The sequence below is a fragment of the Ruminococcus sp. RTP21484sp1_RTP21277st1_D2_RTP21277_210401 genome (genome assembly GCF_040924225.1).
Classification (GTDB): Bacteria; Bacillota; Clostridia; order Lachnospirales; family Lachnospiraceae; genus Blautia_A; species Blautia_A faecis.
Genome location: NZ_JBCOMJ010000004.1, coordinates 115343 through 173013 on the forward strand (window position 1 = coordinate 115343; position 57671 = coordinate 173013).

A 57671-nucleotide genomic window follows, 5' to 3' on the forward strand; every position below is an offset into this window, starting at 1 on the left:
GTTACTGGTCACTCCGTGACTAGTACATCGAAAATTAAGTATCTGCTATATTGACGCAGGATGATTTCGTGCCGCAATTCTCGGGTTTTCTGTGAACCTTGTTCACAAAAAACGCCTCGCGGAAATAATATCTCTGTTTATTCACGCCTGCTTCGTCTGTACTCCATAGCCGTCATACCGCAAGATTTCCGAAAACTCTGCGCCAGATAGCTCTGGGAAGAAAAGCCTGCAAGATGGGCAATGTCAGAAATATCGTGATCTGTATTTTCCAGAAGATTTTTGCAAACCTCAATCCTGCGCCGGTTCAGATAATTAATGGGAGAAATCCCATAATATCGGGTAAACTCGTGGCTTAGATAATACTTATTCAGATGACTTAATGAAGCCAGCTGATCCAGATTGATATCCTCCCAATAGTTGGAATCCAGATAGCGCTTGATCTGTGCACACTCTTTACTTGGATGAAAAGAAGGCACCAGCTGGAAGCCGGAATCTGTAATCCTGCGAAGCTGGGTAATAAGAATGGAAAGCGTGTGTCTGCAAATCTCTTCATAACCCTCTTTTTTTTCATCTAATTCCTGAAAAAGGGAGTGGAAATAAAACAAAAGATCTGTATTAATCTTCCGGCAGTTGAAAATCTGGAATTCCTTCTGATCCCGGAAAGAAAAACTGATTCCATCCACTCCTACAGTATAATAAGAAAGGGGCGCAGCGCTCTGAGAAGTTTCCGTGTGCAGGATATGTGGATTGATAATGACCAAATCGTCCCTGGCAATGGAAAAGCGCTGATTTTCTATAAGAAATTCGCCGCTTCCTCTGGAAACATAAAAAAGCTCCGTAAAAGCATGGGTATGAGAAATGCTTGGCCAGTCCTCTTCGTATCTGGAGGATGAGGCATTCACCAGAACTGCTTCTGTAGAAAGTGGATTATCATTGGAAAAAGAAAAGGAACGTGTACTCATAGATTCTCCTTATGTATCATAAACTATAGTTTGTTGTCCGCGCTGTCAGCTCCCGATCTTTCGAATACAGTGTTTTCAAACAACAAGGAATAAACACTCGCACACTTAGAGTACCATGAAACGGAAAATACAGCAAGATTTCTAAAAACCATAGCAACAACTCTGTTGAAAAACAGCTGTCAAAAACGTATTCTTATATTACAGAAAAAACAACTATCAAACAATATTAACAACCTTTGTAAATAAAAAAGAGAAAAGCGAGGTCGCAAAATGGAACAGAGAAAAGGCAGAGTTACCATTCCTACCAACCTGGATGTGGTAAAGGAAACACTGGATATTATGAATGAGTGGGGCGCAGATGCCATCCGTGACTGTGATGGAACCGAATTCCCACAGGAGCTGAAGGACACCGGTGCGAAAATCTACGCTACCTACTACACCACCCGAAAGGACAATGCCTGGGCAAAGGCTAATCCGGATGAGATCCAGCAAATGTACATTATGAGTTCTTTCCACACCGCAACATCAGACAAACTGGAGATCCACCTTATGGACCACCTGTACCCGGATATGCTGAAGGTGAACACACGCGATGATATCACAAAGTGGTGGGAAGTGATCGACCGTACCACAGGAGAAGTGGTTCCGGCAAGTCAGTGGCATTATGAAGAAGCGAGCGGAAATGTGGTAATTACACCTGTAAAACCGTTCCATGAGTATACCGTCAGCTTCCTGGCTTATATTATGTGGGATCCGGTACATATGTACAATGCAGTGGTAAACGACTGGAAAGATGTAGAGCCGCAGATCACCTTTGATGTGCGCCAGCCAAAAACAAGAGCTCATTCCCTGGAGCGCCTCCGCAGATTCCTTGATACCCACCAGTATGTGGATGTGGTACGCTTCACCACCTTTTTCCATCAGTTCACCCTGATCTTTGATGAGCTGGCAAGGGAGAAATATGTGGACTGGTTCGGTTATTCCGCATCTGTCAGTCCATATGTGCTGGAGCAGTTCGAAAAAGAGGTCGGCTATCCATTCCGCCCGGAATACATTATCGACCAGGGCTACATGAACAATACCTACCGCATTCCATCCAAGGAATTCAAGGACTTCCAGGCATTCCAGCGCCGCGAGGTCGCGAAGCTTGCAAAGGAAATGGTAGACATTGTCCATGAATATGGCAAAGAAGCCATGATGTTCATGGGTGACCACTGGATCGGCATGGAGCCATTTATGGATGAGTTTGCTTCCATCGGTCTTGATGCTGTGGTTGGAAGTGTAGGAAATGGTACAACCCTGCGTCTGTTCAGCGATATTAAAAATGTAAAATACACGGAAGGACGATTTCTTCCATACTTTTTCCCGGACACCTTCCACGAAGGTGGAGACCCGGTGAAAGAGGCGAAGGTAAACTGGGTAACTGCAAGGCGTGCCATTCTCAGAAGCCCCATCCAGAGAATTGGTTATGGCGGATATCTGAAGCTGGCTCTTCAGTTCCCGGATTTTGTCCAGTACATTAAAGAGGTCTGCCAGGAATTCCGCACCCTTTATGATAATATCCAGGGTGTGACTCCATACTGCGTGAAACGTGTTGCTGTGTTAAACTGCTGGGGCCGCATGCGCTCCTGGGGTAATCATATGGTACATCACGCAATTTATTACAAACAGAATTACTCTTACTTTGGCATTATTGAGGCATTAAGCGGTGCACCCTTTGATGTATCCTTTATCAGTTTTGATGATATTCTGGCAGATAAGGATCTGCTGAAAAAATTTGATGTTGTGATCAATGTAGGGGATTCGGATACTGCACAAAGCGGCGGCGAGTACTGGGTAAATGAGACCATTATTACTGCTGTAAAGGAGTTCGTTTACAATGGCGGTGGTTTCATCGGAGTTGGCGAGCCTGCAGCCCATCAGTGGCAGGGAAAATTCTTCCAGCTGGATGATGTACTGGGTGTGGAAGAAGAAAGAGGCTTCAATTTAAATACCGATAAATACAACTGGGAGGAACACAGAGACCACTTTATTCTGGCTGACGCAGAAGGTGATGTGGACTTCGGCGAGGGCAAAAAGAATATTTTTGCACTTCCGGAAACCCAGATTCTGATCCAGAATGACCATGAGGTTCAGATGGCAGTAAAAACCTTTGGAAAAGGCCGCGGTGTTTACATCAGCGGACTTCCATACAGCTTCAGAAACAGCCGTGTACTCTACCGTGCGGTTCTCTGGTCTGCATCTGCAGAGAACGAACTGAACCGATGGTATTCCACCAATTATAATGTAGAGGTCCACGCTTATGTAAAGAATGGCAAGTACTGTGTCGTAAACAATACTTACGAACCACAGGATACAGTCGTCTATAAAGGAGATGGCAGCAGCTTCCCGCTTCATATGGATGCAAACGAAATTAAATGGTACCAGATTTAATAGTCATAGGTTTATTATAATTAAACCACATCCTATTTCAATAATTCTGTCACGAAGTGTTGGAAAATGGCACGAATGGTATTATAATAAACCTATCACAAAACAAAGGAAACCATTATGAGAATTGCAATTGTTGATGACATTAAAGAAGAGCGTGACAAACTCGCAGACGTACTGACGAAACAGCTTTCCAGACGTGGGATTCACGTAAATTTATTTGAATTTGAAAATGGAGAAGATTTTCTTATTGCGGCAAAGGAACGTCCTTTCACCGTCGTTTTTCTGGACATCTACATGAGTGGTGCAAATGGGATCGAGACTGCCAGAGAGCTTCGGATATTTGACTCAGATGCACTTTTAATTTTTACTACCACTTCTACGGATCATGCTCTGGATGGGTTCAAGGTCCGTGCCATGCACTACCTTGTGAAGCCATATCCCGAAAATGAGATTTCAGACCTGATCGATGAGGTTCTTTCCCGGATCCCGGATTCCGGAAAATACATAGATATAAAAGTAAATGGAAGCAATGTACAGGTTCCGTTTCGACATATTATATACGCAGAACATTTTTCCCATATGATCCATATTCACACTACCGGCGGCAAAGAGCTGATCACCCGCCAGTCCTTCGAAGCCTTTACTGCATCCCTGAAAATGGATTCAAGATTTTATCTTTGCAGCAGAGGCGTTGTAATCAATCTGGAGCATGCTGTTGATTTTGATGGAGCCCTGTTTATCCTGGACGATGAAACCCGGATTTCCGTCAGCCGGAAGCTGGTTAAAAATGCAAGACAGACTTTTATGGATTTTCTGTTTCAAAGGGGACATTGAATATGAATACTATATTAAGACCTGTTCTGGAGCTTACGGTAATGATTTCTGGTCTGTTCCTTGCCTATCTGCCGGTACAGACATATCTGAAACAACCGCCCGGCAGACTGGCTGCATGGCTTGCACCTCTTCTGGCAGGAATCTGTCTCCTGGAAGGAGGATTTTGTTACTTTCTTAACATCCCTACCAGCTCAGTGCTTTTTCCCACTCTGCTGGTACTGATGCTGATCTATCACAAAAGCCTGACTATCTCTATCTGGAAATCCGGCAGCATTTTTCTGGCAGTATGTGCGGTCTTTGCCTGTGTAAACAGCCTTTCCAGAGCAGTAAATGCCATTGTGGCAGAAAGACTTGGACTTCCAGAAACAGAAATCTGGTTTCACACCAGTGCCGGTATTTTTTACAATGTAATATGTCTTCTGTTCGTTGCTGCCGCCTGGTACCCGGCCTCCCATGCAGCCCGCACTATGATCGATGACGAAAATTTAGCCCAGACCTGGTATGTTTTCTGGATACTGCCACTGATTTTTATAGGTCTGAATCTCTTTATGATTCCCAAATATGAGGGAACTCTGTATACTGGACGTATTTTGCAGGGCTACATTGTGATCAGCCTGATGCTTCTTGTAATTCTCATGCTGTTTTACACAATGTTTCTTATGATGGCCAACAGCCTGAATAAAAATGTAAGGCTTCAGCAGGAAAATCATTTTCTCTCCCTTCAGCAGGCACGATATGAGAACCTTTGCTCTGCCATAGAGGAGGCAAGGCAGGCACGACATGATATCCGCCATCACTTTTTGCAGCTTTCTTCCCTGGCTGAAAAGGGAGATCTGGAAAAAATAAAAGAATATCTTTCCAATGCAAACAGTAAAATCCCAGACTACAACCTGCATTTTTGTGAAAACCAGGCGGCTGACAGCGTGATCAGCCATTATGCCGCTCTGGCAAAACGGGAGAACATTCCTTTCCAGGCAAATGCAGCTCTGCCAGCCCACATTTCCATAGACCAGATCGATATGTGCCTGGTTCTCTCCAACCTTCTGGAAAATGCTCTGGAAGCCAGCCTGAAAGCAAAGCCTTTCAACAGGAGAATCCATGCAGAGGTTTACCTTCATCATAAGCACCTTCTCCTGATCCAGGTGGAAAATACCTTTGAAGGGAAAATACAGGAGAAAAATCATATTTTCCAGTCGTCCAAGCGTCCCGGAAACGGAGTGGGAATCCAGTCTGTCCGCCACATTGCAGAAAAAAACGGAGGAGACAGCAGCTTCACTTATGAAAATGGTGTTTTTACTGCAAAAATTATGCTGCGCATACAGAAAACAGCCGTTTCTCATCCATAAGCAAAGCAGAGAGGTTTCATGCAGACACACTCTGGAGCGTATTTGAAAAATCATTCCCGCAATCTGCACGCCCCACTTTGCAGTATATTTTCCCTGAATCCAACAAAAAAAGAAAGCTGCAGAACAATATCAAAAATGATACTGTCTGAAGCTTTCTTTTTCTGCATCAATAAACTACAAATGCCATGACCACATACACCAGTATGGATACCAGGCAATACAGAGAATTGGTGGTGGAAACATAAGCGCTTCCATCCTCACTCTTCAGGAAGGTCTGCATACTGAATGTGGCTGGAGCGGACATGTAGCTGATCACTGCAAGGTTCAAAAGCAGATGATCTCCCACTATGTAATGTATTGCCAGCAGCACTCCCCCGATCATGACTGCCTGAAGAAGAATACGAAGTACAATGGTCCTGATACATGGGGAAAAAAGTTTCTTATCAAATTCAATGCTGAATCCTACCACCAGCAGAATAACTGAGGTTATGGAAGTGGTGAGAATGCTCTCCACACTTGTATAGGTACCTGCAAACGGTCCGGCAAGAAGCTTCTGCACCACACCGGTAAGTCCGGCAATGATTCCCAACACACTTGCAATAAACGCCGGTGTACGTATTGCACTGGAAAACAGTTTTCCCGGATCGATCTTTTCCCCGTTTTCCACCTGTCCGAGCATTCCCATATAGACGCTGAAGCCAAACAGAAGACCTGCAATATCCAGCACAGCGATCTGGGAAAGGTTCTCCGCTCCGCAAAGGCTGGTATATAAAGGATAGGCCATGGAACCGCCTTCGTATACACTGACCATAAAGGGCAGATATTTCCGGTAACGCTCTGCCGGCATAAGCGGGCGGAGTAAAAAACCGATGCTAAAGGAAACAACCAGCATTACAAACATGATTCCAACCAGAATTCCGGTTTCTTTATTATAATCTGCCGTAGCAAGGGCATGGAAAATTGCTACAGGAAGCATGATCTGGGTCACCAGAAGCTTCATATTGTTAATTCCATTCTGATCCAGCAGTTTCAGCCGCTTGCAGGCCATACCCAGAAGGATCATTACCAGTACGGGCAAAATAATTTCCAATACTTTCATTTTATGCACGCTTTCTATGTTTGTTTATAGTTCTTTTATTCATCAAAATCGGTCTCAAATACTCCCTCAGGCGTACGCATGGTAAGAACCCCGAGATTAAAATCATCATCCATTACCGTGATATGATACTCAAAGATTACATCATCCTCAAACTTGGACAGCAGAATATAGCTTCCGTTCTCTTTTCCCTCGATCTGGTCGCAGATATCATCATACACATCTGCACCGGAAATCTCACGCGGATAACCGGAAGCTTTGATTTTTTTCTCAATTGCAGCGTATAATTCTTCCATTTTATGTTCTGCAGCAGTGCATGCCCTCAGGGCTTACCCTCTCAGTTCTTTTTGACTGCCGCATACTCCTTTCCTGAATTTTTTTCGATTAAATATGATTGTATAATATCCGCCCCTGAAATGTCAAACCACATTTTAACCAAATCCTGGTTATCGTAATTTCTTCGTGAGCAAAGAAATCCTGATTTGTATGATTTCGTACTATACTTCTCGTTTTTTGTATAATTTTTTATAAATTATCTGTTATTTTATTCTACTCTCTACATTTTTTCCATGGCTTTTGTGGTTTTTTGTTTTTTCTTTTGTGTATTTCGTTGTGTTTTTCTTTGTTTTTGATATTTTTCATTGTTTTTTTCACCAATTTCTGTTGACATCTGACTGTTTTTGTTGTATGCTATTTTCTACAGAGAGGCACTCCATTTGGTACAAGGATGTATCTATGGAATGCCTCAACTCGTATCTAAAGGGAGGTAATACTTATGAAAATGAAACAGGTTTTAGCAACAGGCGCAGCTTTATCAATGGCTCTCTCCATGGCTCCGGTCACCGCATCCGCCGCAGACAAAGTAGACATAAACGTCATTGCTGCACAGTATGGCCAGCAGACAGCTGACTGGTGGGCGAACTTCGTGACAGAATTTAATGAAGCAAACCCGGACATTAACCTGAACGTAGAGGTTGTTTCCTGGAACGATATCTACACCGTAGTAAATACCCGTATCGCCAATGGCGAAGCTCCTGATGTCCTGAATATCGACGTATTCGCAGATTATCAGGCAGATGATCTCCTTCTTCCGATCCAGGACGTTGTTTCTGAAGAGACCTACAGCAAGATGTACGATGCATTCCTTGCACAGTCTGAAGTAGACGGAACTGTATGGGCTATCCCGGATCTTGCATCTGCACGTGCTATGTACTATAACAAAGACATCCTTGATGCAGCAGGCGTAGAAGTTCCTACTACATGGGATGAGCTGAAAGCTGCTTGTGAAGCCCTTAAAGCTTATGATGACAGCATTTATCCATGGGGTATCGATATGACTACTGACGAAGGTCAGGCAGCATTCGCATACTACACCTGGAACAACGGCGGCGGATTTGTTGACGATGAAGGTAACTGGACACTGAACAGTGAGCAGAACGTTGAAGCAATCCAGTACGCAATCGATCTTGTAAATTCCGGTTACACAAACACCGATCCTGCTAACGATACCCGTTACGATCTGCAGGATATGTTCGGCGCAGGTAAGGTTGCTATGCTCATCGCACCGAACAGCTTACCTACCTACATTGCTACAGGCGGAAATGAAGTAAACTACGGCGTTGCTTCCATTCCTTCCAATACAGGCGAGTCTGTATCTGCAGGTGTTATGGACCGCTTCATGTGCTTCGATAACGACTACTCAGATGATGAGAAAGCTGCTATCTCCACATTCTTTGATTATTTCTATGATGATGCCCGTTATACAGAGTGGGTTGACATGGAGGGATTCCTTCCGGCAACCAAGTCCGGCGGCGAGGCTCTCGCAGCAGCTAACGAAGATATGGCAAGCTGGATTGATATCTTAGACAGCTGTAAATTCTATCCAACAGCGAAAGCAGAATGGGCAGATGTAAAACAGGGCGTTATCAACGTAGAGCAGAATGCTCTTCTTGGCGGCGACGTTCAGGAATTACTGGATGACCTTCAGGCAGAAATCGCTGGCTGATCTTAATCCACTGTTTTTCCCATTACGAGGAAGATAATGGGCCGGACTTACGGGTCCGGTCCATTTTTAAGTTTGCGAAGCAAACGCTACTTCTTGTGCCAGGCACAAGAAGGTTCCACCTTTTTGCGAAGCAAACGCTGCTTCTTGTATTTGTCACAAGAAGGTTCTGTTTTTCTGCGTAACAAACGCCGTTTTCTGTGCTTGTCTGCGCAGCGTCAACGCTATTTTTATAAAAAGAGAGGTATCCCTGTGAAGAAAAAATTCAAAAAAGTGGAACCATATATATGGATCCTGCCAAGTGTCCTTCTCATGGCAATTTTCATCCTGGTTCCTATTATCTTTGTATTCCGTATGGCCTTAAGCGACGTCAGCAAAGCTGGTCTGATCAAAGGCTTCGCCGGATTGGAAAATTTCCGCAAGGTAACAAGCAGCCCTGTTTTTGCCATGGTGCTGAAAAACACCCTTGTGTGGACCGTTGCCGTAGTCGGCATCTCCACACTCCTTGGATTTATCCTTGCGATCCTCCTCAACAATGAATTTAAAGGCCGTAAGCTTGCACGTGCCGTTGTTGTTTTCCCATGGGCCACAACCCTGATCGTTCAGGCAAGTATCTGGAAATTCATCATCGACACAGATTACGGTACCTTAAATACACTGTTGATGAAGCTTGGCATTATTGACCACGCTGTGAACTGGACTCCTACTGCCGGTGCTTATTTCGCCTGGGAAATTGCCTGCGGTATTTTTGTTACCATTCCATTTGTAACCTTTACCGTACTTTCCGGTCTGCAGAGTATTGATGCCAGCTACTATGAGGCAGCAGCCGTAGACGGAGCCAGCTACTGGCAGAAAATGTTCCAGATCACCATCCCGCTGGTACGTCCGAATCTTACCATCAGTACCATCCTGAACATTATCTACGTATTTAACTCTTTTCCGATCATATGGACCATCACCAAGGGTGACCCTGCCAACCGTACCGACACCCTGGTTACCTATCTGTACAAACTGGCCTTCTACAATGGCAAACAGGGACAGGCAGCAGCCGTATCTGTTATCGGCTTCCTGATTCTTCTTTTCTGCGCCAGCCTGTACATGGTTTCCGTACTGAAGAAAGGAGACGAATAATATGGCAAACACCAATGCTTCAGTTAAGAAAAAAAATACCAGAAACACAGTTTTGCGTGTATTGCTCTATGTAGTGATCATCGCCATCTGTCTGATAACTTTATACCCATATTTTGTAACTGTATGTACTGCTCTTAAAAGCCGCGCGGAAATCTTTTCCATGAATGGAACTATTTTCCCTGTTGAGGCCATCTGGTCCAACTTCACAGACGTATGGAAGCTGGCTCCCATGAGCAATTACATGATGAACTCCATTGTGATCGCAGGAGGCTCCACTCTTCTGGCTATGGTCTGCGGTATCCCAGCTGCTTATGCCCTGTCCAGAATGAAATTCAAAGGCCAGACTGCTTTTCTGGGATTTGTTATTGTCTCCCAGATGTTCGCACCGGTTGTACTTCTCATCGGTATCTACAAGGTTATGATGGCGTTCCATCTTACCAACAGCATTATCGGCCTGATCTTTATCAACGCAGCATTTAACCAGGCATTTGCTATCTGGCTGCTCCGCGGTACTTTCCTGAGCATCTCCCCTGAGATGGAGCAGGCTGCCACTATTGACGGCTGTAACCGCGTACATGCCCTTTTAAGGATCCTTCTGCCTGTTGCTGCACCTGGTATCGTTACAGCGCTTATTTTCGTATTTATCAACGCCTGGAACGAATATACAGTGGCACTGACACTGATCTCCACTGATACCTTCAAGCCTCTCACCGTTGGTATCAATATTTTCAACGGTTACAATATGATCGAGTGGCAGTATCTGTTTGCTGCTTCCCTCTATGCAATTGTTCCAGTTGTAATTCTGTTCGTCGGAATTGAAAAAAATCTGGTTGGAGGACTCACTTCTGGTGGTGTCAAGGGTTGATTTTTATTTTTTTCCAAGTATAATAGAGGAAGATGCGGACGCGAGAAAGGGTTGCCCAGGGCAGCCCTTTGTTCATGCCCCGTAACTATTCAGAAGGCAGTATTCCGCCAGGTGTTTTTGTGAACATTGTTCACAGCTGCGGCGCGAAATCATACAAAACATGTTACTGGTCATCCAGTAACTGTTTTATTGTGTACGGTAAAATTTCACATACGGAATAACCCCGATGATTCCGCACATTTCAGGAACTCTATACCGGAGATCACCGAATGATTCTTCTGTCCTGCTGACGAAAATTCAGCACATTTCACAGATTTTTAAAATCAATGGTTTTGACCTTGACTTTTCTGTAGAATACTGTAATATTGATAGTGCACAACATCTAGTATGTAATTAAAGATTTAAACACAATATATGGAGGGATTTGAAAGAATGAGTACTGAGGTCAATGCAAACGTCATTAAACGAAATGGCGTGGAAGTTATTTTTGATAAGGCGAAGATCATCAACGCCGTTGAAAAAGCGAATGAGGAGGTTCCCAAGCTTCACAGGCTGAGTCATTACCAGATCACTGCGCTTGCTGATATGATTGCCACCCGTGCCCTTGAATCCTCCCACGCTGTCAATGTGGAAGATATTCAGGATATGGTAGAGACCGGCATTATGGAGATGCGCGGTTATGAGGTTGCACAGAAGTATGTGCGCTATCGCTACAAGAGAGAGCTTACCCGCAAGTCCAATACCACAGACGACAGCATCCTTGCTCTTCTTGACCAGATTAATGAGAATGCCAAGCAGGAGAACTCCAATAAGAACCCTACTATTAACTCTACCCAGCGTGATTACATGGCAGGCGAGGTCAGCAAGGACCTGACCATGCGTGTTCTTCTTCCTGAGGAGATCGTAAAGGCTCACGACGAGGGAATCATTCATTTCCATGATTCCGATTACTACGCACAGCGTGAGCATAACTGTGACCTGATCAATCTGCAGGATATGCTCCAGAACGGCACGGTTATCAGCCAGACACTGATTGAGAAGCCTCACAGCTTCTTTACCGCATGTAACGTTACCACACAGATCGTCGCACAGGTAGCCAGCAATCAGTACGGCGGACAGTCCTTCTCTCTCGCCCATCTGGCTCCTTTTGTAGACATCAGCCGCCAGAAGATCCGTAACAAGGTAATCGAGGAACGTAAGGCTTGCGGTGAGCCTCTTGATGATGAGATCATCCAGAAGGTATCGGAACGCAGACTGAAGGATGAGATCCAGAGTGGTATCCAGACGATCCAGTACCAGCTGATCACTCTTATGACCTGTAACGGACAGGCACCATTTGTAACGATTTTCATGTATCTTGATGAAGTTCCGGAGGGACGCACCCGTGATGACCTTGCACTGATCATCGAGGAAGTTATGAAGCAGCGTATGCAGGGTGTTAAGAACGAGCGCGGTGCGTGGATCACACCTGCATTCCCGAAGCTGATCTATGTGCTGGATGAGGATAACATCCACGAGGATTCCAAATATTGGTACCTCACAGAGCTTGCAGCGAAATGTACTGCCAAGCGTATGGTTCCGGATTACATCTCAGCCAAGATCATGCGCCAGTTAAAAAACGGCAATGTTTACACCTGCATGGGATGCCGTTCCTTCCTTACCGTTGAGGAGAAACAGAAGAACCCGGACGGTTCCTACAAGTTCTACGGTCGTTTTAACCAGGGTGTTGTTACCATTAACCTTGTAGATGTAGCCTGCTCCTCAGACGGCGATTTTGATAAGTTCTGGGAGATTCTGGAGGAGCGCCTGGAGCTTTGCCACAGAGCACTCCGCTGCAGACATGAGCGTCTTCTTGGCACAGTTTCCGATGTTGCCCCGATCCTGTGGCAGTATGGTGCTCTTGCACGGCTTAAGAAGGGTGAGACCATTGACAAGCTTCTTTATGACGGCTATTCTACGATCTCACTTGGATATGCAGGTCTCCATGAGATGTGCATGAGAATGTACGGAAAGCCTCATACAGACCCTGAGGTTCGTCCGTTTGCGCTGAAGGTTATGCAGCGCCTCAATGACAAATGTGCCCAGTGGAAGGCAGCTGAGAACATCAGCTACTCTGTATATGGCACTCCGATGGAATCCACCACATACAAGTTTTCCAAATGTCTTCAGAAGCGTTTTGGCATCATTCCAGGAGTTACGGATAAGAATTATATTACAAACAGCTATCACGTTCACGTTACTGAGGAGATCGACGCATTCTCCAAGCTGAAATTCGAGTCTGAATTCCAGAAGCTTTCTCCAGGAGGAGCCATCAGCTACGTGGAAGTTCCGAATATGAAGCAGAATATTCCGGCAGTTCTCTCTGTTATGAAGTTTATCTATGATAACATCATGTATGCAGAGCTGAATACCAAGAGTGATTTCTGTGATGTCTGCGGATATGACGGAGAGATCCAGATCAAAGAAGACGAGAACGGCAAGCTGATCTGGGAATGCCCGAACTGCGGTAACCGCAATCAGGACAAGATGAGCGTTGCCAGAAGAACCTGCGGATACATCGGTACCCAGTTCTGGAACCAGGGACGTACCCAGGAGATCAAGGATCGTGTATTACATCTGTAATAAGTAATGGTTTCCGGGTTTTCTGCAAGATGTGTGTATTTGATTATCAGGCACAGGAGGAAAAGAGGAATCAGTTATGAACTACGGAAACATTAAATCCTACGACATAGCAGACGGCACAGGCGTGCGTGTAAGCCTGTTCGTATCTGGCTGCAGGCACCACTGTAAGGGCTGTTTTAACGCACCTACGTGGGATTTTAACTACGGTAAGCCATTTACCCGGGAGACTCAGGATAAGCTCCTGGAGCTGCTTGCTCCGTCTTATATAGAGGGCTTCTCCCTACTCGGCGGCGAGCCATTCGAGCCAGAGAATCAGCCTGTTCTGACAGAGCTTCTGGAAGAGATCAGGCGTACCTTTCCGGATAAATCCATCTGGTGTTACAGTGGATATCTTTTTGACAAAGATATGGTTCCCGGAGGTAAGATCTACACTCCTTTTACAGACCGGATGCTTTCCTGCATCGACGTTCTGGTAGACGGAGAGTTTATTCAGGAATTGAAAAACCTCTCCCTTCAGTTCAGAGGGAGCAGCAATCAGCGAATTCTGCATTTAAAAGATGGTAAGCTTATTAAAGAAGGCCTGTGATACGGGTCTTCTTTTCTTATATCTGCATTCAAATAGTTGCATAAGTTTTTACATCTGGGTAACCAAAAATCCCCCTCCTGTCTAACAGGAGGGGGATTTTATTACACTTTATTTATTTTGCTTTCGCATATTTTGGTGTGCTGTAAGAAGAATAGATTGGAACACCTGCTTCGTTGTTTCCAACGGCGCGTACTTTGTAATAATACTTGGTTCCAGCTTTCTTGGAGCTCTTGTCAACATATTTCACTTTGGAGCCTTTTGTAATAGTTCCTACCAGTTTGTATCCGGAACCTTTCTTAGTGGAACGGTATACCTGATATCCGGTAGCTCCTGTTACTTTCTTCCAGCTGACAGTAATCTTGCCCTTTGTTGCTTTCGCTTTTGGACTGGTTGGCTTCGCGATCTTTGCTGTGGAAACTATAGCACTTGCAGATTTGCTTGCACCACTTGTATATGTTTCATCAGCAGAATCTTTGTACTCATAGGACTTACCATTCTTGTAAGCAATTACATAATAGTAATATTTTACTCCTGCTTTCGGTCCTTTGTACTCTGTGCTTGTTGCACCATTATAGGTGTACTTGATCTCGCGATCTGTAATAGTCGTTTCCTTCAGTTCACTAACGAATTTGTATCCGCTGACTGTTGTGGAATCAGCAACATAATTCGGGACAGTTGCACTGGAACCGTAACTATAGCTGTAAGAATTGCTGTCTTTGTTATATCTGTTCCAGGAAGAGGTGGTTCTGTATACACGATAGTAATCAGCACCTGCTACCGGATTCCATGTTACAGTAATACTTCCATCTGCTTTGTTTGCAACAGCTTTTACATTGCCAGGAGTTGCTAAAACAGGATTAACTGTTGCTCTGATTTCATTGCTGTATTCCTGTCCTCTGTATGCACGTACACGATAGGTTGTTTCCGTATCTGCTGCCGGGAATGTAATGGAAGATGTGGAAGCTTTCAGTGTCTTATAGGTTTCCCATGCACCAGTCTCTTCATTTCTCTTCTCAACCAGATAACCCTTTCCTGCATATACCGGCTGCCAGCTTAACTTCATCTTACCGTTTGCATAAGAAATTCTGTTAACGGTAGTCATCTCGAAGCTAAGATTTGCATATACACCTTCATCAATGTAATACTTGCTGTTTCCTACAGTCTTGTATGCTCTTACAAGATAGTAATAATCCATACCGCTCTGAAGCTTCTTGTCTGTATAACTGGAAGCCTTTGCACTTGTAGTCTTGATCAGTTTATACTTAGCAAAATTGTTGGTCATGCCAGCTGCTACAGTATCTCCAATAGAAGATCCTTCACATCTGTAAATCTCATATCCCTTAGCACCTTTGATCTTGGTCCAGGACAGTTTTACAGAAGTTGTGCTCTTAGGTGTTGCTTTCAGCTTCAGCGCACCGCCCCAGGTAGTAACCTTATTATAAGCCCATGCTCCATAAGTGGTCTTGCCTGTTTCGGAATCATAATAATATGGTCTTACTCTGTAAGTATAGGTAGTATCTGCTTTCAGTTTGGTGTTCTTATAAACGCTGTCTGTAGTTTTGGCAATTGTTTTATATTTCTTGCCATTCTTTCTCTGGATCTGATAGCCGGTAAGCCAGCTTTCTGATCCGCTTTCAGCGCTCATCTTTAAGGTAACGGTCTTAGCTGTGATAACATTTGTTACAGATATATTCGGCATACCAGCGTTAAATGATGCTGTATTTGTGTATGCACTGTATTTCTGTGCAAGTGTAGCTGCCTTATCATTTTTTACACGGGCACGCACATAATAGGTCTTGCCTGGTGTAAGTGATTCAAAGTAAAGTGTTGCCTTATTATTCTCACCAGAAATACAATCTGTAACCTTGTAATCATTTACAAATTCAGGTGATTCGGAATACCAGAATTCTACATCTTCTTCTTTTCTTACAGTTCCGTCATAGGAGAATACATAACCATCCGGTGTTTTCTCAACCAGCTTCAGGTTGCTGATCGCTGAAGTGGCTTTGGATACATTGACAGCTACTACATTGGAAGGAGTACCGTATTTCTTGTTTCCGCTCTTGTCTTTTACATAAGCGACAACTCTTACATAGGTTGCTCCTTCTTTTAATAAGGATTTACTCAATGTAAGTGCATCATCATCCTCGTAGTACTCATCTTCATCTTCATCATAGTAACCACTGGAAGAAGCGGTTACCCAGTCCTCTTCGGAAGGCTGTGCCTTATCTGTGTACTGGAGCTCATAAGAGTCGCCATCTTCCAGAACAGCGTCAAAACGGAATTTGAAGCTGTTTGCAGATTCTTTATACATTTCTAAGCCAGTTACATTCTTAGGTGCCTTTTCTGCATCTGTAGTGAAGGAGACAGCTGCAGGTTTCAGTTTTGCAACCTCTTCCTCTTCCGGTCTGTCTGCACTGCTCACTGCACGAACATAATAGGTTTTTCCAGCTTCCAGATTACCGTTGTTTTTGCTGATCTTCAGTTTCGCAGAACCAGCTGAGCCATCATAATAGACGCGGCTCCAGTCACTTGCCATAGTTGCAGTAGTAAATTCTGTGCCTGTTGCAATCTGATACCATACGCTGTTTAAATCAACCTTTGCACTGTATGTGAAATAATAGTAATTGTCGTCAGCTTTCACATACTGAAGATCGGTGATCGGCTGAAGAGCATCTACAGTAAATGCTGCGGACGGTGCTGACCAGTCGCCTTCTACTGTCTTTGTGACTTTCTTTCCGTCTGTATCAACGGTATAAGTGCGTACTGCACGTACCTGGAAGGTATAGGATTCTCCAGGAGCCATTGCCTTGATCGGATCGCCGTTCTCATCTCTTACGCGATCAAATGAAACCTTAGGATCTGTTGTATATGTATACAGATATTCGTCTTTAAGCTCTGACAGGGAAACACTTGGGAAATTACTGTAACCGACTCTGTAATAGGTCTTATCAACAGTTCCGTCATCCTTCAGAGAAGCTGAGCTCACGTATTCACGTCCGGCAGAATCTTTTACAAGGATTTCATAGCTGTTTACATTGTCAAGTGCATTCCAGCGCAAGGTTGGCTCACTGTCCTCTGTGTTTACGGTTACACCGGAAACAGCTGCAGGCTTCTCACTGGTACCTGCATCTGAAGCGGTTACTTTGTATGCAAATGCATTGGACCAGTCTCCGTATACTTCCTTGCCATCATCTCCGATCTTAACGGCACGAACAGAAAGATTATAAGTCTTTCCATCTTCAAATGCATAAACAGGCTGACCGGTAGCCGGGTAAATAACAGGTTCCAGAACTCCGTCTACACTTGTATAAGTGTTATAATCAGAGCCATCAAATGAATATCTGGTGCCGCTTACTCTGGTATAACGGCCGCTCTTCCGATCGGATGCCAGCGACTCAAAGTACTCGCGTCCAGCTTCGTCTGTGACCTTAATCTCATAGCTGTCTGCATTCTTATCCGGATTCCAGCTGAGAACATAAGAAGAAGCTGTTACACCGGAGACTTTCTTCAGGCTTGTATCTACAGCTTTATAAGTTACTGTATAAGCGTCAGACCATTCACCTTCCTGCTTCTTGTTTGCACCATTCTCATATCTGTAATTAATTCCGCGGACACGGATGGTATAGGTTTTACCTCTTTCAAATTTGAACTCTCCGTAGGTTCTTCCTAAATAGAAGTTTGGATAGGAATAATTGGAATCTGTTGTAAAGGCAACTTTTCCATCTACTTCAACTTCGTACTGGGATACATATGTATTCTGGATACGGTTCCAGCTTACATATTCATATTCATCGTTGTATTTGAAATTACCGGTCTTCTCTGGTACAAGACTGCCGCTGTCGTCTGCTTCTACAACCAGCTCATTGGACCAGTCGCCTACCTTCTTCTCGTCGCCGGAGCCTGTATATGCACGGACTTTAACGGTATATTTCTTGCCTTTCTGGAAAGCACCGATATATTTTCCGTCTGCATCAGAAGCGACTTCATAAAGACCTGTGGTGTCGTTCTTTTTAAGCAGATAACCGTAATTCTCATAGAAATTGAGCCAGTTACCTGAAGCAGTTACATAGGAGGGTTCCTTTGCTCCATATGCATAAGAATAATATTCATTTCCAGCTTCATCCTTAATGGAAACCTCGAGGTTCTGGTTCTCGCCGGATACCTGAATCTGATTCTTTCTTTCAGCTGCATAAATTGTCACACTCTTCGGCTCAGCGACCTTCTTTGCGTAGGTATAATCTACAGCGTCAGACCATTCACCATATGCAACAGTTCCATCTGCGCTGTTACGGTTTACGGCGCGAACGGAAACCTTGTATGTCTTGCCATTCTCAAGACCTGCAATATATCCGTCTTTACCATCTGGTTTGTATACAAGGTTTCCTTCTGCGTCAACCTTGAACGGCTGCATGGTAAGATTTGTAAGACTATAGCTTAAGTTGACTGTGGACGGATAACCGGTCTCTGGCTCGCTTGCATTATAATAGTAGCGGTAAGTGTACTCTCCGTCTGTTACACGGATCTGGTATTCATCTGCCTTCTGGTCTGCATACCAGGTAAGAACATTCTTATCCTCCTCATCAAATGCAACATGTCCGATCTTGCCAGGTGCCTCTGCATCAAAAGCAGCAACCTCGTCGGTGCTTCCGCTCTCTTCTGCGTCTGCAACTGCCTCACTGTCACCGAAGCCCTCCTCGGTAACAGCTGCCACTGCGGCTTCATCTCCGAAGCCATCTGCCTCTACAGTAGCTTCCTCTGTGGTGTCCGCTTCCGCTGCCGGAGACTCAGATACGAAATCTCCTCCATCTGTAAAATCTGACGCCAGAAGTGGTGTCGGTGCGGAAGTTGCGGTCATTGCCGCTGCAATTGCAATGGCAACAGACTTATTGAGTGTTTTCAAATCTTTCTTCATACATTTCCCTCCATGAATTAAATTTATTGAAATTGATCAATAAGTAGTATGGGGAAATTATAGCGTATTACTCCGTTTTAGGCAAGTGTTTTGTGAATAATTTATGTATTTTGTGCAAATAAGCACACATTACCCACACCCATTTGTATTTTTCTGATATTTTCTCTTTTTTCTGACAATTAAGTGTTTTCTTTACATTTTGACTATTTTAGTGTTTTTTCATATTCCGTCAAAATACTGTTCATTTCGTAGCGCTTTAACTGTCTGATCAGTTCTTCTGCATTAATATGAAGCCGCATATCTTCCAGGCTTTCTTTTATCTCAATGTCATGTTTCATAGTTGCCAGCTGTTCGCTTAAGTATACCATCTCTTTATTTGTTTTCAGTGCTTTCAGAGGGCTTCTGCCTATTCCAAGGTTTTCTTTCCAGAAAGTATTCAGTTCCTTTTCTTTCTTTGCCACGTCTTCGCAGTCCTCAATTGCTTCATAGATCGCGTCCAGGGTTTTATATTCTGCTACAAGCGGCGCTGCTGCTGAGGAAACGCCCTTACAGCCTGGAATTCCATCGCCTGGATCTCCAGTGATCGCCAGAAGCACAGGAATCTGTTCCGGATATACCCCTTCCTCAGAACAGACAATTTCCGGTGTATATTCAAATACATTAGAAGGGAGTTCCTCGTAAGCCTCTTTTCCAAACAGGCCATATGCATCCTTTAAGTTCTCCAGCTTATCCTTCGTAACAACACGCCACATGCGGGTATATTCGCTTACCAGCTGAAAATAATCGTGATCCTTGGTAAGCACATAAGTCTGCAGATCCGGGCCCTGGAATTTCTCCACAAGAGATGCCGCATAATCGTCAGCCTCATAGTCCTGGCTCATAAATACCGGACAACCGATTGCTTTCAGAAGCTCTTCCATCTGAATAAACTGTTCTTTTAATGGCTGGGCAGTCTCCTTGCGATTGGCTTTGTAAAAATCGGCGCCAAGCTGGGTGCGGCGGAAAGTATCTCTTGTCATGTCAAAGGTAAATGCCACGTATTCCGGCTTTACCTTCTTATAGACAGCCAGAAGGGTGCGAAGCATGGTGAACATGGCATTTGTGTATTTTCCATCGGAGGTGTGCAGGATTTCCGGATAGTGTCTCTCTTTTTCCTCGTCTGTCTTTGCGAAAAGGATAGATTTGGGAAGATTTCCGTAATAGGATGTGGACAGCATGGAGGAGCCGTCGATGATCAGAAATTTTGGCATGATTGTTCTCCTTCTATGATTATTTGACCATTTCCTAACAAAGTGTTGATTTTTACACACTGTCAGGAAATGTCTTTCCAATATCTGATATGATATCAGACCTGTGATTTCTCTCAATTTCTCTGTAAGTATACCATAAATTTATCTTATCTGAAAAATTTCCAAAAATTTTTTCAGATTTCGTGTTATTTCTTTCTCTGGTTTTCGTATATATAGTGAAGGGAGCAGAAAACAAAATTATTTCTGAATTCCCGCTCTACGTAGAATGAGGAGGTACTCAATGAAAAAAATAATTTTAACCTTATCCGGCGTTCTCTTTGTGATCGTCACCGGATGCTCGCTGCTGATCTGCATGATGAACGGAATTCCGAATTTGGATCAGCCGGCTGCTGCCTTTTACCTGGCGAAAGCAATTCTGTTATCCTTTAGCCTTCCTCTGGTAACCTTAGGTCTCTTCGTACACTGTTTGCAGCTTAGACGAAAGCTTGATAAGAAGAACCTGTTGTTCCGGAATGCGATGAAGGAGCTGATAAAAAATCGCCAGACCAGCTGCAGGGATTCTGGAGATTCTGATTTCCAGAGCTTTAAAAATTCACTTACCTGTCTGTTCTGTGCCTTTGCCGAAGATTCCGATCTCAGCGAAGAAGATCAGAAGGACTTGCTGGATTTTATTGACAAATTTTAAGTGAGGGACTTGCATGCTTTTAATCTGTATGAGCATAGCAGGAACAGTGCCACTGATCATCTGTCTCCTGCTATTGCTTCTCCAAAGGAAAAAATTTTCATACCGGCTTGGCCGGAACCTGGTGTTTCTGAGTCTGGCGGGGTATTTGATACCGTTTCAGGTGGTTAAATATCTGATGCCAACAGATGTTTTGATAAGAACAGACGCTCTTGCAAACATCTCTTATTACATCAATTTTGACGACAAAGGAGCAATTTCTTATCACGGAATTTCATTATGGATGTCCGACTGGATTCTTATGATTGGATTATGCTGGCTATTTTTAATCTCAGGCTTCAGTGTTTACGAAATCATAAAGTATCACCGGCTCACGCGAAAGCTGAAAAAGATTACTGAGAAAAGAACTTGTTTCTTACCTGGAATCGGGGATGTAGAATACCGTATTTCTCCCCTTATTGGTTCTCCCTATACTATAGGTTTCCTGAAGCCTTTCATTGTCGCGCCGGAGAGCCTTGAGGATTCCAGATTGTCAGAAATGATTATGCGGCATGAATATTCACACCTGCGCCGTCATGACTCAGCTGTAAAGCTGCTCTGCCTGTTAGCCATTTGCCTTCATTTTTATAACCCGTTAACATTGCTTACGCTTCTGCTTTACACCAGCTTTTCCGAAAACATTGCAGATCAAGCCGCCACCGAAGGTTTCACCACGGAGGAGAAAAAAGCCTACGCAATTGCTCTCGTAACTCTTTCCGCAAGAAACAGACAGGTTCCTGTAGTCTGGAAAAACAACTTATTGGGGGCCAAACATACGATGAAAAGGAGAGTGGAATTTATTATGATGAAGAATAAGAAAGCCAGTAAAATTGGTACTGCTGCTGCGATATTGGCATCTGTATTTTTGAGCGGGACTACGGTGTTTGGGTATGCGCCGATGCAGACAACGGAAGCACCAGTATTTTCTCCAATTACTGAATCCTCTATTTCTTTTGAAGAAGTGAACACTTTAGATTCTCAGTTTTCAAACTCAGATATATATTTTGAAACAGAAGATCATTTTTCTGTTCCAGTCACTTCTTCCGATTTAGAATCACGTGCCCTTATATGTACACATGATTTTAAAGAGGGATATGCAGATAGACATTATCCCAATAGTAATGGCGGTTGTACAGTAAAAACATACACTGCCAAAATTTGTCAGAAGTGCAATCATCTTGTCATCATGGATTATGTTGGCACACGCACTTACGCCAAATGCCCACACAAATAATCGCCTGCACTAACTTTAATGGGAGGAAGTTAGCCCAGCCGAATTATTAAATCATTCACACTTACCCAATTATGTCATTTTCCATTATTATCTTTCGTGAAGCTCAGAGGGAACGGAAGCTAAAAACGAGCCAGGGAAGCGTTTCGCTTTCCCTGGCTCTTACCTTTTTCAGAAACATATTATAACGTTTCACCGTCTTCACCGTTACCTCTTATTCACTTTGCAGACAGCCTTTTTCAGCCCCCTTTTATCCAAAACCTTTTTTCTTCTTTCTCTTCTTCCTTTCCATCACGCCGCTTTCCCGGTACCCTTCAACTGCCCATGCACCGTCCGTCTCACAAACACAAAGCAAACCACCTGCAGCACAATGGTAATGAACCAGGAGGCAGGATAGGAAATAAACAAGGTGTACAAGCTTCTGTGCTGTGGGAATATCCAGAAGATCCACACAATTCTGGTACCTACTGTACCAATGATGGAAAGGATCATAGGCACACCGGAATGTCCCATTCCCCGGAGAGCGCCAGGAAAAAGATCCATGATTCCACATAAGAAATAAGGCACCGTGGTGATGGAAAGGATCTCCACACCGCATCGGATAACCTCCGGATCCTCTGTGTAAATCTTCAGGATCTCACCTCCAAGCATGTAAGATCCGCATCCCAGCACAAGGGCAATCACAAAGGACAAAATTCCGCAGTCCAGCAGCACTCTGTCCATACGTTTATATTTTCCAACGCCATAATTCTGACTGGTAAAGCTCATACAGGCCTGAGTGACCGCATTTACAGACGCATACAAAAATCCCAGAATATTATTCGCCGCCGTATAACCAGCCATGGCAGTGGAACCAAAGGAATTTACAGAAGACTGCAAAAGCGCATTGGAAATGTTAATAACCGTACTCTGCACTCCTGCCGGTATTCCCACCTGGAAAATCTGTACCAGATAAAATTTCTTCATACACAATCTGGAAAACCGGAGCTGATAACTGCTGTCCGTCATATACAGACATCTAAGAACCAGAATACAGGAAATCAGCTGGGAAATAATGGTCGCAATGGCAACACCTGCAACACCCAGATGAAACACAATCACCAGAATCATATTCAGCACCGCGTTGGTCACACCAGCCACGACCAGGAACATCAGCGGACGCCTGGTATCCCCTACCGCACGCAGAATAGCTGCGCCATAGTTATAAAGCATAAAAAACGGCATTCCCAGGAAATAAATCCTCATATACAAAGTGGACTGGTCAATCACATCCGCAGGCGTTCCCATAACCTCCAGTGCCCATCTTGAAAAAACAAGTCCTACAGCAGCCATCGCCACACCACTGACCAAAGCCAGTGTAACAGACGTATGTACCGTTTCCGACATCTCCTTCGCCTTACCTGCCGCATAGAACCTGGCAGCCAGTACATTAGCTCCCAGTGAAACACCAATAAAAAGATTGGTAAACACATTGATCAAAGCGGTAGTAGAACCAACTGCTGCCAGGGCCTGGCTGCCGGAAAACCGTCCCACCACAATAATATCCACAGCATTGAACATCAACTGCAGAATTCCGGAAACCATCAGCGGAATGGCAAAAGAAACCAGCTTGTCCATAATGGTTCCGTTACACATATCAATTTCGTACTTATTCTTACTCAACTCTATCGCTCCCTCATTCATATGCCAGCACCACCGGAAGCCCCTTCCGGTCTGCTGCCAGAGTATATAAAAAGCTCTGGCAGGTACTGGCGCACATCATCCTTTCTGTCCCCGAAGCCATTTTTCAAGGACAGAATAAATCACATTCATGTCAATAGGCTTAGTTACATAATCACTCATTCCACACTCTGCAGCCCGGCTCTCATCCTCCTGGAACACATTTGCGGTCATGGCGATCACCGGAATATTTTTCCAGTAATCGCTCTTTCCTGCACGGATATTTGCCGTGGCCTCATAACCATTCATCACCGGCATCTGAATATCCATGAAGATCAGTTCATAATAATTCTCCGGCCGGGTTCCAAGAAGCTTGATCGCCTCCTGCCCATTCTCTGCCACATCCACGATCAGACCGGATTCGGACAAAAGCTCGTACGCAATCTCCCGGTTCAGCTCATTGTCCTCCACCAGCATGATCCTGCGTCCCTTCAAAAAGCCCGGATCCTTTTCCTTCTCTTCACCAGCCTCTGCTGCCAGTAAGGCCTGGTCAGCCTCCTTCTCTTCTTCCACAAGCTTCAGATCCAGCCGCACAAGAAACGTCGTACCTTTCCCCTGAATGCTCTTTACCTCAATACTTCCACCCATCTGCGCAATGATAGACTTGGCAATAGAAAGTCCCAGTCCAGTTCCCTGGGTAGCATTTGTCATGCTGTTATCTTCGCGTGAAAAAGGCTCAAACAGCTTCTTCTGAAATTCTTCCGACATGCCGATTCCATTGTCCTTCACCACAAAAGAATAGCTTGCTTTGCCCTCTGCAAAGCTATTGCCCTGGGTTACCTTTACCTGCACACATCCATGCTCAGGCGTGTACTTCACTCCATTGGAAATCAGATTGATCAAAACCTGCCTGAGTCTTACCGGATCTGCCAGCACATGATCGTCCCGGATTTCTTCTATATCCATATCAAAAATCTGGTGTTTGTCAACAGCTGCCTGACGGCATACTCCATCCACAATTTTCATGGTTTTGCTCAGGTACAGTGGTTCCTCATGAAGCGTCGTATCCCCACTCTCAATTTTCGACATATCCAGAACCTCATTGATCAGCTCCAGAAGGTGTCTGGAAGAATCGTCGATCTTCTGAAGACAATCCAGAATACGTGCCGGATCGTTCAGATGGTTCATGGCGATCTGGGTCATACCAAGGATTCCATTCATAGGAGTGCGGATGTCATGGGACATACTGCTGAGGAAAATGCTTTTTGCCTTGTTTGCCTCTTCTGCAGACTGATATGCCTCCTTCAGACTGTTCATCAGCTGTTCATTTCTGCTGTGGCTTTCCTGGACATCTGTTGCAATCAGAGTCATCATGCCGGGCATAGCATTTTCCTCGTCCAGACAGATAAACTGGAACCGCACCCAGCGGTAGGCATCTTTTGCCCTGATCCGGGCTTCACACTCATAGCTGCCCTCCTGCTCCAGAAATATATGGGAAAGCTCTGACAGTCTGATTTTCAGCCGTACTTTTTCCCAATCACCCGGTTCGCAGTTTGGCGCCAGATATTCTTTCAGGAAGTCTCCGTAATAACCGTCCGGAATCTTTTTATCCAGAAGTCTCTGGTTTCCGCGGTAGTATACCTTGTATTCGCCAGACATCATATCCACATACAAAATGATCAGAGAATTCCTTGCCAGTGCTCCAAGAAGCTGACGGCTCTCGTTTCCGCTTTTGTGAAGGAAATCGAGAATCGTATCTCCCTCTTCATCACTTTGCTTCCGGCTGCTGGCTTCCCAGTTTTCAATATCTGTAAACAACCTGCTTTCTTCTATTTCAGTTTGGTCTACTGCCTTTCCATATACAGAATAACAGGTACGGATGCGTCCCGCTCCCAGCAGATATCTGAGATCTGCCTGCAGTTCTTTGTCCTCTTCCAGAAGCTCCACCAGCTCCGGACAATAAACAGAACCCTTTCCCCAGGAAAACTCCTCCGCTACCTGTTCCAGCTTCTTGGCATTCTTGTAGCTTCGTCCCACAAAGTCAGTGGCTGCATCCAGACAATCGCTGATATGCAGTATTTCAATAAGAATACGCTCATTTGACCTGGTATTATCAAAATCTGCCGGATATCCTATTTTTCCATCCCAGGATTTGTGATGTCCCAGAACAGCATCCCGATATTTGCGAAGAGCCGGAATCTCCTCGACGAATTTAGCCCCTTCACAGGGATGGCTGAGAATACCATTCTTTTCCCTTTGTGTCAGCTGCCGTGACTGCTTGTTCACAATAGATGCAAGTCTGATCATTCCAATATCCAGAAGCTGTGCAGACTGGGAAACATAGTCCAGAATCGTCTCCTGATTTTCCAGCACTTCCACCACATTCTCATAACCAAAGGTTCCAATCAGAAGCTCCGGCCGCTTTTTCATCACTACATTCAGAATTCGCCTGGCAATCTGCTCCACCATTGCACTGTGCATGGCAGTGCCTTCATCCCGGCTTACCATGATCTGCATAAGAACCAGGGTGTTTATTTCATCTCCGGTAATATATTTCAACACATCCCTGAGAGAACGCCATACTACATCATTCACAAAGGTATCGTTTTCTGTCCTGGACAGCCTGCGAATAGCATGCACATAATTGAATACACAAAAATCACGGAGATCTGGTGCTCCGTGATATTCATCCGCATATTTCTCCAACAATTCCAAAATCGTCGGCAGATGGTTGATCGCAACCTGAAAATAGCGGCTGTCAGAAAAAGACACTCCCTCCTGGCTGTCCAGATCGTCATGCTCCATACTGTGTTCACAGAATTTCCGATAATCCTCCAGAAGCTCTGTGCAGGTTATCTTCCCCTGATAGAACAGACAGGACTTATAATTACAGTATATTTCATCCAACATTTCGTAGGGCTCCGGATTCTTCTCAAGCTCACGCTGATAATATTCTTCCAGAACCCGGGATGCTCTGGAAAGAAGCTTCGGATCAATCTCCCTCACGGTAAATCTCAGGACTGAATTTCCAAGAAGATCATAATTCAGTTCTTCGATCAGTTCATCAAAATCAAACCTCTCTCCGTCTAATTCCCGGACTTTCTCATCATTATAAAATTCCAGTGCCTCATCAATGTACTGCAAAAGCTCCTTGGACGTGTCCAGGTTAAAGTTCATCAACACTATCGGAAAATTATAATAGGAAAAAAGGATTCGCTTCCTTACGTCAAAATCCTCAATCTCAAAATATCTGGAAGAAAGTGCCCGCAGTCTGTCAAAATACATGGCTCCTTTCTTTCCATCTTCATCACTGAAGGGACGGTTATAAAAATTTCCCAGAAGATTCAGGGTCCAGATATAAGAGTCCAGATCATCACTTTTCTGAAAATATCCATCCAGAAGCTCCAGAATTTCCAGCATGGCAAGGTTATCCTCATAGCCCTCATCATCGGCCATGCGGATCTGATGCAGAAATTCTCTTGCCAGTTCCTCGTTCAGCTCCGCCTCTCCGTCAAGGAAGGGGCGGATATACAGATTCAGAAGTGCCTCATTTTCAATGTAAAGCCGGCGCATCATTCTGGATTTGTTCTTCAGATTTTCGATCCACGCCTCCTGGTCTTCTGCCTTCAGCAGATTCTCCTGAATCTGATCTTCCGTCTTCAGATTTTCTTTGTATTTGGTGTAAAAATGAATAATATTTTCCCGCGTGATCATTCCGCCGCACCTCTTTTGGAAATACGCTCATGATTCCGGCTCTTGCACTGATACATTCTTTGATCCGCTTCCTTCACCAAATCTGCGATTTTTCCCTTTTTTTCCTCAAATGCCACAATGCCATAGGAAAAGCTGATGTTGCGGATTTCTCCGTTAATATCAAAATGAATCGGGCTCTTTTCCAGAATTTCGTTTAGCCGTTCCTGGATCTGCTCCGGCTCCAGTGCAGACAAAATAAGGAACTCATCTCCTGCATACCGGTACAGAAGATCCTGCCTGTCCATAGCACACTTCATATTCTCTGCAAAACACACCAGGTAACGGTCTCCGTTTTCATGGCCATAGCAGTCATTGATCAGCTTCAGATAATCCAGGTCAATAAATACAAGGCTGCCCTTCTTATGATTCTTCATAAATCGCTTGCTGTTGTTGTCAAAAGCCGCACGGTTCAGACAGCCGGTAAGGGCATCCTTCTCCATGGACACCTTCAGGCGTTCAATCCGAAGCTCCTCACGGGTAAGGAGACGTACCATCTGGTCGTAATTCTCCTTCTCCTGCTCCAGAGACTCCAGATACATTTTCTCGAATTCCGGTATCTGTCTCCGAAGCTCTTCCCGGTCACTTCCGTATGCAGCCGTGCGCATAAGCTTATAAACCGGGCAGAAGCTTCCACTGAAATTTCTGGCATTCTTAATGTAATTGCCAATACGTATAATATCGTCCCAGCGTTCTTCCTCCGCCATTACCTGAAGGAACTCTCCGAAATAGCAGACGCAGAAGCTTAAGGTATCCCTGGCACCCTCCCCGGCTTCCATTTTCTTCATATAATTGTTAAATTCTTCCGCAATGACCGCCTTGTCTTTTTGCTGGTAAAGGCGAAGATACAAGTCCGTAAATTCCTTCTGAAGCAGGAAAAAGGCTCTGCCATCTTCAGGAATCTCCCGTTCTGTAAGAATCGCCTGCATATCCGCTGACGCCTGCTCTGCACCTGCAACATCTCCCATTCCCAGCTTCACGTAAACCTTGCTGTCATAATAGACCAGCTCATTTAAAGTATCCGAATTCCAGAAATCCACACTGCTGTCACAGGGATCCAGTCTGGAAATATCCATCATTTTCTCCAGATAAAAATCCGCCTCAAAAAACAGTCCACAGTCTGAAAAAGCGGCTACGATAGTGTTATAAACGGATTTCAGAGGGGATCTTAAGGTAAATCCGGAATTGGCATATTTCAGGCCATATTCCACAATCTTCGGGGGAAAACCAAGGCAGAAATAAAGTCTTACCAGGGCAAGATAAAGTCTGGATTTCTCCTTGGAACGCTCCATGTGAACTCCGGCCTCCCGGCAGATTTCGATCAGAGAATAAGCATATTCCCGAAAATTATAGGCAAAAATCCCATAACTTATATAATAGATTTCTTCTGTATAAACAGTAAAATCCGATATCTGCTTCAGCTCCTCCACACAGCGTGCCACATCCTCTTTTGTCCAGGTTCCTGTTTTTACTTTATTTTTTATTTCTTCAACTGTATACATACAAGTTTTATTCTCCTGCTTATTACTGTTGTTAATTCGACAAAAGACCCGGTGAGTTTAATAGATCACCCGGTCTCTTCCCTGTTCTTTGCCCATATAAAGTTTCGCATCCACATTTTTCAGCAAGGTGTCTATATTGGACTTGAAATCATTCTCCTCCACGCCAAACGTCATAGTAACCGGAATCCATTCTCCCCTCCAGTCAAACAGATCGTTGCCCAGCTTCATGCGAAGAGTGTTGAGCATAAGGCATACTTCGTCTCCGTTCATATCCGGGAAAAAGAAGATGAATTCTTCGCCTCCCCAGCGGCACAATTTGGCATGCTCACCCAATTCCCGGCTCATGTGCTGTGTGATCCATACCAGTACCGCATCTCCGCAGTCATGTCCCCAGTGGTCATTAATTCTCTTAAAGAAATCAATATCGCCCATACCAATGGTAAACGCCATAACAGGCTCTTTCCTGCGCTTCTCCGTAATGTACTGTATCATCTGACGGCGGTTCCACAAACCTGTCAGCGGATCGGTCCCTGCCTGTTTCTTCAACTGCTCATTATACAGCACCAGCTTCTTCTCCGCAGATTCCACATTGGAGCTGAACATACTGCACGCTACAGCCATAAGCACAAACGTCACAATGGTATTTATGATCTGTAATACAACTGTAGCCGTTTCTGTCAGGGCAAAAACAGAAATATTTACCCTGCAGTACAAAAACAGGCTGAATCGTACTGCGAACAGAACTACTGTATAGCTGACCTTATACACAAGAGAATTGTAGACAGCAAAATATACCAGTACCAGCATCTCAAACATCAGATGCTGAATACCGCAGTCCCATCCATAGAGAATAACAAACACAATCACCCATGCCAGCTGCAGACTACTGCAGACAAGCACACTGGTGTGTACCTTCAACCGGTATGTTGCATAAAAAGCAGCAACCGACATTGCTGCGAAAATATATCCTGTCCAGACCTCTGTCTTCGGTCCCACAATGCAGAATACTAACGGAATGATCAGAAAATAAAGTCCCAGAATCAACAATATAATTCTGAGAAGGAACAATATACGCTGAGGCTCATTCTCATGAACTGCTTCTTTCCTCAACAATGCATTAAATTTCCTGCACAGCCCTTTAACCATTACAGGTGCCGCCTTTCCCACGAGTGTTCAATATAATAATATTGCACTATTTATCACAAAAATGCAACCTTTTTTGTAATTATTTATATTATTTGCGCTTTTTACTTTACGGTTCAATGGTAACGTTCCGCAAGGTGTTTTTTGCGAACAAAGTTCACAGGAAGTCCGGGAATCTCAGCACGAAATCATGCGAATGCATGATTTCTGCGCATCGCAAAGCGTGTTACTGGTCACGAAGTGACAGTAGCCTTTTTGCCAAATATTGCTTTTTATTCATAGTCAGGATTACAGAATAAAAAAATCTGATATATAAATCTTTTGTAACGATTCGGCAGGTGCTTTAATCCTCCACTCTTGTTCCCATGTAATAGAAGCCTTTACAGGTATCCAGACGCACATTCACATACTTGCCAAGAAGATCCGGGGTTCCTGGAAAATGAACCAGCAGATTATACTGGGTTCTTCCTGTGAAAATACCCTTTTCCTTGCTCTCCGTCTCAACAAGAACTTCCTGAACCTCGCCCTGGAATCTGGAAGAGACTTCTCTTCCTTTCTCCTGAACCAGCTTTAGAAGGCGGTCAAAACGATCCTTCACCACATCCTCTGGAACCTGATCCTCCATCTTCGCCGCAGGAGTGCCGCTTCTCTTGGAATAGATAAAGGTAAATGCAGTATCAAAATCAGATTTCTCCACTACATCCAGAGTTTCCTGAAAATCCTCCTCAGTTTCACCCGGGAAACCTACAATAATATCTGTAGTCAGGGAAATATCCGGCACCGCTGTACGGATTTTCTCCACCAGTCCCAGATACTTCTCCTTATCATAATGCCGGTTCATGATCTTCAGGATACGGCTGCTGCCAGACTGCATAGGCAGATGCAGATGATGGCACACCTTCCTGCTCTTACTCATATATTCGATCAGCTCATCAGATAGATCCTTCGGATGAGAAGTCATAAACCGGATTCTCTTCAGCCCCTCGATCTGCTCCACCTTCTCAAGAAGCTGTGCAAAAGTCACCGGATCCTTCAAAGTCTTTCCATAAGAGTTTACATTCTGTCCCAGAAGCATAACCTCTGTAACGCCATCCGCCACCAGAGCCTCTATCTCTTTCACAATCGCCTCCGGCTCACGGCTTCTTTCACGCCCTCTTACATAAGGCACAATGCAATAACTGCAGAAATTATTACATCCAAACATAATATTCACACCGGACTTAAAAGAATAATTACGCTCTGTAGGCAGCTCCTCCACGATCTTATCCGTACCCTCCCAGATATCGATCAGCTGGCTGTCACGATTCTCCATCTCATAAAACAGCTCTGCAAACTTAAAAATATTATGGGTTCCAAACACCAGATTGACAAATGGATAATCCTTCTGGATCTTATCCACAACCTGCTTCTCCTGCATCATACACCCAAACAAAGCAATCTTCATATCCGGATTAGACTTCTTCAGACTATGCAACTTACCAAGGCGACCATACACCTTAAGATTGGCATTCTCACGAACCGTACAGGTATTATAAATCACAACATCCGCATCCTCTGTTTCCTGTCTCTTAAAACCAATCTCATCCATAATCCCTGCGACAACCTCAGATTGCTTCTCATTCATCTGACACCCAAACGTCTGCAGACAATAAGTAATCCGCCGTCCCAGCTCCCGCTCCCTCAAAGCCACCATCTCAGCCAGCTTCGCCATATAATAATACTGACGCTCTGTATCATCCTGAGGCGGTGTAATACTCGTATCTATCTTACTGAAATCAATTTCATTAAACATACTTTATTCCTTTCATAAAAAGACCCCTTGTCAAATCAAGGGGCTACTCCTGTCTATATCTAAATATTTTATCCTATTTACCCCCTTTTGTCCAGCAATTTATTTCCCCACACTAAGCACTGCCCTGCACACAAGCTCTCCATTTCCCGATCCCATCTTGCACCTTCCCACTTACACAATTATCCTCCCCCAGGCGCTGCCCGCACGCAAGCTCTCCATCCCCCGATCCCATCTTGCACCTTCCCACCTATACAATTATCCTATCCCCAGGCGCTGCCTGCAGCCGCCGTCCCTTCCCAGTAACCAGTGAGAGGAAGTGGGTGCCGTCTGGGGGCATTGCCGAAATGGGGCGTCTGGCGAGCATAGCGATCTATAAAATTGCACTGTCTGAGCCCTGCAAGGGCGAGTTTGCAATTTTATAGATCACTAGGCGGCGGAGCCAGACACCCCATTTCGGCACCGCCCCCAGACGGCACTCACTTCCTCTCACGTCCCTCGAAATCAAAAAAGGCTTCAGGGAACGCACTCACACACTCCCTGAAGCCATTCATATAGGGGAAATTACAGCTCTACGTAATGTCCCTCTGCTTCACCGTTTACTACATAATATGCCTTATTCTCTTCAGTCTTAACGTAAACTTTAATATCCTGGATATCTTCTTCTTTCTTTCCGGTCATCTCTGTCCAGGCCTTTTTCACATTTGCTACTACATCCTTAGTAGTGAATTCCTTGCCTGCATACTGAATAAAAATCTCCTCTGCTGCAACAGCCGCCTTCTTAGCAGTTCTTCTAACAGCAGGCTTCTTAGCCTCTGCCTTCCCAGCTGTCTTAGCCGGAGCCTTTGCAGTCTCCTTAACAGCCTCTTTCGCAGTCTCTTTAACGCTCTCAGTAGCAGCCTTAACAGTCTCTGTAGCTGCTTTCACAGTCTCAACAACAGCTGTCTTAACAGCCTCTGCCTTACTTGGCTCAGCCTTTACCTCTGCTGCAGCTGTAGCTTTAACCTCAGCCACAGTCTTAGCAGCCTTCTTGGCCGCCATTGTTTCTGCCTTTTTTGTAGTTCTCTTCGTAGCCATTATAATAGCCTCCTTGACGGTGAATATAATCTTCGTTTTCGCTTCTATGATAGAATACTACGAATCAATTTTTTTTGCAAGTTCTGATAAAATCCCCCTTGACAAACCATTTCTCTGAATTCATAGGTAAAAGTATACAAACAAAACCTGTTAATTTCAGGAAATCCTCGGGTACAAATCTTAAAATCCTGATAATTTTTGTTTTCTTGCACAGTTATTACCAAAAAAAGGATGGATTTTCTTATTTTTTTCGTCATCTATTTCCCTGTAAAACCTTACAATCCAAGGTTCTCAAGGTCATATTTCATATAAGCATTCAATCTTTCTTTCAATTTTTCGTGCTGGGGCAGCTCCAGCTCCCTGTCAAGATCCAGGATTCCTCCCGCAGCATCACTGGCAGCCTTCAATATATCCGAATCCTGATAAATATCTCCGATCCGAAACTCCAGCTGTCCGCTCTGACGGATTCCAAACAGATCTCCCGGTCCCCGAAGCTTCAGATCCTCCCCTGCTATAAAAAATCCATCATTCGATTTATTCAAAATCTCCAGTCTTCTGGAGGTCTCTTCCTCTTCATTTCCCTGCATAAAAATACAGTAAGACTGATACGCCCCACGTCCAACACGCCCTCTCAGCTGATGAAGCTGCGCAAGTCCGAACCGCTCCGCATTTTCTACCATCATCACCGTAGCGTTTGGCACATTTACCCCTACTTCCACTACTGTAGTAGACACCAGCACCTGGATTTCTCCCCTTGCAAACTGTTCCATGATTCCATTCTTTTCCTTGGGCTTCATTTTTCCATGGAGCATTCCAATGGTGATGTCTGATGGGAAAATCTCCCTCAGCCGTGCTGTATAGTCCGTCACGTTTTCCCCATCTGCCCCCTCACTTTCTTCGACCATAGGGCAAATCACATACGCCTGGCGCCCTTCCCGCACCTGCCTTTCTATAAAGGAGTAGGCTTTCGGGCGATAAGACGTGCCAACTACACAGTTCTTAATCGGGAGACGCATGGCAGGAAGCTCATCTATAATGGAAATATCCAGATCCCCGTATACAATGATCGCAAGAGTTCTGGGGATGGGAGTGGCACTCATAACCAGCACATGCGGCGCATTTCCCCTGGTAGTCAGTGCCTCTCTTTGCTTCACGCCAAAGCGATGCTGCTCATCGGTGATCACAAGGCCAAGATTCTCGTACACCACTTTTTCCTGGATCAGGGCGTGAGTTCCAATGATCACATTTGCCTCCCCGGATGCGATTTCTCCATAGATTCTTCTTTTTTCTTTCTGGGTGGTTGAGCCAGTAAGAAGAACCGGATGGCAGGATGAAATCTCCTGTTCCTCTATCAGTTTTGTAAATGCTTCAAAATGCTGATTTGCAAGTACCTCTGTGGGCACCATCAATGCTGCCTGATAGCCATTTTCCACAGTAAGGATCATTGCCAGAAAAGCCAGAATCGTTTTTCCGCTTCCAACGTCGCCCTGAACCAGCCGGGACATAAGGGTATGCCCGCAAAGGTCTCTTTCGATTTCATGCCAGGCGTTTAGCTGCGCCTTTGTCAGATGATAAGGAAGACCTTCCATAACCTGTTCTGTGATCCATACCGGCTTCATGGGAAAAGCGTTAGGAGCTTCTTCTGTTTTTCCCTTCAGGATCTGTACTGCCAGAATAAACAAAAGAAATTCGTCAAACACAAGGCGTTTTCGTGCCACCAGAAGTTCCTGCATATTGCCTGGAAAATGGACAGTGGAAATAGCATAATTATCATCTGCCAGGTGATAAAATTCCTTAATCTCATCTGGGAGAAATTCTGTCTGCAGGCTCTGTTCATCCAGGATCTGATGCATCAGCTTGATTATCAGTTTGTTTGTAAGCCCTGCAGTAAGTCCGTATATGGGCTGCATGCTGTGAAGGATTTCTTCATAAGCTGCGGGTGTGAAAATCTCCGGATGCTCCATCTCCAGATGACCTTTTTTTCTGGAGATTTTGCCACGGAAAATAAAGCAGCTGCCTTTTTTCAGAGTGTTTTTTAAGTAGGGGGCATTAAACCATACCACAGGAAGTTTTCCGGTGGTATCTGCCACAGTGATGGAGATCACCTGAAGATTACGGATCCTGTTTACATAGACTCCGGCAGTGACAGTTCCACGAACAGACACCACGGAGTTCTCCTTCAAAGAACCAATTTCCTCCGGTGCCTCATATGAGTCGTAATTTCTTGGATAATAATGGAGCAGATCATCTGTTGTGGTGATACCGATCTTCTGAAATAGTTTTTCCGTCTTTTCTCCTACTCCTTTTAGTTCCCGAAGAAGCTTTGCCACTGTTTTTCCTCTCTTTCTGATCATTCATCTCTGTTTCCGGGTCTTTCTTCATTTGCCCGAAAAGTGTTCTCATTATTTTACAACAAAGACTGCCGATTTTCCATACTTATTTCACTTTGCACATGCTAACCACTTCGAACTCAATAACAGCTTCACGGTGCGCAAAAAACTTAATATTACCAATGAGCCTATGTTTATTGTTAAAGAAGACAGGGCGGAAATCTTCCACCCTGTCTTCCATCTCTTTATCACTCGCCGCCCTGCAGCTATTCATTAGTTACTGTTCACTCCGTGACCAGTAACGCGCTTCGCGATGCACAGAAAAACGAACCTTCTTGTGACAAGCACAAGAAGTAGCGTTTGCTGCGCAAACTTAATTCTCGGGTTTTCTGTGAACTTTGTTCACAAAAAACACCTCGCGGAACGTTATCAGTGAACAGTAACATTCATTACTCAACAGAAATAATGTAATAATAAATCGGCTGTCCGCCCATATTTACCTCTACTTCGCAGTCCGGATATGCTTCCTCCAGCTCTGCGGCAAGGCTCTCGGCATCCTCTTCTGTGGTCTCAGCACCGTAGTAAATGCTGATCACCTCAGAATCCTCGTCTACCATAGCTGCCACCATCTCTTTGGCAACATTCTCACGTCCCTTGCCTACTGCAAGAATTCCGTGATCACCGATTCCCATAATATCGCCCTCGTGGATTTCTTTCTCATCCAGTCTGGTGTCGCGGACTGCGTATGTTACCTGTCCGGTCTTCACCATGGATACAGCCTCCATCATGGCTTCCAGATTCTCTTCTCCGTTCATTTCCGGCTGGAAGCTGATCAGAGCTGTGATTCCCTGCGGAATCGTCTTGGTAGGAACTACCACGATCTCTTTGTCCTCGGTAAGGTCTCTCGCCTGGTTTGCAGCAAGAACAATATTCTTATTATTCGGGAAAATATAAATAGTATCTGCATTTACTTCAGCGATGGCATTGAGCATGTCCTCTGTACTTGGGTTCATGGTCTGACCGCCCTCGATGATATAATCTACATTCAGCTCTTTAAACAGGGTGGAGAGTCCTTCCCCGACGGAAACACTGATAAATCCGTATTTCTTATGCTCTTTGGCAGCTTTCGCAGCAGCTTCCTTCTTCTCCTGTTCTTCCTGCTCCCGTGCAAGCTTCTCGGCATCCTTGATCAGCTTCTCCTGGTGTTCCTCACGCATGTTATCAATCTTCATGCGGGAAAGTGCACCGTAGGTAAGCGCTTTCTCGAATGCCTGTCCAGGATGATTGGTGTGTACATGTACCTTCACGATTTCATCATCTGCTACCAGTACAATGGAATCACCAATTGATGTAAGGAACTCCTTGAAGCTGTGAAGCTCCTCGTCCGGAAGAGGCTTGTTCAAAAGAATGATGAACTCCGTGCAATATCCAAATTTGATATCCGCTTCTGCCTGCTGGGAAATCCTGGTCACTGCCGGACCGGAAGATACTTTCTCAAATGCAGAATAGTCGATTTCTTTTCCAAGATAACCATCAAATGCACCACGGAAAACTTCTAGAAGTCCCTGTCCGCCTGAGTCTACTACACCTGCTTCTTTCAGGACAGGAAGCATTTCCGGTGTGCGGGCAAGTGTCTTCTCAGCATGCTCGAAAATGGCACGGAAGAAAAGCTCCAGATTCGCAGATTCCTCTGCAATCTCAGCAGCCTTTACTGCGGCCTCACGTGCTACTGTAAGAATGGTACCTTCCTTCGGCTTCATAACCGCTTTGTATGCAGTCTCTACAGCCTTCTCCATAGCAGCTGCGATCACAACTGCATCCATTTCTTTATGTCCCTTGGTTCCCTTGGTAAAGCCTCTGAGAAGCTGGGAAAGAATAACGCCTGAGTTACCTCTGGCTCCACGCAGGGAACCGGACGAAATAGCCTTGGCGAGTGTCTCCATATCAGGATCTGTAAGACTGCTTACCTCTGATGCAGCTGACATAATAGTCATTGTCATATTCGTACCGGTATCTCCATCCGGAACCGGGAATACATTCAGCTCGTTGATCCATTCTTTCTTCGCTTCCAGGTTCTTGGCTCCTGCCAGAAACATTCTGGAAAGTATCTTGGCATCTATGGTCTGTCTATCCACCACAAGTTTCCTCCTCTAATCCTAATCTATTGCACGAACACCTTCTACGTAAATGTTGATCTTCTCAATCTCCATTCCTGTAAAAGCCTCGACTTTATATTTCACATTGTTTACAAGATTATCTGCAATAGTGCTGATATTCACACCGTACGCCACGATTACATGAAAATCAAGGCGAATCTTATTATCTTCTGTGATCTTAACATTTATACCATGCTGTAAGGAATCTCTCCTGAGCAGCTTTACAAGGCCGTCCTTCATGCTGACAGCGGCCATACCGATAATACCAAAACATTCTACTGCAACGCTTCCTGCATAAGTCGCGATTACATCCGTATCAATAATGATCTGGCCAAGGCCGGAATCTATACGTCCCTTCATATGGTTTACCTCCATTAATTTGATTTTCAAAATGTATATACCATATTATACCCTTTTTTCATTCATAACACAATGTCCAATTTTAGCACGCATCCACGCAAATAGCAAATTTATTTTAAATTGTTTTAAAATTTTCCTTTTTTTGCTTGCAAAATGTTTTTCCATCTGTTAGAATATGAACTGTTGAAAAAAAGCGTCAAGGAGGTGCTATCATGGCTAAATGCGCAATTTGTGAAAAAGGTGCTCATTTCGGAAATAATGTGAGTCATTCCCATAGAAGATCCAATAAGATGTGGAAATCAAACGTGAAATCCGTTAAGGTTAAAACTGAAGGCGGAGCTAAGAAAATGTACGTATGTACTTCCTGCTTAAGATCCGGAAACGTTGAAAGAGCCTAAGAAACACCTGCCCTCACAGTTTTGTGGGGGCTATTTTTTTGTTTCCCGAATAAGCATTTTCTAAGTGTGTTTGAAAATCATTCTCGCAAAGTGTGGCGCACATTTTGCAGAAAGCCTTTTTTCAACAAACTCCAGAGCAGCTTCTCCCAGACAGATATTATTTTAATAAATGGATAGTTACATAAAATGTAAATGGGTATGAAAGGATTCGCTGATAATCTTTTCATACCCATTTTATTTACAAAATAAATGATAGCCACACAGCATACACAAAGCTGCTGCAATCAGAAGTGCGGTGGTCTCGGAGACAAGCAAGCCGATCACCATTCCAAGTCCGATGAAAAACAGCATAAAACCAAGAGCTTTTCCCATAATTCATACAGCCTTGCCTCTTTGGTTTAGTATATTTTATGCTAAAATGCCACATCTGAACACATTAACTTCTAAAATAACCGCCTGCAGCTTTTATAATCAGTTACTCGATCAGACACGATCTAGTTCTCTTCAGAATCTACAGTTTCATCCGCGCTGTTATCTCCGCCAGGTGCGAAGCGGTTTACAAAGTCAGGAACCATATCCAGAACTTTAGTAAGACCATCCTGGTTCTTTACGTTTACAAGCTTGGTGGTACCATTCTGGATTACCAGAACTGCGCATGGGGTCATCTTTCCGGCGAGACCTCCGCCGCCATTGTTCTTTTTATCACCTGCAAATGCACCAGCGCCTACACCAAAGGATACATCCACCAGTGGAAGTATAATGGTGTCTCCTACATGGATCGCATCTCCTACCACTGTCTTCGCAGATACAAATCCATCCATTCCCTTAAACAGGGAGCTTACGGTTTCTTTAAAGTTGTTTTCGTTTTCCATTTCTAGTCCTCCTTATGCTTCCATCGGTTGATAACGTATTTTATATTTTTATTGAAGTAAATCTCTATTGCTGCCTTGATAAGCACAATGCCATAAATACGACCTTTCAGAAATACATTTCCAGTCAGCTGGTTCTCTCCATCAAAAAGCGGATTCACATGAATCCTGTTCTTGTGAAATGGAAAGGTCATACCAAGCACTGCCAGAACTGTCCCGGTAATGGCCGGATCATCGCATCCAAAAGTAACATCACCTTCCAATTTCGTTGGAAGTACATGATGGAGCAGACCTTTTGCATCTTTCCATATAAGAGAAATTGCAGCCTTGGTCCGTTCATTGGTAAGAAATTCTTTCCACCAGCCAAGCTTATCTGTGATTCCTGAAATTGTTTTCTTTATATTTTTAATTTTCTCAATTATACCTTTAATTATTGAAATAACCTTATTCCACAGATTACCCGGGAATCGGATTATTTTGCTTAGTATTTCCCAAATACGCGTAATTAAGCCGGACTTTGAAGCAGATTTGATATTTTTTTCCTGCTTCTCTGCTGATGGCTTCCCTGTCTGCGGTTCTGCTGTATTATTTTCCAACAGCACCGCCTCAGTTTTTGGTGCATGATCTTGAAAATTCTCTGCTGCATGTGCTTCAGGCTGAGATGCTTTCTTCTCAGTTTCTATGCGAGACTCTGCCATCTGCTTAGTTTTCTCTTCAGCAACAGCATTACTCACATTCGACTCTTCACCAGAAGCTTCTTTTACATCTGGCTTTTTTGTTCTGTTCTCCTGAGATATTCCCTTCGTTTGCGCAGATTTCTTTTTCCTCTTCTTTGCCTTACTCCTGGAGGTTTGGCTGACGGAGTTCTTTCTTCTGCCGCCTTTTAGCTTCTTAAGCCAGCCTTTTATAGTTTCTAATGAAACTCCAAAAAACAGGATCACCAGCTTTCCTTCTCCATTATGAAAGCAAAACCTGACGCCTATGACGTGGAACAGCCAGGTAATTCTGGCTTCCAGTTCTGTCTCCTTGAAGCTGCCGGTCTCCTTCACAGCCCTCGCCTGGTAGCGTACCGGGCAGAACAACAGAAGAAGCACTGCCAGAAGCGCAAATCCCAGCAGGATTCCCAGTATGATCAATATAAACTTTATGAGGATCCACAGTATATGTAACATGCGCTCACCTGTTCTTAAAATATTCTTTTACCTGAAATGCACCTGTCTCCCCGTAAATATTCTTCACAATATCTACTGCCAGATCAATGGCTTCGTCTTTTCCCTTCGCCATACCAACAATCTCAGGACATCTGGCATAATAGCTCTTCTGGATCAGCATGTAGGACGGTACAATTTCAAGAAGATTTCCCGGATTCTCAGACAATGTGACCAGATAAACACCAAAAGCCACCCTGCCTGCGTCAATCCTCCTCCGTGCTTTTGCCGCGTCTTTGATTCCTTCTCCCACATAATAGTCTTCTCGCCATTTCAGCATATTCGGCACAACTCTCCTTTGTTATTACTGCTTGACATACACCTTTTGTTATATTAATGATTCCCTTCTCTGGAAATTTTAAACATTTTGCAACTATTCCGCAAAGCATTTCTTGTGAACCTCGTTCACAGAACGAACCTGTCAGATGCTAAAGCGTGTTTGAAAAAGGCTTTCTGCAAGATGTGCGTCACAATTTGTGGGAGATTTTGTCCGGAGGAGGGCGCCGTAGCGGGCTACGGCAACCGAATTCGGGCAAAATATACCGCAAAGTGGGGCGTGCAGATTGCGGGAATGCTTTTTCAAACAGGCTCTAGCAACATTATCATATAATAAAGGCTGCGTAAATCAGCTACGCAGCCTTTATTCTCCCCATGAATCAGAAATATTTCTGCTGCCTGTCCCATAATCCGGCACTTCGCAGTTCCAGATATTCCTGGTACGCCTTCTCAACGATCTGCTTCTCGTTTGCAAAACGAAGCAGATGGTAAATCTCGTGAAACTTGTAATACCCGGAGTCCACGAAAAATTCCTCTCTTTGAGGCTTGCTATGATAATTATCCGCCGTCATAAGATACCAGTGTACCTCTTTATTGACCATGTCTTCCGGCACTGTGAAATTGTACTGGCTCTTGCCTACATACTTCACAATGGAAGCTCTGACATCAGCTTCCTCCTTCACTTCCCGCAATGCGGTCTGCTCATGAGTCTCTCCTGGCTCTACGGTTCCTTTCGGTAAAACCCAGCCTTCGTAACGGTTTTTGTAAGATTTATATAGTGCAAGAATCTTACCTCGATGAATTACCACACCGCCACAGCTCGTTGCTTCTATCATGCTGCAATCCTCCTGTAATGCGTGTGTTTTCTAAACTGTATATAGTATACCTCTTTTTCAGAAAACTGGCAACAGGGAATATCATATAGATTGCTTTTAGCTGGCGTGATAAGCATCAAAAATCTGTCCCGCAATCGGAACTGCTGCCTCACTGCCGGAACCGCCATTCTCCACGATCACGGCAACCACCAGATCCGGATCATCCACATTGGAATAGCCGATAAACCAGGAATGGCTGTGTCCTTCCTCGTCAAACTCTGCGGAACCAGTTTTACCTGCTACTGTATAGCTTCTGCCGGAAAGTGCGGAAGCTGTACCGGAATCAACCACCTGTTTCATTAATTTGCCAAGAAGATTGGCCTCATTGGAACTCATCAGCCGTTTATAAGCTACCGGTTCTGTCTTTTTTACTGAATCGCCATTGTCATTTACCACCTCGTCAATAAGATAAGGTTTCATCAGAACACCGTCATTTGCAATGGCACAGGTGATCAATGCCATATGCATAGGAGACACAAGAGTATTGCCTTGTCCAATGGCAGTCTGCATGATCAGAGGCGTTACGGAATCTGCATCAAGGGAAAAGCTGCTGGTTCTGTAGGAGTTCAGAGGCAGACTCTTGTTAAACAGAAGATTCTCCGCAGTCTCGCGAAGAGACGCACCCCCAAGACCAACTCCAATATCTGCAAATGCACAGTTACAGGAATTTGCAAATGCAGAATAGAAATTCTCCTGCCCGTGAACTGTATTGTGATAACAGTGGATCGTGTGATCCTGCAAGGTGATACTTCCCTCACAGAGATAATTGTATCCCTCAAAAGTTCCTTTTTTGCGGAAATAGTCAAGTGCAGTCACAACCTTGAAGGTGGAACCTGGCGGATATGCACCATTTGTGGCTCTGTTCAGAAGACTGCTGTCATTCTCGTCGTTTACCAGATAGTCCCAATTATCCCCAATGGTATTGGGATCAAAATCAGGCTTGCTCACTTCTACAAGCCTTTTTCCGGTAGATGGTTCCATTACCACAACAGCCCCTCTTCTGTCACCCAATGCATTGTATGCAATGCTCTGAAGATTGGCATTCAGGGTAGATACAACCGTATCTCCTGTATTCTTCTCATTAAGGAACTGATTCTTCATCTGCGTCAGAAAAAAGGAATGGGAAGTCAGAAGGGTAAAGTTCGCCTCTGATTCCAGACCGCTTTTTCCATTGGTATCATAACCCACAACATGGGAGAACATATTGGAATATGGATAATTACGTGTCTCAGTTCCATCCTCACTTACATTGGTCTGCGCCAAAATCTGTCCGTCAGAAGACAGGATCTTACCTCGTACTACACGGTCGGAAAAGGAATCCTGTCTGGTATTGTAAGGGCTGTTAATAAAATCATCGCTTTTAAAGCCATCGAAATAAATCAGATACCCGATCATACTGATAAAAATAATCCCAAAGAAGATGGAAACAAAGGTATATTCTTTATTTCTGGCTTTTCGCTTTTTAGTAATCTCTTTCTTCCGCTGCCTCAACAGCTCTCTGTCTCGCTCTCTTTGCTGCCTCTCGTCGATGTCTCTCAATTTCTTCGTCCTCGTCCTCTCTATAAATATACAAGCCCTGGATAATAGCGATCATCAAAATCATACACATAATGGAACTTCCTCCATAGCTGACCAGAGGAAGAGTCACACCTGTCATAGGTATGAATTTGGTAGCACCTCCAATGGTAAGGAACACCTGAAACGCATATTCCGCACCAAGACCAATGGCGATCAGTTTATAAAATGGATTCTTGATCTGCAGGGCAATCTCCACGATAGTAAGGAAAAAGCTCATACACACAAAGATCAGGCAGATGGCAAAAATCCCGCCAAGCTCCTCGCAGATCGCACTGAAAATAAAGTCGTTTTTTACAACCGGAATTTTCTCCGGAGAGCCCTGGCAAAGTCCCATTCCAAACCATCCGCCTGTACCAATGGCAAACAGGGACTGTACAATCTGGTATCCTTCATTCTGATAAACTGCCATAGGATCTTTCCACGCACTGACACGCTGCCTTACATGACCAAACAGGTGATATGCCACTACAGCGCCTGCTGTACCGCCTGCAATTCCAATGCAAAGGTATGCCGGCTTCCTGGTTGATACATAGATCAGCACCAGATAAGCTGCAAAAAAGATTACAGCGCTTCCAAGATCTCTTGAAAGCACCAGGATTCCCACATGGAGACCTGCCACAACAGTAGCCAGCACAACTTTCTTAAAAGTTACCTCTCTTGCCAGAAGGGATGCCATAAAGAACACAAAGGTGAGCTTGATCACCTCGGAAGGCTGGATTCCCATCAGAGAAAGCTTGGCGCCGTAGCTTGTCTGTGCCAGAACAAGAACTGCTCCAAGAAGAACAATCCCAAGCCCTGCATACACCCAGGTAAGATCCTTGAGAAATTTCATCTTGCGGATCATAACCGGGATCACCAGCGCCACTGCACTTCCGCACGCAACGATCAAAAGCTGCTTATTGGCAGAGGCAATATCCAGCCTGCACAGCATTATAAATCCAACGCTTAAAAGCATGCACATATTATTTAAAAGCAGCATAGACGCATTTTTATAAATTCTGCGGTATAAAATAAGGATCGCAGCAAAATATATCATCATTTCTGCATAAAAGATGACAACCTTAAAATCAAAGGTTTTCAGAAAAATCACAACAAATGCGGTAAAATCCAGAAAAAAGGTTAAAGTGATCTGACTTCTTAAAAGTCCTTTCCTGTCTGAAGCGTGTTTCCCCACAACAAGGTAGTAGCACAAAACTGTGTACACGATCATCAGTGTCAGGATCACATATTTGGATAATTCAACAACAATATTAATCATACGCCTTTACTCGGCTCCTCTTTTAAAATGACCTTTTGTAAACTCATATTCGTGAGATACCTGGCTGCCATGATATGCAGCCACAAAGTCTTCCACGATCCGTTCTGTTTCTTCCCTGCTTTCTATGGTAAAAGCCAGTCTTACAGATGAAACACCAAGCTCTTTCACCCTGTCAGCTTCCTTCAAAAGACCGTATGGCAGACTGTTATAGATGATATTATAACACGACTCTGCCGCCTTTGTATTTCCCATTTTCCATGGACGACAATAACAGACTACAGGAAATTCCTTGTCATAACGGTCTTTCAGAACAAGCCTCTCCTCCTGTCCATTGCAGCCGAAAGTATTCTTTCGTACACACTGGGCGCTGTGCATAAGAGGCAGACGGCCGTAGACAATCATCTCGCTGCCTGCATTTTCTCTGTGGCGAAGTTCCTTCTCATTCAGCTCCAGGGGAACTGTATTTCGAAGGATTCCCTGATCTTTCCAGAAACGGATGGCTTCATCATTCCAGGTATACAGGGAGTGATCCAGCACACACTTGTCTGCCAGTCCCATCTGTGCCAGTGCACTGTAGGACTCCAGATTCCGCACAAGAAATCCGCTCAGCCCTGCTTCCAGCCACTTTTTCACCTGCTCCATATAGCCTTCCGGTGGATTTTCTCTTGTAATATGAGGAAGAGAAAGATACATTTCTTTTCCATTGTCAAGACCTGTCTGCAAATGTTTCTCTATTAATGCGTAAGGAAGATAAATACCCTGGATTCCGTCTTTTTGGCAGAGGACTTCAGAAGCCTCCTCGCTTTCACAGGACACGTAAACCGGAATGTATTCCTCTTTTTTGCGGGGAACATTATCACAGGCCGCAATCGCACTGATTTTTGCCGGCGTCTCCTCCGCAATTCTCTTAACCCGCTCGTCTCCCACGTTTCGCCTGTATTTTTGTAAAAGCTTCTCCTTCAGTTCCTCTAATGCCTGATGCCGCGCCTCATTTAAAGTCTTCATGGGAACAAAAACGGAATCTTCCATAAAAATTTCCAGTTTTTCCCATATAAATGAGGTGTTTCCCAGCTTGTCCATCTGCTGACGCACCCGCTCTTCCGTTACCGGCTGGCTCTTTGCGTATTGTACTTCTCCAACACATTCATATGCATCTTCCCCCTGACAGGAAACATAAAGAAGAACCGGAGAACCGGGGACAAGGTGAAGTTCGCCTGTAATTTTCTCTTTCAGCTGCTTCGTTTCCAGAAAAACTTCCCCCGTTTTTTTCTCATTTGTAAATGCCATCATCTGAGGACCATTTCCCATCTGATAGTAGCCTGTACAGGAACCGCCTCTGTTAAACAGATCCAGAAGATATTTTTTATCTTTTTCTGTCACATGATAATTCGCAGGTCCTTTTTCAAAAAGAAAATCCAGATATTTCCGATACATACCGGTAACGCCAGCAGTGTAAGCCGGCTGCTTCATTCTGCCCTCTATTTTCAGAGAGGTAACTCCCGCTTCTATAATTTCAGGCAAAATTTCAATGGTACAGATATCTTTCAGGCTCAACGGGCAGAATTCTCCTTTTCCATACTCTTTTGCCCTGAAATTCTTCACCTGGTACGGCAGACGGCATGGCTGGGCACAACGGCCTCTGTTTCCGCTTCTGCCTCCCAAAAGACTGCTCATCAGACATTGTCCTGAATAGCTGTAGCAAAGTGCTCCATGGACAAAAGCCTCTATCTCAATTGGGCAGGCTTCATGCATACGGGAAAGTTCCTGAAGGGAAAGTTCTCTTGCAGCTACCACCCGGGTCGCCCCCTGATCTGCCAGGAATTTCATTCCTTCCGGACCAGTTACAGTCATCTGCGTGCTGGCATGAAGGTGAAGTTTCGGAAATTCTTTTTTCAAAAGGGAAAATACTCCCATATCCTGGACGATCACTGCATCCAGGCCTGCATTGTAGTATGGTTCCAGATAGGAAACCAGTTCTTCTTTTAATTCTCTATTTTTTAACAGGGTATTGACCGTAAGATACAGCTTCTTACCATGAATATGCGCCACATCAATGGCGCGAAGAAGCTCTTCTTCGTTAAAATTCTGGGCATATGCTCTGGCTCCGAACATTGCACCGCCTACGTACACAGCGTCCGCACCTGCTCCAAGTGCAGCTTCAAAGCCTTCGTAGGAACCGGCAGGAGCCAGCAATTCTATGTTATTAGGATTCAAAGTTTGTCCTCCAATTTTTATGAAAATTTAAGGTTTCTTCAATGAAAACAGCCTCCACAATTCACAGCTTTTTCCTTTATGTATAGCAGGCCTAAATCTGCAAATTGCGAAAACGTTTTTTACACACTCTGATAAAGGAAAAGAGGAATCACCTAAGCAATCCCTCCTGCTATTATTTCAGCATTTCATCCAGTTCTTTTTCCAGTTCTTTTACTTTACCCTCCAGAAGATTCTTCTCGTCAAGGGCTTCCTGTTCATTCTTCTGTGCCTCTTCAATCTGCATACGAAGAGAAATAAGCTCATGCTTCAGATCATACATCTCCTGATCCTTCTGCTGCAGATCAAGTTCATAAGTCTCCACCTGCTTCTTCGCCTTGAAGTAATCGTCGGTAATGTTCAGGCTGAGAAGCATATGCTTGGTCTCCATAGGCTGTCTGCCGTATCCTGGCACAGTCTCCAGCTCTCCTATCTTCTTATTCATATATGATGCAACCTGCTGGAAATATTCCTCTGATTCATATCCTCCAAGGGTAATGATCTTACCCCCGATGATCACCTGTGCTGTATTCTTGACCGCCATTCGTTCAAGCCTCCTGTATCTTTATACTACCAGCTTCTCCTTACACTGTTACCCACAAATAATCCGCTGCTTTTCTTCTATAGACAGTAACCGTATCGCGGAATATTAGCAGAAAACAGCAACTTCATATTGTTACTGTTCACTCTGTGACCAGCAACATAATATGCCCGGAAAAACCAGTCTGTTTATTATCTTTTCGTATTACAATTTATGTAAGCACTCCTATTATAATCGAAAAATGTTGAAAAGTATAGGATTTTTTACAAAAGTTTATCTTTTATATTTCCGGAACAGGAAAACCAAGGTGTTCGTAAGCAAGTGCGGAGGCCATCCGCCCTCTCGGGGTGCGGTTCAGAAAGCCATTTTTCAGAAGGTACGGCTCATACACATCTTCTAAAGTACCGGAATCTTCACCGATGGCTGCTGCCAAAGTGTCAAGTCCAACAGGGCCGCCTTTGAAATTTACAATAAGAGTAGTCAGGATCTGGCGGTCCAGTTTGTCCAGACCATATTGATCTACCTCCAGAAGGTTCAAAGCAAAGCATGCAACATCGTAAGTGATCCTTCCATCATATTTCACCTGGGCAAAATCACGGACACGCTTTAACAGACGGTTTGCAAGACGGGGCGTTCCCCGGGAGCGCATGGCGATCTCTCCGGCACCTTTCACGTCAATTTCTACTCCAAGTACCTGGGCAGAGCGCATGATGATTGTGGTTAGTTCCTTCTTACTGTAAAATTCCAGATGATGAATTACACCAAAACGGTCGCGGAGCGGCGCAGAAAGAAGCCCGGCTCTGGTGGTAGCACCTACAAGGGTAAATTTCGGCAAATCCAGTCGGATCGACCTGGCGGAAGCGCCCTTCCCGATCATAATATCGATGGCGAAATCCTCCATGGCAGGATAAAGCACCTCTTCCACCTGTCTGTTCAGGCGATGGATCTCGTCTACAAAAAGAATATCCCCTTCCTGAAGATTATTCAGAATCGCCGCCATTTCTCCAGGCTTCTCAATTGCAGGGCCGGAAGTCACTTTCATATGCACACCCATTTCATTGGCAATAATACCGGAAAGGGTAGTTTTTCCAAGTCCCGGAGGGCCATAGAAAAGGACATGGTCCAGGGAATCGTGACGCTGTTTGGCAGCTTCAATATATACTTTTAAGGTATTTTTGGTTTTTTCCTGGCCAATATACTCGTCCAGGGTCTGTGGGCGAAGATTCCCTTCCAGAGAAAAATCCTCTTCCATAACATCAGTGGTTATGATACGATTGTCCATTTTTTACCTCTTGAAATTAGTGTTTGCATTTATATACCGGGATGCATTTCATTCACGATAGCACCCTTTGCGAAAAAATTTATGGAATCTAAAAATTCTTCAATGCAGCTTTCAGGATTCCTTCTACATCCGTCGGCTCCACATCTGTCACCTTGCGCACTGCGCGGAGGGCATCTGTACTGCTGTAGCCAAGTGCCACCAGTGCTTCTACTGCTTCCTGTCTGGCATCTGTCATTCCTGCTCCAGCTGCAGCTGTAGTAGCCTGAGCCTGTTCATTGGCAAGCTTCTGCTCAAAGGCTTCTTCCAGACTGAGCTTATCCTTCAGCTCCAGGATCAGCTTCTGGGCTGTTTTTTTACCGATTCCAGGGGCTTTTGACAAAGTTTTCACATCATCGGAAAGAACAGCAAAGCGAAGCTCATCTGCAGTGATTCCTGCCAGAACTCCCAGAGCAGCTTTCGGTCCAACTCCGTTTACACCAAGAAGGAGTTTAAACACCTGTAAATCATCTTTATTGAAAAATCCATAGAGAACCATTGCATCTTCTCTTACCTGAAAATAAGTATGAAGCTTCACTTCCTGTCCAATGTGCAGCTGTGCCAGAGCGTTTCCGGTCATATTTATTTCAAATCCGATGCAATTTGATTCTATGATTGCAGAATTCTCGGTAAGGTCTGCTACTGTTCCTCGGATGAATGAGATCATGGGGAGGACCTCCTGTTTTATCTATTGTAAAGAGTTATATTCGAAATTCTTTGTCATCATACCATATTCCACCGAAAAAAGCAAACATTCATTCGATTTTTTCAAAAAGGACGCGCCGGCAAGCGATATATTTTCTTTTCATAATAATAAAATACTCCTTTCAGTTGCAGGAAGGAAACTTGCGGGCCCTTATTTCCTTGTCCGAAAGGAGTATAGCACTTTAATTTTCAGAAAATAATAGTAAAAGTGTAGTATTATTTTTTCTTTGTAAGAAGCCAGGCACTTGTCAGGGCTGTAAAAGGGGCAACTGTCACAAGCCCGAAGCTTCCAACTACAGTATCCAGTAATTCAGCTGCAACATACTTGTAATTCATAATATTATCAATTGGTGTTCCCTGCGCCATAAACGTCATCAAAAGAGCAATATAACCGCCAGAATAAGCAAGAAGCAATGTGGTAGTCATAGTTCCCATTGCTGCTCTGCCAACATTCATTCCTGATCTGGCTGCTTCTTTCCATCCAATATTCGGCTTTTTACAAATTACTTCATTTACTGCCGAAGTAATATCAACGGACAGATCCATCATAGCACCTGATGCTCCGATAAAAATACCGCTCATATAAATCTGAGAAAGATTCAGATTCTGATAACCAGCGTACAAAAGACTTTCCGAATATGCCATAACTGCTCCGTGAATTTTAAAAGCGTCTGTAAAAATACACCCCATAACACAAGTCACAAACACCCCCAGCAAAGCACCTGAAGATGCAGCCAGTGTTTTTCTGTCAAATCCGTACACCAAAAATATAATAAGAAGAGTAAGAAAGGCAGTCAACGCAATTCCCCACCATATTGGATTCGCACCTTTTAAATAAGCTGGTGTCAAAATTTTCCAGATTGCCAAAATTGTAATGAGAAACGAATATACTGCTCTTAAACCTGTTTTTCCTGCAAACCCGATTAAAAGCAAAACAAATAATCCAGCCAGAATAGCTTCTTTATCCAGACGATAATGGTCACTCATCATAATTGAAAGAATCTTATCTTTGCTATAACTGATTACTACATGGGCAACATCTCCTTTCTGAAATATTTTGTCCGCTTCCAAAGAGCCACTCAGCATATTTACTGCATCTGCAGTCTCATTTTTAAACTTTCCATCAAGTATTTTCACCTTACAATACTGCTCGCCTGACTGAATCAAGCCATTATTAATCACAGAGCTTTCATCTGTGGAAATCACCTTTGCTCTTACTCTGTCTGTTCCCTTATAAATAGCAGCATCCTCATAGCCCGTTGGAAGAACTATGAGGATGAGGATTAACAATATTGCTATTATAGAAACAGAACTTTTTTTAAGTCTGTCTCTTACCATTTATTTTACTCCTGTAATTGCAGCCACTTTATTGAAAATATCGGTATTGTCATAATAGCCTTCAAACTGCTCCTGTCCGGCTCCCATGGCAAATACTTCCACCGGAAGTCCTGTATGTGCATAAGATGCAAAATTAATGCCAGACTTGTTGTTCAGAATATGAGTAATTGTTACAGTAAGTGGTTCATAGCTTCCATACATCAGATATTCTTCCTGACCAAACTCTTCCTCTTCTCCTGTTCTGCTCATTGTTTCCTCATAAGCATTCTGAAGCTTCTGATACTCATAATCTGTCATTACAAGACTTCCCTTATCTTCTTCGCCTTCTGGGTGCACATCCTTGCTGTCAGCCTGATTTGAGGACTCTGTTGTACCAGTAGGTGCCTGCAGACCAAAGAGTTCTGTGATATCAGCCATTACTGTATCAAAATCAGTTTTGTTTTCTTTATATGCCGCTACATAATCAGAATCAAATTTTGCGTAAGAGATTTTCTGATTACTGATATTTGCAAGAAATGTATCATAGTCGGTGCCTGCAAATCCTATGGTAAGACCACCTGTCTCGTGATCACCTGTTACCAAAATCAAAGTTTCGTCTGGATGCTCGTTATAAAAATCAACAGCTTTTCCCACTGCCTCATCCATTGCAACAGTATCTGTAATAGTTACAGCTGCATCATTTGCATGACAGGCCCAGTCAATTTTTCCTCCCTCAACCATCATGAAAAATCCAGTATCATTATCCAGAACTTCAATACCTTTTTTCACATAGTCAGAAAGACCCCATTCGCCATCTTCCAGATCCATATCATAGCTCATCGCATCGTCATCAGCAAGTGTCTCATCAATTACAATTGCTTTTCCATCTTCTGCAGTAAGATTTTCTGCCTCTGCTTTTGTCTTAATCACTTTATATCCAGCTTCCTGAGCAAGCTCATATAAATCTGTCTGGTCTCCCTCTGAACCAGTTGTTTTCTTAAGACCACCACCTGCAAAATAATCAAAATTACTTGCAATCAGTTCCTGACCAATTTCATAATAGTTATTTCGGGAAGCCTGATGAGCATAAAATGCAGCCGGTGTTGCATGATTTAAGTTTACGGAAGAAAGAATTCCAACCTTATAGCCAAGCTGTTTTTTTAATTTTTCAGCAATTGTCTCATAAGAAGTTTCCATCTTCTCATCCATATTGATGGTTCCACTATAAGTCTTATGACCTGTGGAAATGGAAGTAGCTGTAGAAGCGGAATCCGGACAGAATGAAGTGCTGTCATAGGTCTGCGCAGAGCCTGCTACCGGAAATTTCATCATATTCAGCTTGCTTTCACTTGTAAGAATATCATCTCCATCATCTTCAATTGCATTCAGATAATAGTTTGTTGTCTGAACCTGAGGATAACTCATTCCATCACCAATAAACAAGAAAATATATTTCGGAACTTTTGGTTCATCTGCTGCTGCACCCTGTGCAGGAACCGCACAAGCGGTCATTGCTGCTGCTAATAATAATGCGCTGATCTTTTTTGCTTTCATGTACATTTTCTCCTTCTTTTTCATAAAGCGATTAATTCGAACACGTATGATTTTATACATTATTTGTAAAATCCGCTGTTTTCCCCCTGTTAAATTCCGGCAAAAAATAAGCTGTCGGTGTAAAAAATCCTTTCACACTGACAGCATTATTATAACTTCTAGAATTTATATCAAGCAATTATTCGGTTAAAACAAGTCCTTAACCAACCTTCTTTGCCTTGGGATATACCTGCGCCATCCGCTCATCGTCAAAATGTTTGTCCACCCAGCTTTCAAAGCTGTTTTCCGCTTCTATGCCATTGCTTCTGGCATTATAACGCGCAAGTGCAGCGCTGGATACAATTCCGTCAGCAAGCATAAATATAATAAGAAGCCAGGTAATGATTTTTCCAATTTTCACCGGAATCTTCTCGATCAGCCTGGAAACAGGCGGATAGAATATTTTAAACCATGCCACTGCTGCAAATCCCCAGAAGAAGCAATACAGAAGATTAATCCTGCCGCCAAGGTTAAACGGGATATCACTGTAATCCCAGAATACAGTTCCAAATACAATTTCTGTGAAAACACTGCAGATATATTCATAGGCACCACCAAGAAATGTACCCATCCAGAAAAGGAACTGCTGGGAGCGGTTTCTGTATTTGTAGAGAAGAGCTGTAACTGCTGCAATGGCAAGGCCCCACACAATACTGAAATCTCCCCATACCACACTGCTGCGGCTCATCCAATATCCGGCTGTGATCCTGCAGAAAATAGTCTCTGTAATATCTCCAAGAAATGCGCCGATAAAAAACAGCAGTACGATTTTATAAAAGCTGCAGCCGTAGGCAAAAATCTCCGGATGTGCCTCTTCGCTCTCCGTGTGCTGCTTCTGAGGATATGCTTTGGTAATTCGACGATTTACAACATCATCAATTTTTGCCCCAAGCTTCTTTGTTGCGGAATCAATATCCCGGTCAGCAGCGATCCATCTTTCAGGATTCTTGCTGTGCCCAAAAAGGATGGTCAGTGTGGCAATAGCATCCACTGCCAGAAATCCCATCAGAACCAGTATGAGAATTCTGCTTATAAGTCCCGGAAGAAGACTGTACAAAGACATGCAAAGCCCGTTTCCAATTTTGATCACAAATACACCAAGAAGACCCCAGACACAGGAGGTCGGTACGCTGACATATCCATCCAGATTCCACTTGATATTCCGGTAATCCCACCATCTTTCGTGGTACCACATTTCAATTAAATGACCGGCGATCCACTCAAGCAGGGAGGCTACAATGGCACAGCCAAGAAACAGCCAGATGCCAGTCAGTTCTCTTGTAAATGCAGTAATGAAGAATCCTCCAAATCCATAGATCAGACAGAACGGACCGTTGATAATACCTCTGTTTGCGAATTTCTTCTGTTTCAGGGATGCAAGAACTGTCTCAAGCACCCATCCTGCAAAGGAATAGATGAGAAACAGCCAAATTAATTTCCAGATCATATGCATGTCTCCTCTTTTGTTTGTAATATTTAATAAAAAAAATCTTGCAGTATTCTTTATCTGCAACTATATAATCCTGATTGGAACATCATACCACACACGCAACGAAGCGTAAACAAAAAAGATGGCTGTCTGAAAGACTTTGGGGAATTGGAACATTTCTACAATATAAAAAGCCTGTATTCCAGCTGCTGGTTCTCATAAAAATTACATTCTATGCCAACAGTCTGAAAATACAGGCTTTTCATTTTTATTTTACGCCTCCCGGATAACCCCTCTCGGACAGGCCTCCTTACATGCTCCGCATCCTGTACACTTCTCATAATCAATATGTGCACAGAAATCTTCAACGGTAATTGCACCGTTCGGACAGGTCTTCTCGCACTTCTTGCAACCGATACAGCCAATCTCACAGGCAGCCATTACCTGTTTGCCCTTATCATGGGAGCTGCAGTCCACAGCCACTTTCTGGTCGTACGGAATCAGCTCGATCAGATGTCTCGGACATTTGGCAACACATTTACCACAGGCTTTACATGCTTCTTTATCTACTACTGCAATGCCATCTACAATATGAATGGCATCAAATGGACAGACCTTTACGCAGCTACCAAAGCCACAGCAACCATATGTACAGGTCTTTGCTCCGCCGTTTGGCACGAAAGGAAGCATCTCGCAGTCTTCCACTCCAGTGTAAATATACTCTTCTTTCGCTTTTTCACAGGTTCCGGAGCATTTTACATGAGCTACCTGACGGGCAGTCTCAACTGCCGCCTGTCCCATAATACCGGCAATTATTTTCCCAACAGGCTCGCCGCCTACCGGGCAACGGTTTACAGGCGCTTCACCTTTGGCAATTGCTGCTGCCAGACCATCACAGCCCGGATATCCGCAGCCACCACAGTTATTTCCAGGAAGAGCTTCTCTTATGGCAACTTCCTTCTCATCAATTTCAACAGCAAATTTTTTTCCGGCTGCTCCAAGAAAAACACCGATGAAGAGGCCTACTGCTGCAACCAGAATTGTTGCTGCTATAATCGCACTAATATTCATCCCGACGCCTCCTTAAATTAATCCTGAAAATCCGAAGAACGCAATCGCCATCAGTCCAGCTGTCAGAAGAACGGTTGGAAATCCCTGGAAAGCTTCCGGAATATCGTTGTAGGCAATTTTCTCACGGATTCCTGCCATCAGCACAATAGAAATGGAGAAACCAAATGCTGTTGCGAAACCGTTTACAGTGCCTTCCAGAATATTGTAATCCTTCTGCACGTTTGTAAGAGCCACACCAAGAACTGCGCAGTTTGTGGTGATCAGAGGCAGATACACGCCAAGTGCTTTGTAAAGAGAAGGCATACTTTTCTTCAGGAACATTTCTACGAACTGCACCAGTGCTGCAATGATCAGAATGAACACAATGGTCTGAAGGTAAGTCAGATCAAGCGGCTGAAGGATCAGCTTGTAGATCACACTTGTTACAAAGGAGGACAAGGTGATTACAAAAATAACCGCACCGCCCATACCAGCTGCCGTATCTGTAGTCTTGGAGACTCCAAGGAAAGGGCAAAGTCCCATAAACTGGCTCAAGACTACGTTATTTACCAGCGCAGAGCTTACAATGATCAGTAATAATTCTTTCATCTTCTCTTACCCCCTTTTTCCCGAACACATGGAATTTCCGCAGGAAGCACAGCCGCCCTTGCAATCCGGATTGCTTGGATCAATGCCTCGTTTTGCAGCACCAATCTTGAATTTGTTCTGAAGCGCAGATAAAAACGCAAGGACAAAAAATGCGCCAGGTGCAAGAATAAAGATAGTTACCGGCTCATAGCCTATTTTTCCCGCTGCAGCATCTGCAAGAGGAAGGATCTGTTTGCCGAAAATACTGCCGGCACCGATCAGCTCACGTACCGCACCGATACAGGTGATACTTAAAGTAAATCCAAGTCCCATTCCAATACCATCAAAAAGTGAAGGAATCGGTTTGTTCTTGGATGCATAAGCCTCTGCTCTTCCCAGAATGATACAGTTTACAACGATCAGCGGAATGTAAATTCCAAGGGAAGAATACAAAAACGGGATAAAGCCCTGGAGAAGCATCTGCACAATTGTTACAAAGGATGCTACAACAACGATGTAAGCAGGCATACGCACACTGTCCGGAATAAAATTACGGAGCAGGGAGATCATCAGGTTGGATGCTGCCAGAATTACCGTTGTGGTAAGTCCCATTCCGATACCATTGATTGCGGATGTGGTGATGGCCAGTGTTGGACACATACCAAGCATCAGCACAAAAGTAGGATTTTCTTTGATAATACCATTTATCAGTCGTTCAGATGGTGTATTCTTTTTCATTTCTGGCTGCCCCCTTTCTCATAACGGAATGCGGCAAGTCCTGCATTGACGCCATTTGTCATGGCATTTGTGGTAATTGTCGCACCACTTAAAGCATCGATCTCATCATCAGAGGTGGCACCAGTTTTTGTGTAGGTAAATTTCTCTACGTTCTTATCCTTGAACTGATTTTTAAAATCATCTGTAGTTGCACGCATACCAAGACCAGCGGTCTCACTGATGGATAAAATGGAAATTCCGTTCAGAGTTCCATCATCCTGAACGCCCATGGCAAACTGAATATCTCCGCCGTAGCCTTCTGCTGTGGTTACGGTAAAGGCATAGCCAAGTTCATTTCCCTGGTCATCCTTTGCAAGCATGACTTCATCAATATTCTGAGCCTTGTAACCGTTTTCATCCAGATAGCTTTCCAGATCAGTATCCTCACCGCTTGTAACAGTCTCGAAGCTGGCTGCATCAGCAAATACTGCCTTATATGCCTCTTCCTTCTCTTTCGCCTGCTGGCTTGCAATCGGACCTGCTGTAATATCGTTTACAAGACCAAGAAGCAGTCCGGAAACCAGTGTGATCACAGTCAGCGCAAGAGTATCTTTCACGATCTTATTTTTCATTTCTTCGCGCCTCCTTTTCCAAAAGCAACCGGACGGGTGAAACGCTCAATCTGAGGTACCAGCAGGTTGCAGAAAATAATCGCATAGGAAACGCCCTCTGCGGAAGCTCCGAAAATACGGAAAATTCCGGTAAGAACACCAAGACAGACGCCATATACATACTGCCCCTTTGGTGTAATGGGGCTTGTAACGTAATCTGTTGCCATAAACCATGCACCAAGCATAAGACCACCGCCACAAAGATGGGTGAGCAGATAATTTACATCAAAGCCTTTGCCGGAAGCAAGCATATAGATGATCACAAATACTGCAAAGCTGCCAATATAGGTCAACGGAATTCTGGCGCTGATCACTTTGTAGCAAAGCAGGATTGCTGCACCGATCAAAATGGCAATTACAGATGTCTCTCCGATGGTTCCCTGGATATTACCAAAAATCAGATTCTTAACCGGAACGGAGGAGCCTGCCACAAAGCCATGGTCACGAAGAGCGGCCAGAGGAGTGGCTCCTGTCACACCGTCAACAGCACCTTTAAAGCTGTCTGATACAGAAAAATCTGTCATCTTGCCGGCAAAGGAAATCATAAGGAAACAGCGGGCTGCCAGGGCCGGGTTCATAAAGTTCTGGCCAAGACCGCCAAAAAGCTGTTTTACCACAATAATTGCAAAAATACTGCCGAGCACCGGAATCCAGAGCGGAATTCCTGCCGGCATGTTCAGACCGATAAGAAGTCCGGTTACCACTGCACTGAAATCCTTCACAGTGTTCTTTTTGTGCATAAAATGATCATATAACCACTCTGCAAGCGCAGCTGAACCGGTGGATACCACCAGAACGGCAAGAGCCTTTAATCCATGATTATAAATTCCCATAAGGGCAGCAGGCAAAAGCGCTATGACAACCAGCTGCATGATTTTTGCAGTGGTCATCCTTGCCCGGACATGGGGATTAGATGATACATTAAACATTTGTTCCATTTATTTCTTCCCCCTTATTATTTCTTCTTCCTGCTTGCCAGAACCATTTTACGCATGGACTTAATGCTCTGGGTCAACGGACGTTTGGCCGGACAGATGTAACTGCAGCAGCCGCATTCACAGCATTCCATTCCATCAAACTTCTGGAAGCTCTCCATATCGCCGCGCTGTGCAAAGGTCGCAAGTCTTGCCGGAATAACATGTCCGGGACAGACGCTTACACAGCGTCCGCAGTTAATGCAGGCTGTCTCTTCCTCTTTCGCATCTGATACCGGGTCACTCTGCATACACAGAAGGGAAGAAGAGGTCTTCACACATGGTACATGAAGATC

47 protein-coding genes and 2 pseudogenes (1 of these 49 cut by a window edge) are annotated in these 57671 nt (G+C 44.2%); 13 read left to right on the top strand and 36 right to left on the bottom strand.

The features are described from left to right. Positions 1-137: 137 nt before the first annotated feature. A complete protein-coding gene (locus AB5706_RS04480) occupies positions 138-962 on the bottom strand; it encodes a helix-turn-helix domain-containing protein (protein ID WP_173771413.1) in 825 nt (274 codons plus the stop codon). Between the two features lie 270 nt (positions 963-1232). Here AB5706_RS04480 and gnpA point away from each other — a divergent pair, with 270 nt between their 5' ends. From gnpA to AB5706_RS04495, 3 genes are all read left to right on the top strand, one after another. Next, positions 1233-3395 (top strand): 1,3-beta-galactosyl-N-acetylhexosamine phosphorylase, encoded by a 2163-nt coding sequence (gnpA, locus tag AB5706_RS04485; RefSeq protein WP_368365909.1) that lies wholly within the window; start codon positions 1233-1235, stop codon positions 3393-3395. A 117-nt stretch (positions 3396-3512) separates the two neighbouring features. After that, positions 3513-4229, top strand: a complete 717-nt coding sequence (locus AB5706_RS04490) for a LytR/AlgR family response regulator transcription factor (RefSeq protein ID WP_173771409.1) — start codon at positions 3513-3515, stop codon at positions 4227-4229. 2 nt (positions 4230-4231) lie between these two features. Beyond that, positions 4232-5575 carry a sensor histidine kinase gene (locus tag AB5706_RS04495; RefSeq protein ID WP_173771408.1) on the top strand — a complete coding sequence of 448 codons (1344 nt, stop codon included), beginning with the start codon at positions 4232-4234 and terminating at the stop codon, positions 5573-5575. A gap of 27 nt (positions 5576-5602) precedes the next feature. Here AB5706_RS04495 and AB5706_RS04500 read toward each other — a convergent pair. The 3 genes and pseudogenes from AB5706_RS04500 to AB5706_RS04510 all read right to left on the bottom strand — a co-directional run. After that, positions 5603-5674 (bottom strand): annotated as a pseudogene (locus tag AB5706_RS04500) (DUF6783 domain-containing protein); the annotation flags it as partial. A gap of 67 nt (positions 5675-5741) precedes the next feature. Beyond that, positions 5742-6674: an AEC family transporter gene (locus tag AB5706_RS04505; RefSeq protein WP_173771406.1), complete on the bottom strand. Its 933-nt coding sequence runs from the start codon at positions 6672-6674 to the stop codon at positions 5742-5744. A gap of 35 nt (positions 6675-6709) precedes the next feature. Then, positions 6710-6967 (bottom strand): hypothetical protein, encoded by a 258-nt coding sequence (locus tag AB5706_RS04510; protein WP_148462016.1) that lies wholly within the window; start codon positions 6965-6967, stop codon positions 6710-6712. 479 nt (positions 6968-7446) lie between these two features. Here AB5706_RS04510 and AB5706_RS04515 point away from each other — a divergent pair, with 479 nt between their 5' ends. The 5 genes from AB5706_RS04515 to nrdG all read left to right on the top strand — a co-directional run bounded on the left by AB5706_RS04515 (position 7447) and on the right by nrdG (position 13877). After that, positions 7447-8676: an ABC transporter substrate-binding protein gene (locus tag AB5706_RS04515; protein ID WP_226815019.1), complete on the top strand. Its 1230-nt coding sequence runs from the start codon at positions 7447-7449 to the stop codon at positions 8674-8676. Positions 8677-8925: 249 nt separating this feature from the next. Continuing rightward, on the top strand, positions 8926-9804 hold the full coding sequence (locus AB5706_RS04520) for a carbohydrate ABC transporter permease (RefSeq protein ID WP_227200503.1): 879 nt from the start codon (positions 8926-8928) through the stop codon (positions 9802-9804). A 1-nt stretch (position 9805) separates the two neighbouring features. Continuing rightward, the gene (locus AB5706_RS04525) at positions 9806-10669 is read left to right on the top strand and encodes a carbohydrate ABC transporter permease (RefSeq protein WP_118578072.1); all 864 of its coding nucleotides are present in this window, start codon (positions 9806-9808) and stop codon (positions 10667-10669) included. Between the two features lie 432 nt (positions 10670-11101). After that, complete coding sequence (gene nrdD / locus AB5706_RS04530) at positions 11102-13291, top strand: anaerobic ribonucleoside-triphosphate reductase (RefSeq protein WP_173717773.1); 2190 nt, start codon at positions 11102-11104, stop codon at positions 13289-13291. A gap of 76 nt (positions 13292-13367) precedes the next feature. Further along, positions 13368-13877, top strand: coding sequence for an anaerobic ribonucleoside-triphosphate reductase activating protein (gene nrdG / locus AB5706_RS04535; RefSeq protein ID WP_148462015.1), 510 nt, complete (start codon positions 13368-13370; stop codon positions 13875-13877). A gap of 112 nt (positions 13878-13989) precedes the next feature. Here the strand turns inward: nrdG and AB5706_RS04540 are convergent, their stop codons facing one another. Next, a complete protein-coding gene (locus AB5706_RS04540; protein ID WP_173771404.1) occupies positions 13990-18792 on the bottom strand; it encodes a fibronectin type III domain-containing protein in 4803 nt (1600 codons plus the stop codon). A gap of 203 nt (positions 18793-18995) precedes the next feature. Further along, positions 18996-20042, bottom strand: coding sequence for a 5'-3' exonuclease (locus AB5706_RS04545; protein ID WP_173735579.1), 1047 nt, complete (start codon positions 20040-20042; stop codon positions 18996-18998). 280 nt (positions 20043-20322) lie between these two features. Between AB5706_RS04545 and AB5706_RS04550 the strand changes: the two genes are divergently transcribed. Together AB5706_RS04550 and AB5706_RS04555 are read left to right on the top strand one after the other, a co-directional pair. After that, positions 20323-20727, top strand: coding sequence for a hypothetical protein (locus tag AB5706_RS04550; protein WP_173715990.1), 405 nt, complete (start codon positions 20323-20325; stop codon positions 20725-20727). A gap of 28 nt (positions 20728-20755) precedes the next feature. Beyond that, complete coding sequence (locus AB5706_RS04555) at positions 20756-21997, top strand: M56 family metallopeptidase (RefSeq protein ID WP_243881942.1); 1242 nt, start codon at positions 20756-20758, stop codon at positions 21995-21997. A 288-nt stretch (positions 21998-22285) separates the two neighbouring features. On the opposite strand, the gene AB5706_RS04560 is transcribed toward AB5706_RS04555, so the two are convergent. The 9 genes from AB5706_RS04560 to AB5706_RS04600 all read right to left on the bottom strand — a co-directional run bounded on the left by AB5706_RS04560 (position 22286) and on the right by AB5706_RS04600 (position 37760). After that, positions 22286-23656 (bottom strand): MATE family efflux transporter, encoded by a 1371-nt coding sequence (locus AB5706_RS04560; protein WP_330602678.1) that lies wholly within the window; start codon positions 23654-23656, stop codon positions 22286-22288. Positions 23657-23752: 96 nt separating this feature from the next. After that, the gene (locus AB5706_RS04565; protein ID WP_173717767.1) at positions 23753-27367 is read right to left on the bottom strand and encodes an ATP-binding protein; all 3615 of its coding nucleotides are present in this window, start codon (positions 27365-27367) and stop codon (positions 23753-23755) included. Continuing rightward, on the bottom strand, positions 27364-28905 hold the full coding sequence (locus tag AB5706_RS04570; RefSeq protein WP_368365910.1) for a GGDEF domain-containing protein: 1542 nt from the start codon (positions 28903-28905) through the stop codon (positions 27364-27366). The genes AB5706_RS04565 and AB5706_RS04570 overlap by 4 nt, the downstream gene beginning before the upstream one ends. 57 nt (positions 28906-28962) lie before the next feature. Then, the gene (locus AB5706_RS04575; protein WP_173717765.1) at positions 28963-30051 is read right to left on the bottom strand and encodes a GGDEF domain-containing protein; all 1089 of its coding nucleotides are present in this window, start codon (positions 30049-30051) and stop codon (positions 28963-28965) included. A gap of 340 nt (positions 30052-30391) precedes the next feature. Next, positions 30392-31840: a tRNA (N6-isopentenyl adenosine(37)-C2)-methylthiotransferase MiaB gene (gene miaB / locus AB5706_RS04580; RefSeq protein WP_118578058.1), complete on the bottom strand. Its 1449-nt coding sequence runs from the start codon at positions 31838-31840 to the stop codon at positions 30392-30394. Between the two features lie 561 nt (positions 31841-32401). Further along, positions 32402-32914: a DUF6465 family protein gene (locus AB5706_RS04585; RefSeq protein WP_118578057.1), complete on the bottom strand. Its 513-nt coding sequence runs from the start codon at positions 32912-32914 to the stop codon at positions 32402-32404. A 275-nt stretch (positions 32915-33189) separates the two neighbouring features. Beyond that, positions 33190-35268 (bottom strand): ATP-dependent DNA helicase RecG, encoded by a 2079-nt coding sequence (gene recG / locus AB5706_RS04590; protein WP_173772313.1) that lies wholly within the window; start codon positions 35266-35268, stop codon positions 33190-33192. A 425-nt stretch (positions 35269-35693) separates the two neighbouring features. Beyond that, positions 35694-37379, bottom strand: a complete 1686-nt coding sequence (locus AB5706_RS04595) for a DAK2 domain-containing protein (protein WP_118578114.1) — start codon at positions 37377-37379, stop codon at positions 35694-35696. Between the two features lie 21 nt (positions 37380-37400). Further along, the gene (locus tag AB5706_RS04600; protein ID WP_117851829.1) at positions 37401-37760 is read right to left on the bottom strand and encodes an Asp23/Gls24 family envelope stress response protein; all 360 of its coding nucleotides are present in this window, start codon (positions 37758-37760) and stop codon (positions 37401-37403) included. A 212-nt stretch (positions 37761-37972) separates the two neighbouring features. On the opposite strand from AB5706_RS04600, the gene rpmB reads away from it, so the two are divergent. Continuing rightward, a complete protein-coding gene (gene rpmB / locus AB5706_RS04605) occupies positions 37973-38158 on the top strand; it encodes a 50S ribosomal protein L28 (protein WP_118578056.1) in 186 nt (61 codons plus the stop codon). Positions 38159-38222: 64 nt separating this feature from the next. After that, positions 38223-38324: a DUF6783 domain-containing protein gene (locus tag AB5706_RS04610; RefSeq protein ID WP_368365911.1), complete on the top strand. Its 102-nt coding sequence runs from the start codon at positions 38223-38225 to the stop codon at positions 38322-38324. Between the two features lie 68 nt (positions 38325-38392). Here the strand turns inward: AB5706_RS04610 and AB5706_RS04615 are convergent, their stop codons facing one another. The 5 genes from AB5706_RS04615 to AB5706_RS04635 form a co-directional block, all read right to left on the bottom strand. After that, the gene (locus tag AB5706_RS04615; protein ID WP_173715983.1) at positions 38393-38530 is read right to left on the bottom strand and encodes a hypothetical protein; all 138 of its coding nucleotides are present in this window, start codon (positions 38528-38530) and stop codon (positions 38393-38395) included. Between the two features lie 122 nt (positions 38531-38652). Beyond that, on the bottom strand, positions 38653-39030 hold the full coding sequence (locus tag AB5706_RS04620; protein ID WP_118578055.1) for a GerW family sporulation protein: 378 nt from the start codon (positions 39028-39030) through the stop codon (positions 38653-38655). Between the two features lie 2 nt (positions 39031-39032). Next, the gene (locus tag AB5706_RS04625; RefSeq protein WP_368365912.1) at positions 39033-40199 is read right to left on the bottom strand and encodes a DUF2953 domain-containing protein; all 1167 of its coding nucleotides are present in this window, start codon (positions 40197-40199) and stop codon (positions 39033-39035) included. Positions 40200-40203: 4 nt separating this feature from the next. After that, positions 40204-40515, bottom strand: a complete 312-nt coding sequence (locus AB5706_RS04630) for a hypothetical protein (protein ID WP_148462001.1) — start codon at positions 40513-40515, stop codon at positions 40204-40206. A 141-nt stretch (positions 40516-40656) separates the two neighbouring features. After that, the gene (locus tag AB5706_RS04635) at positions 40657-40776 is read right to left on the bottom strand and encodes a DUF6783 domain-containing protein (protein WP_325064515.1); all 120 of its coding nucleotides are present in this window, start codon (positions 40774-40776) and stop codon (positions 40657-40659) included. Here AB5706_RS04635 and AB5706_RS04640 point away from each other — a divergent pair. Further along, a pseudogene (locus AB5706_RS04640) lies at positions 40735-40845 on the top strand (DUF6783 domain-containing protein); the annotation flags it as partial. The gene AB5706_RS04635 and the pseudogene AB5706_RS04640 sit on opposite strands and share 42 nt — an antisense overlap. Positions 40846-40891: 46 nt before the next feature. On the opposite strand, the gene AB5706_RS04645 reads toward AB5706_RS04640, so the two are convergent. From AB5706_RS04645 to rsxC, 16 genes are all read right to left on the bottom strand, one after another. Continuing rightward, entirely contained in the window at positions 40892-41347 is a 456-nt protein-coding gene (locus AB5706_RS04645) for an NUDIX hydrolase (protein ID WP_021925514.1), read from the bottom strand. Between the two features lie 96 nt (positions 41348-41443). After that, complete coding sequence (locus AB5706_RS04650) at positions 41444-42925, bottom strand: peptidoglycan D,D-transpeptidase FtsI family protein (protein WP_173715982.1); 1482 nt, start codon at positions 42923-42925, stop codon at positions 41444-41446. Beyond that, complete coding sequence (locus tag AB5706_RS04655) at positions 42849-44222, bottom strand: FtsW/RodA/SpoVE family cell cycle protein (RefSeq protein WP_118578052.1); 1374 nt, start codon at positions 44220-44222, stop codon at positions 42849-42851. Before AB5706_RS04655 ends, AB5706_RS04650 begins: the two co-directional genes overlap by 77 nt. A 6-nt stretch (positions 44223-44228) precedes the next feature. Further along, on the bottom strand, positions 44229-46436 hold the full coding sequence (locus AB5706_RS04660) for a U32 family peptidase (RefSeq protein ID WP_233456019.1): 2208 nt from the start codon (positions 46434-46436) through the stop codon (positions 44229-44231). Between the two features lie 172 nt (positions 46437-46608). Continuing rightward, complete coding sequence (locus tag AB5706_RS04665; RefSeq protein WP_021925518.1) at positions 46609-47016, bottom strand: cell division protein ZapA; 408 nt, start codon at positions 47014-47016, stop codon at positions 46609-46611. A gap of 277 nt (positions 47017-47293) precedes the next feature. Next, positions 47294-48295 (bottom strand): Holliday junction branch migration DNA helicase RuvB, encoded by a 1002-nt coding sequence (ruvB, locus tag AB5706_RS04670; protein ID WP_173715981.1) that lies wholly within the window; start codon positions 48293-48295, stop codon positions 47294-47296. Positions 48296-48383: 88 nt separating this feature from the next. Continuing rightward, complete coding sequence (gene ruvA / locus AB5706_RS04675; protein ID WP_118578051.1) at positions 48384-48998, bottom strand: Holliday junction branch migration protein RuvA; 615 nt, start codon at positions 48996-48998, stop codon at positions 48384-48386. A 254-nt stretch (positions 48999-49252) separates the two neighbouring features. Next, positions 49253-50374, bottom strand: a complete 1122-nt coding sequence (locus AB5706_RS04680; protein ID WP_173773321.1) for a YibE/F family protein — start codon at positions 50372-50374, stop codon at positions 49253-49255. Then, on the bottom strand, positions 50375-51907 hold the full coding sequence (locus AB5706_RS04685) for an alkaline phosphatase (protein WP_472515471.1): 1533 nt from the start codon (positions 51905-51907) through the stop codon (positions 50375-50377). Between the two features lie 199 nt (positions 51908-52106). Beyond that, complete coding sequence (locus AB5706_RS04690; RefSeq protein WP_330602879.1) at positions 52107-53393, bottom strand: putative ABC transporter permease; 1287 nt, start codon at positions 53391-53393, stop codon at positions 52107-52109. A gap of 255 nt (positions 53394-53648) precedes the next feature. After that, positions 53649-54446 (bottom strand): RnfABCDGE type electron transport complex subunit B, encoded by a 798-nt coding sequence (locus AB5706_RS04695; RefSeq protein ID WP_173773324.1) that lies wholly within the window; start codon positions 54444-54446, stop codon positions 53649-53651. 12 nt (positions 54447-54458) lie between these two features. Next, positions 54459-55034, bottom strand: a complete 576-nt coding sequence (gene rsxA / locus AB5706_RS04700) for an electron transport complex subunit RsxA (RefSeq protein WP_021925525.1) — start codon at positions 55032-55034, stop codon at positions 54459-54461. 6 nt (positions 55035-55040) lie between these two features. Next, on the bottom strand, positions 55041-55751 hold the full coding sequence (gene rsxE, locus AB5706_RS04705; protein WP_173715975.1) for an electron transport complex subunit RsxE: 711 nt from the start codon (positions 55749-55751) through the stop codon (positions 55041-55043). Beyond that, positions 55748-56362: an RnfABCDGE type electron transport complex subunit G gene (locus AB5706_RS04710; protein ID WP_173715974.1), complete on the bottom strand. Its 615-nt coding sequence runs from the start codon at positions 56360-56362 to the stop codon at positions 55748-55750. The genes rsxE and AB5706_RS04710 overlap by 4 nt, the downstream gene beginning before the upstream one ends. Beyond that, on the bottom strand, positions 56359-57339 hold the full coding sequence (locus AB5706_RS04715) for an RnfABCDGE type electron transport complex subunit D (protein ID WP_118578045.1): 981 nt from the start codon (positions 57337-57339) through the stop codon (positions 56359-56361). The genes AB5706_RS04710 and AB5706_RS04715 overlap by 4 nt, the downstream gene beginning before the upstream one ends. A gap of 17 nt (positions 57340-57356) precedes the next feature. Continuing rightward, positions 57357-57671, bottom strand: the final stretch of a protein-coding gene (gene rsxC / locus AB5706_RS04720; protein ID WP_256144057.1) for an electron transport complex subunit RsxC. The gene runs 1011 nt beyond the window's last position; 315 of the gene's 1326 nt are visible here — the last part of the coding sequence; its start codon lies off the right edge, out of view; the stop codon is at positions 57357-57359.

What these genes read in the sequence shown, in the direction of transcription:
- AB5706_RS04480 (WP_173771413.1), bottom strand. Translation starts at nt 962, where the DNA reads ATGAGTACACGTTCCTTTTCTTTTTCCAATGATAATCCACTTTCTACA.
- gnpA (WP_368365909.1), top strand. Translation starts at nt 1,233, where the DNA reads ATGGAACAGAGAAAAGGCAGAGTTACCATTCCTACCAACCTGGATGTG.
- AB5706_RS04490 (WP_173771409.1), top strand. Translation starts at nt 3,513, where the DNA reads ATGAGAATTGCAATTGTTGATGACATTAAAGAAGAGCGTGACAAACTC.
- AB5706_RS04495 (WP_173771408.1), top strand. Translation starts at nt 4,232, where the DNA reads ATGAATACTATATTAAGACCTGTTCTGGAGCTTACGGTAATGATTTCT.
- AB5706_RS04505 (WP_173771406.1), bottom strand. Translation starts at nt 6,674, where the DNA reads ATGAAAGTATTGGAAATTATTTTGCCCGTACTGGTAATGATCCTTCTG.
- AB5706_RS04510 (WP_148462016.1), bottom strand. Translation starts at nt 6,967, where the DNA reads ATGGAAGAATTATACGCTGCAATTGAGAAAAAAATCAAAGCTTCCGGT.
- AB5706_RS04515 (WP_226815019.1), top strand. Translation starts at nt 7,447, where the DNA reads ATGAAAATGAAACAGGTTTTAGCAACAGGCGCAGCTTTATCAATGGCT.
- AB5706_RS04525 (WP_118578072.1), top strand. Translation starts at nt 9,806, where the DNA reads ATGGCAAACACCAATGCTTCAGTTAAGAAAAAAAATACCAGAAACACA.
- nrdD (WP_173717773.1), top strand. Translation starts at nt 11,102, where the DNA reads ATGAGTACTGAGGTCAATGCAAACGTCATTAAACGAAATGGCGTGGAA.
- nrdG (WP_148462015.1), top strand. Translation starts at nt 13,368, where the DNA reads ATGAACTACGGAAACATTAAATCCTACGACATAGCAGACGGCACAGGC.
- AB5706_RS04540 (WP_173771404.1), bottom strand. Translation starts at nt 18,792, where the DNA reads ATGAAGAAAGATTTGAAAACACTCAATAAGTCTGTTGCCATTGCAATT.
- AB5706_RS04545 (WP_173735579.1), bottom strand. Translation starts at nt 20,042, where the DNA reads ATGCCAAAATTTCTGATCATCGACGGCTCCTCCATGCTGTCCACATCC.
- AB5706_RS04550 (WP_173715990.1), top strand. Translation starts at nt 20,323, where the DNA reads ATGAAAAAAATAATTTTAACCTTATCCGGCGTTCTCTTTGTGATCGTC.
- AB5706_RS04555 (WP_243881942.1), top strand. Translation starts at nt 20,756, where the DNA reads ATGAGCATAGCAGGAACAGTGCCACTGATCATCTGTCTCCTGCTATTG.
- AB5706_RS04565 (WP_173717767.1), bottom strand. Translation starts at nt 27,367, where the DNA reads ATGATCACGCGGGAAAATATTATTCATTTTTACACCAAATACAAAGAA.
- AB5706_RS04570 (WP_368365910.1), bottom strand. Translation starts at nt 28,905, where the DNA reads ATGTATACAGTTGAAGAAATAAAAAATAAAGTAAAAACAGGAACCTGG.
- AB5706_RS04575 (WP_173717765.1), bottom strand. Translation starts at nt 30,051, where the DNA reads ATGGTTAAAGGGCTGTGCAGGAAATTTAATGCATTGTTGAGGAAAGAA.
- miaB (WP_118578058.1), bottom strand. Translation starts at nt 31,840, where the DNA reads ATGTTTAATGAAATTGATTTCAGTAAGATAGATACGAGTATTACACCG.
- AB5706_RS04585 (WP_118578057.1), bottom strand. Translation starts at nt 32,914, where the DNA reads ATGGCTACGAAGAGAACTACAAAAAAGGCAGAAACAATGGCGGCCAAG.
- recG (WP_173772313.1), bottom strand. Translation starts at nt 35,268, where the DNA reads ATGATCAGAAAGAGAGGAAAAACAGTGGCAAAGCTTCTTCGGGAACTA.
- AB5706_RS04600 (WP_117851829.1), bottom strand. Translation starts at nt 37,760, where the DNA reads ATGAAGGGACGTATAGATTCCGGCCTTGGCCAGATCATTATTGATACG.
- rpmB (WP_118578056.1), top strand. Translation starts at nt 37,973, where the DNA reads ATGGCTAAATGCGCAATTTGTGAAAAAGGTGCTCATTTCGGAAATAAT.
- AB5706_RS04615 (WP_173715983.1), bottom strand. Translation starts at nt 38,530, where the DNA reads ATGGGAAAAGCTCTTGGTTTTATGCTGTTTTTCATCGGACTTGGAATG.
- AB5706_RS04620 (WP_118578055.1), bottom strand. Translation starts at nt 39,030, where the DNA reads ATGGAAAACGAAAACAACTTTAAAGAAACCGTAAGCTCCCTGTTTAAG.
- AB5706_RS04625 (WP_368365912.1), bottom strand. Translation starts at nt 40,199, where the DNA reads ATGTTACATATACTGTGGATCCTCATAAAGTTTATATTGATCATACTG.
- AB5706_RS04630 (WP_148462001.1), bottom strand. Translation starts at nt 40,515, where the DNA reads ATGCTGAAATGGCGAGAAGACTATTATGTGGGAGAAGGAATCAAAGAC.
- AB5706_RS04645 (WP_021925514.1), bottom strand. Translation starts at nt 41,347, where the DNA reads ATGATAGAAGCAACGAGCTGTGGCGGTGTGGTAATTCATCGAGGTAAG.
- AB5706_RS04655 (WP_118578052.1), bottom strand. Translation starts at nt 44,222, where the DNA reads ATGATTAATATTGTTGTTGAATTATCCAAATATGTGATCCTGACACTG.
- AB5706_RS04665 (WP_021925518.1), bottom strand. Translation starts at nt 47,016, where the DNA reads ATGGCGGTCAAGAATACAGCACAGGTGATCATCGGGGGTAAGATCATT.
- ruvB (WP_173715981.1), bottom strand. Translation starts at nt 48,295, where the DNA reads ATGGACAATCGTATCATAACCACTGATGTTATGGAAGAGGATTTTTCT.
- ruvA (WP_118578051.1), bottom strand. Translation starts at nt 48,998, where the DNA reads ATGATCTCATTCATCCGAGGAACAGTAGCAGACCTTACCGAGAATTCT.
- AB5706_RS04680 (WP_173773321.1), bottom strand. Translation starts at nt 50,374, where the DNA reads ATGGTAAGAGACAGACTTAAAAAAAGTTCTGTTTCTATAATAGCAATA.
- AB5706_RS04685 (WP_472515471.1), bottom strand. Translation starts at nt 51,907, where the DNA reads ATGAAAGCAAAAAAGATCAGCGCATTATTATTAGCAGCAGCAATGACC.
- AB5706_RS04690 (WP_330602879.1), bottom strand. Translation starts at nt 53,393, where the DNA reads ATGATCTGGAAATTAATTTGGCTGTTTCTCATCTATTCCTTTGCAGGA.
- AB5706_RS04695 (WP_173773324.1), bottom strand. Translation starts at nt 54,446, where the DNA reads ATGAATATTAGTGCGATTATAGCAGCAACAATTCTGGTTGCAGCAGTA.
- rsxA (WP_021925525.1), bottom strand. Translation starts at nt 55,034, where the DNA reads ATGAAAGAATTATTACTGATCATTGTAAGCTCTGCGCTGGTAAATAAC.
- rsxE (WP_173715975.1), bottom strand. Translation starts at nt 55,751, where the DNA reads ATGAAAAAGAATACACCATCTGAACGACTGATAAATGGTATTATCAAA.
- AB5706_RS04710 (WP_173715974.1), bottom strand. Translation starts at nt 56,362, where the DNA reads ATGAAAAATAAGATCGTGAAAGATACTCTTGCGCTGACTGTGATCACA.
- AB5706_RS04715 (WP_118578045.1), bottom strand. Translation starts at nt 57,339, where the DNA reads ATGGAACAAATGTTTAATGTATCATCTAATCCCCATGTCCGGGCAAGG.